The sequence below is a fragment of the Pseudomonas shirazensis genome (assembly GCF_050496565.1).
GTDB classification, from domain to species: domain Bacteria; phylum Pseudomonadota; class Gammaproteobacteria; order Pseudomonadales; family Pseudomonadaceae; genus Aquipseudomonas; species Aquipseudomonas shirazensis_A.
Genome location: NZ_JBNWAE010000018.1, coordinates 56,301 through 102,983 on the forward strand (window position 1 = coordinate 56,301; position 46,683 = coordinate 102,983).

Here is a 46,683-nt window from a genome sequence, read left to right on the forward strand (position 1 = left end):
AAGCATCGCCTTCGATCAGCCGACCGCCGCTGCGAGCGGCAATGGCAGCGCCGATGCAGCTCTTGCCACAGCCTGCTACACCCATCACCACGATCGCGGACAGGGGAGAGTTCATCAGTACCTCCTGCAGGTAAGATAGCGCTGTCTCGACATGGACGTCGGTGTGTGGGCGCCACCCTCCCGGATGTTATTGGTCTTGTCTAACGCAGTATGGTCGCTCGACGCAGGGCAACTGATAAAGATTACATTGCCTGTGTCCTGGGACAGCGCTACCTTAGTTGCCGTTCCCCACCCTTGGCAAGTAGTAAAATTACAACACCCATGTCTCGTACCGGCTCCCGCACTACTGGTCGTCCCACCCTGGCAGAAGTCGCCAGGCTCTCCGGCGTTTCACCGATAACGGCCTCGCGGGCGTTGCGCGGGGTCGCCACCGTGGCCCCCGATCTAGTGGAAAAAGTACTCGCTGCCGCGGCTGCCCTGGGTTACATCGCCAACCCGGCAGCCCGCGCCCTGGCCTCGGCGCGCAGCCATTCGGTGGTGGTATTGATCCCGTCACTGTCCAACCAGCTGTTCATCGATACCCTCGAAGCGATCCACGCAGTGATGCGTCCGCGCGGTCTCGAAGTGCTGATCGGCAACTATCATTACGACGTCGATGAAGAAGAGAACCTGATCCGCAACTACCTCGCCTATCAGCCCTGTGGCGTACTGCTGACCGGCTTTGATCGCACCGAAGGTTCGCGCCATTTGCTCGCGGCCAGCCGAGTGCCCTGTGTGCACATGATGGAGCTGGGGGAGCGGGCGGATGCGGTGTCGGTGGGGTTTTCCCAGCAGCAGGCCGGTTACGCAGCCGCGCGCCATTTGATCGAGCGCGGTCGGCGCCGCCTGGCGTTCATTGCCGCGCAGCTCGACCCGCGGGTGATGCAGCGCGCCGCAGGCTTTCGCCAGGCGTTGCTCGAGGCCGGATTGCAAGCGCCCGAACTTGAGCTACTGGCCGCACAGCCCTCGTCAATTGGTCTTGGCGGTGAACTGTTCAGCCGCTTGATGGCACAGGCACCGGAAGTCGACGGGGTGTTCTTCTGTAACGATGACCTCGCTCAGGGCGCAGTCCTGCAGGCTCTGCGCCAAGGCATCGCGGTGCCGCAACGAGTGGCCATGGTCGGCTTCAACGACCTGCCAGGTTCTGCGCACATGGTGCCGCCTCTGACCTCGATCCGGACCCCGCGTGCTGCCGTTGGTCGGGCCGCGGCGCAAGCACTGCTGGCGATGCTCGATGGCAAGCGGGTGGGCGCCACGCGTCAGGATCTGGGCTTTGAGCTGATGGTTCGGGAAAGCACCTGAAGCGGCTGATTCCAAGGTGATATCAGCGGCCTTGCGCCGCTTCGCCGGCGATCTATGCTGAGGGCACCCCGTCCATGCAAGGAGCCCGGCGTCATGTTCGATTACCATCGCAAATCCGATATCGTCGAAATCCAGCGCTGTCATCAGGCCTTGGTGGGGATGGAGGCCAGACTGGCCGCGATCAGTCGGTCGATGGCCATGATCGAGTTCACCGGCGACGGTACTATCATTGCCGCCAACGATAAATTCTGCCAGGCATTGGGCTATAGCGCCCAGGAAATCGCGGGCAAGCATCACCGCCTGTTCTGCGATCCGGAGTACGCAAAAAGCCCGGCCTACCAGCAATTGTGGCAAGCGCTGGGCAGAGGCGAGGCCATCAGCGGTACCTTCGAGCGCGTAGACAAGGCTGGCCGCGAGGTCTGGCTGCAAGCCAGTTACATGCCCGTGCTGGATGAACAACAGCGCGTCACCAGTGTGATCAAGGTCGCCTCTGACATTACTCAGCGAATCCACGACGAGCACGAAAGCGAAGCCCTGCTGCAGGCGATCGGCCGATCCATGGCAGTGATCGAATTCACACCACAGGGGAGGGTGCTGACTGCCAATGCCAACTTCCTGCAAACCATGGGCTACCGGCTCGAAGAAGTGGTGGGCCGTCATCATGGACTGTTCTGCCTCGCCCATGAGCGTGAGTCGGCTGAATACCGCGAGTTCTGGGCGTCGCTTAACCGCGGTGAGTACCATTCGCACCGTTTCGAGCGAATCAACAAGCAAGGCCAGGTTGTCTACCTGGAGGCTTCATACAACCCGATCTTCGATAACAAGGGCCGGTTGGTCAAAGTGGTCAAGTTCGCCAGCGACATCACCGCCCAGGTCAGCACTCAGCAAAGCGCCGCCGATGCTGCCCACGCCAGCTCGGTGCAGACTGACGCCTGCGCGCGCAAAGGCAGCGAGGTGGTGCAGCAGACCGTGCAGGTGATCGAACAAATCTCTCAGGAGCTGAGCGACGCTGCGCGGACCATCGATGCCGTGAGCAAGCAGTCTGAGATCATCGGCCAGATTGTATTGACCATTCGCGGCATTGCCGACCAGACCAACCTGCTTGCGCTCAACGCCGCAATCGAAGCGGCGCGCGCCGGTGAGCACGGCCGTGGTTTCGCTGTGGTAGCCGATGAAGTGCGTAATCTGGCTGCGCGCACCAGCAAGGCCACCCTGGAAATCGTCGATGTGGTCAGGCAGAACCACGACTTGTCATTGACTGCGGTCGCCAGCATGCAATCGAGCTTGTCGCACACCGGCCGAGGTGTGCAATTGGTCAACGAGGCGGGCACGGTCATTCTGGAGATCCAGCAAGGCTCGCGGCATGTGGTCGATGCAATCGGTCAGATCAGTTCGACTCTGCAATTGCATTGAGCCCTGCGCGCAGTTCACCTTGCAACGTGTGCAGGCTTGCCTGCAACTGCTGCCGGGCGGCTGCGCTGGGTTGGTCTGCGGCCAGGGCCTGCTCGAGGGTCTCGCAGTCGCGCACGACCCCGCGCACCTTGAGCATTTTCGCGCCGCCCTTGATCCGATGAGCAAGGTCGCGTAGCGCAGCGCTCGGCGGGTTTGCGCCCAATGCGTGCAGGGCGGCGAGGTCTTCAGCGGCACTGCGTGCCAGTTGCTCGAGCAGACGTCTGATCAGCTGCTCGTCACCTTGGGTCAAGTTGCGCAACTGCTCGATGTCGAACCCGCTTGGGCGCGGACTCGGCGGATTCAAAGCGCGGCGCGGCAGGTGCGCCTTGAGGGTATGCAGCCCGATCGGCTTGAACAGACAGTCGTTCATGCCGCTGTCCAGGCAGCGGGCGCGCTCCTCGGCCTGTGCGTTGGCGGTGACGCCGATGATGGTGCAGGCAGGCTGACCACTTGCGCGCTCCAGCGCGCGAATGCTGCGGCTGAGCTCATGGCCATCCATGACCGGCATGCTGCAGTCGGTGATAACCAGATCGAACTCGCCGGCTTGCCAGCTGGTCAGGGCCAGTTGGCCGTTTTCAGCCAACGTCACCTGATGACCCAGGCTGCTCAGTTGTTTGTCGAGCAACAGCAGGTTGGCCGGGTAGTCGTCGACCACCAGAATGCGCAGAGGTTGGCCGGGTTGCTGCTGGGTGGCCTCGCTGGTCTGCGGCTGCGATGCAGGCGTTGCGCTGGGCAGCGCCAGGCTGACCTCGACGCGTGTGCCCAGGCCCTCGACGCTTTGCAGGTCCAGCGTGCCGCCCATCAGTTGGGCCAGGCTGCGACTGATCACCAGGCCCAGCCCTGCACCTTGCTGGGCGCGTGGGCCGTCGACCTGGGCAAAGCTGTTGAACAGGCGCGCCTGGTTGACGGGGTTGATACCCACGCCACTGTCTTGCACGCATAGGCTCAGTTGCAGCAGCTCTGCCGAGGCCGGCGCGCAGGTGAGGCTGACGAGGATCTCGCCGCGGTCGGTGAACTTGATCGCATTGCTCAGAAGATTGGCCAGGACCTGCTTGAAACGCAGCGGATCGACCAGCACCCAGAGTGGCTGCTCAGGCAGCTCGCTGCGCAGTTGCAGGCGTTTGATCCGGGCATTGCCGTCAAATACGCGCAAGCTGGCACGGACCAGCTCGATCAGATCGGTCGGCACCGGTGTCAGGGTCATGTGGCCAGCTTCGATGCGCGAGATGTCGAGGATGTCGCCAATCAGCTCAAGTAGACCAATCGCTGAATCGTGGGCAGTCTGCAAGGTCAGTGGGTCGCTGCGAGCGCCATCTTCCAGGGCCAGCTCCAGCAAGCCGATAACCGCGTTCATTGGCGTGCGAATCTCGTGGCTCATGGTGGCCAGGAAGGTGCTTTTAGCCTGACTGGCCTGCTCGGCAGCGTCCTTGGCCTGGCGTAGCTGCTCAAGCAGGCCTCGACTGAGGAGCAGTTGCGCCTGCAACGCCCGTTGGGCCTCGGTGCGCTGCTGGATCAGCTTGCGCAGGTAGGTGTTCCAGAACACGACACCGGCCAGCAGCACGCCGCCGAGAACCAGCACCTGCAAGGCCAGGCTGCGATAATTGCGCCATGGGCTGTCACTGACCAGGGTGGTGTTGCGCCATCGGTTGACCAGTTGATCCAATTCGTCGGGCGGTATGCTCAGCAGCGCCTTGTCGATAATCGCATGCAGCTCCGGCTGATTGGCAGCCATGGCAAAGGCCGCCAGCGCCGGTTCCTCGCCAAACAAGGCGGCAATGCGCAGGCGATTCTTGAACACATGATCTATGTAGTAGCGCGCATTGATATGGCTGCTCAAGGCGACTTCTGCTTCACCGTTGGCCACCGCTTCCATCAGCCCCAGTGGTGAATCGACTTCCACCAGCTTGGCCTGTGGATGTTGGCGCTGCACCAGTGCACCCAGCGGAGAGCCACGCACCACTGCGATCCGGCGGTTGTCGATCAATGCCGCCGGAGTGCTGCCGGGGTTGCCGGCGCGGGTGACCAGCACCCGCGGACTGACCAGGTAGGGGCGAGTGAAGCGCAAACGTGCCGCGCGCTCGCTGCCGTAACCGATCGCGCCGATCATTTGCGCCTCGCCCCGCAGCAGTTGGTCAACCATCTCCTGGACGGCATCCACTTCGCTGATCTGAAAATCCAGCCCGGTGCGCAAGCTGATCTGCTTGAGCAGATCAAGGGCGACCCCGCTGGGGCGTTGCTCGGCGTCGTTGAAGGTCAGCGGCGCCAGGGACGGCGTGACCAGCACCTGGACGCTGCGGTTATGTTCGATCCAGTGTTGTTCGGCAGGGGTCAGCGGGGTGTTAAGGCGCTGGAGCAGGAGGCTGGTGTTGCCGCTGCTCCAGCGACGCAGAATGTTCAGCCGCTCGCTGTCGCTGATGCGGTTCAGGGCTTGGTTGAGCAACCTGAGCAGGCGCGAGTTGTCGCGGCGCGTCGCGAAGGCGAACGAGCCGCCGGGCAGCGCCGAGAAATGGTCGATGCGCACCTGGCCTTGGTAGCTCTTGCCGATCAGGTAGTCGGTGCTGATGGCGTCGCCCAGGTAGACGTCGGCGTCGCCCATGGCGACCGCAGACAAGCCGCTCAAGGTCGAGCGATAAAGTTGCAGCTGCGCCTGCGGATACTGGGCCTTGACCGAACTGGCCGGCAGGTAATGGTCGACCATCGCCAGCCGCAGCCCGGCCAGGTCATCGCCATGGCGCAGGGCCTGGTCCTGTCGAGCGACGATCACCGGCAGGTCGTCTGCATAGGCCTGGCTCAAGGTAAGCTCGGCATTGCTGGCTTCGGTTGCGTTGGAGCTGCCGAGCAGATCGATTTGCCCGTCCTGCAAGGCTTTGATGGCCTGTTCGCGGCTGTCAAAACGCTGCACTTGAACGGCTATGCCCAACTGCTCGCCGATCAAACCGGCATAATCAGCATTGAGCCCTTCATGATCGGCGGGGGTGATGTTGATCTCAAACGGCAGGTAATCCGGCCCTGAACTGCCGAGTAGCAGTACCTTGCGCTGGTTGAGCCACTCGCGGTCATCGACGGCCAGCTCCAGTGGGGCTGCAGCACTGGTCGAGCGCGCCAGCAACTGCCGTGGCTGACTGTCAGCGAGCACGGCCGCAGGCACGCCGCTCAGGCTGATCAGGAGTAGCAGTGCGCGCAGGCCGTTCATGGCGTAAGGCTTCAGTTGACGCTGTTGCGCTTGGCCAGATCGACCATTTCCACCAGCGACTCCGACTTGAGCTTCTCCATGATGCGTCCGCGGTAGGTGCTGATGGTCTTGGCGCTAAGGTTCATTGACTCGCCAATAGCCTTGTTGTTCTCGCCCCGAGCAAGCCTGCGCAGCACCTCCATCTCGCGGTTGGACAGGCTGTTCAGCCGGGCGTTTTCGGACTCCAGCGAGTTGCTGTTGACCGACATCTGCGGAAAGGTCGAGTAGCCCTTCATCAGTGCCTTGAGGGCGAATACCACCGACTCGATGTCCTCGTTCTTGTTGACGAAAGCACCAATCCCGGCGTCCAGGCAACGCCTGACGTAGAGGTCGGCAGGTTGCCCGGTCAGAGCCATAATCTTGGGTGGTGGGTCCAGCAGCTGCAGGCGCTTGATCACCTCCATGCCGTCCAGCTCGGGCAGGCCGATGTCGACGATGACCACCTGCGGAGAGAGTTTGCGGGCCAGTTCCACGGCTTGCTTACCGTCTTCGGCGGTGCCAATGACGCGAAAACGTTCGCGCTCAAGCAGCATGCGTACGGCCGTTAGAACGATTGGGTGGTCATCGACCAGCAGCACGGTTGTCATCGCTAGCTCCTGTGGTGAAGAGGGTCCGTTGCCTGAATCACACAGGAACGTGCCTGAGGGGTGATCCGCAAACCCCAGGCAGCGCGCAAGATACGTCGATTCTCAGTCCATGGTAATGCCGAGTATAGGCGTGATGAATAAACCAGGTGATTCTGAGGAAAATTCCTACAAAAACCCCGGTAACAATCCGGATGCGGCAGGCCTTACCGGCCTGCAGGCGGTAGGAATCAGGCGCAGGGCGCGTGGTCTTTGATGACGCGCTGAGTGGAGGCGGGGTTGTTACTCAGTGCGTCACCAACGCGGGTCGGCCGGCTTTGCAGCTGACCCGCGCAGTTCGGGCAGCGTCCATGCAGACGTTGTTCGGCACAGCTACGGCAATACGTGCATTCGAACGAGCAGATCATTGCATCCAGGCTGTCGCCGGGCAGCTCGACCGCGCAGCATTCACAGTTGGGGCGTAGTTCCAGCATGGGTGGTGCTCCGATAGCGACAAGGTTGGTCGAGTCTGCTCCGCGCTGGCGGCGCTGGCAATCAGCTGTTGCCGGGGCGATACAGGTGAGCGTGGCCGGCCCGGTACAGAGCCGATTCAGCGAATGGCGTATCCCCTAATACATGGCCGACAAGGATCAACGCGGTTCGGCGAAAATCCCGTGCGCTGGTCAGTTCGACGATATCCGCCAGCGTGCCTTTGACCCAGTCCTGATCAGGCCAGGTGGCGCGATGGATGACCGCAACCGGGCAGTCAGCGCCGTAATGCGGCAGCAGCTCTGCAACGATCCGTGGCAGGTGCGTGACGCCGAGGTGGATCGCCAGGGTGCTGCCATGTTGGGCCAGATCGCCGAGTTGTTCGCCGGCGGGCATCGGCGAGCTGTCGCCGTAACGGGTGAGGATCACCGTTTGGGCGATGCCCGGCAGCGTCAGCTCACAGCCTAGCAGCGCAGCGCTGGCGGCAGTCGCGGTGACCCCGGGGATGATCTGGTAGTCGATGCCCAGCTCGCGCAGGTGACGGATCTGCTCGCCGATGGCGCCGTACAGGCTAGGGTCACCACTGTGCACCCGCGCGACATCGTGGCCCATCGCGTGTGCGCTGCGCATGGCGTCGATGATCTGCTCAAGGTGCAGTTCGGCGCTGTTGATGACAGTTTCGGCGCTGTGACCCTCGAGCACGGCGGCAGGGACCAGCGAGCCCGCGTAGATGATCACCGGGCACTGCCGGATCAGGCGCTGGCCTTTGACCGTGATCAGTTCCGGATCGCCCGGGCCGGCGCCGATGAAGTAGACCGTCATGGCAAATCCTTGCAAATAAAATGGAGGCGATTATCCAGCACTGGCGAGGGCGAGGGTAGCGCCCGCCAACGTTAGCCGGGTGAGCACCAGCCGCGCGCTGCCGTGAGTATGCGCGGCCAGGGCCAGGGCGGTGCTTTCGGCTACGCCCCAGCAGCCGCTGTGGGCGAAGGCTGTAGCCGAACGCCGGCTCAGTTGCGGGGCAAACCGTTGCAACTGCTCGGCGCAAAAAAAACGCAGCGGCAGTTGCAGGCTAGCGGCCAGCTCATGCAGGCCAGTTTCATTGGCTTTCAAATCGATACTGGCGATGCCCTGCAATGCCTGCACGGGTAAGCCCAAGCTGGCGAGGCCCTGTTGCAACAGCGCTTCAAGATCGTCGGCCGGGCAGCCTTTGCGGCAGCCAAAGCCGACGTACACGGCGGGTAGCGGGTCAGCCATCAGGCCTGCTGCGAACGGCGGAACAGCCACGCACTGAGCAGGCCAAGCGCGACCCAGAAGGCGGCGTTGGTCAGCCACGAGGCGATCTTGAACTGGGTTGCCAGAGCCTCAGGCGCGAGGCTTTCATGCACGCTTGGCTGCGGCGCGCCGATCACGTGTGGCAGCGCCAACAGCAGTACGCCGACGACCTTCAGCAGCCAGTGCTGGGCAAATACGATCAGGCCCAGGCCGACCGCGGTGGCGGCCGCGGTGCCGATCCACCAGGTCTGACGTTGACCAAGGTCGGCCGCTGCAGTGCCCGGCAGCTCGGCCGGCAAACCCAAGGTTGGCGCCAGGCAGAACACGGCAAAGCCGGCCAGGCCCCACAACGCTCCGGTGGCGACCCGGTTGGGCTCGCGCAGGCTGTACAGCGCTGCCAGCATCAGGGCAAAGCCGACCGCGACCACCAGGTTGCCGCCGGTGGTGGCCAGCACGCGCTGCCAGCCGTCCTCAGGCGCCCAGGCTTCGGCGCTGTGTTCGTGGGCAGCAACGGCGCTTTCGCCATGCTCATGCTGGGCAGTCGGGGCGGGGCTCTCGAAGGTTTCAGCTTCGAGGATCAACGGGCTGATCCAGAAGCTTTGCAGCAGGGTCAGCAGCAGGGCGGCGAGCAGGCCGCTGAACCCGGCAGTGCGGGCAATACGCGTAATCATGCGAGGCTACTCAGTGGCAGGGGAAGGCAGCGCTGTGGCGCGTATCGTGGGCTGCGTTGTGCACCGCCTCGATGTGCGAGAAACCGGCGAAGTACACCAGGCACAGGCCAACCAGGCTGGCGCCGACGGCGACGAGCAGACGTTGACTGAGGCTGACGGGGGTGGCGATGCTGGATTTGGCGCTGGTGATGGGCATGACGCATTCCTCTGCTTGTTATAGGCAGGGGGCAAGCGCACCAGCCCCGGGCGTGGATGGCCCAGGGCAAATGCGACAGCGCCCGCCCACCGCGGGGTGTTTATATTCGACTACGCAGGCCGGTCTCCGGGCTCACGAGGAGGAGCAGGGCTCCTTGAAAAGCGTCACCTTCCCATGCCCTACAGCCTGGCACAGTGGTCAAGACACTTCGCTCGCTTACCGTTGCGGGGGCAGCACCGGAGTAGTCGGGCTCTCTATTGAGGCCAGCGACGCACCGGTTTCCCGTTTCACCCCATAGGGGCACCTGAACGCAAGGCGCTAGCAAACCATGCCGCAGCGGCGCGCTGCAAGTGACAAGTGCACGGCAGCGTGCATTCAGCCGCCTATATAAGGCAGATGACAGCCCCTCAAGCCGCTTGCAGCTTGCCGCCGGGGTGCGTAGCCTTGTCTGCTTCGAGGTTCTCCGGCATGTCCGGAGCTAAGACGGGAACGCGGTCAAGCCGCGGCTGCCCCCGCAACTGTAAGCACTGATCAGGATCGACACAGCCACTGCGCCTTGCGCGGGAAGGCGTCATCCAACCGGCCCGGCGCCGGTGCGGTGCAAGCCAGGAGACCTGCCTCGAGATGATTTCGACTTTAATCCGGGCGGGGTGATCCGGAGGCGAACAAGCCCGGCTGTGACAGCCTGCGGCGCTCGTCCTGCATGCCCGCGCCATTCTGCCAAGGGCACACGCATCCATGAAAACACTGGCCAAACTCCCCGTCACCATCGTCACCGGCTTCCTCGGTTCGGGCAAAACCACGTTGCTGCGGCACATGCTCGACAACGCCCAGGGCAGGCGCATCGCGGTGATCGTCAACGAGTTCGGCGAGCTCGGTATAGACGGCGAAATCCTCAAACAATGCACCATCGGCTGCACCGAAGAAGAGGCCTACGGGCGGGTCTTCGAGCTGGCCAACGGCTGCCTGTGCTGCACCGTGCAGGAAGAGTTCTTCCCGGTCATGCGCGAGCTTGTTGCGCGTCGCGGTGATCTCGACCACATCCTCATCGAAACCAGCGGCCTGGCCTTGCCCAAACCGCTGGTGCAAGCCTTCCAGTGGCCAGAAATCCGCAACGCCTGCACGGTCGATGCGGTGATCACCGTGGTCGACAGCCCGGCAGTGGCTGCAGGCACCTTCGCAGCGTTCCCTGACCAGGTCGATGCCCAGCGCAAGCTCGACCCGAACCTGGATCATGAGTCGCCGCTGCACGAACTGTTTGCCGACCAGTTGGCCAGCGCTGACCTGGTGGTATTGAACAAGGCCGACCTGATCGACGCCGAAGGCCTGGCCAAGGTCCGCGCTGAAGTGTCCGAGGAGCTGCCGCCGGCGGTCAAGGTCATCGAAGCCAGCAGCGGCCGCCTGCCGCTGGACGTGCTGCTCGGTCTGGGCGCCGAATCGGAAGCACATATCGATGGCCGCCGTACTCATCACGACAGCCATCATGACGACGATGATCATGACGATCACGACCATGATGCCTTCGACTCTATCTCGCTGGACTTGCCGGAGGCCGATGAGCGCTTGCTGCTGGCGGCCCTCAACCAGCTGGTGGTGGAGTTTGGCATCCTGCGCGTGAAAGGCTTCGCGGCCATCCCGGGCAAGCCGATGCGTCTGCTGATTCAGGGCGTGGGCACCCGTTTCGACAAGCATTTCGACCGCGCCTGGGGCGCTGACGAAGCGCGCATCACGCGGCTGGTGCTGATCGGCCAGGAGCTTGACGCCAGCCAGCTCGAAGCGCGCCTGCGTCAGGCTCTGGAAGGCTGATCCATGCACCTGTTGCGCACCCAGCCCGGTGGTTTTGTACCAGACGACAGTATTGCCGACCTGGGCCAGACTGCCGCCGAGCTGGTCATTCTGTGCAGCGGTGACTCGCACCTGGCGCTGCTCGCCGAAACCGCCGAGCAGCTGCCTGGCGACTACCCCAGCGTGCGCCTGGCCAACCCGATGCAGGTGCAGAACCATGCCTCGGTCGACCTTTATGTCGACCAGGTGCTGCGCCACGCCAAGTTGATCCTGATATCGCTGCATGGTGGCGTCGGCTACTGGCGCTATGGCATCGAGCAATTGGTCGAGCTGGCGGCGCGCGGGGTCCAGGTGATCATGGTCCCGGGCGATGATCGCCCCGACCCGGAGCTCACCGGCCTGAGCACAGTCAGCAGCGAGCAGGCCGAGCGCCTCTGGCACTACCTGCGCCAGGGCGGCAAGGCCAACGCGCTGAACCTGTTCAACTGCGTGGGCAACCTGTGGTTCCAGCGCGACTACGCCTGGCAGGAGCCGGAAGCGCTGGCCCGTACCGTGGTTTACCACCCAGCCATGGCCAGTGCGCAGTTGCCGGACTGGTACGCCGACTGGGACCCTGCGCTGCCGGTGGCGCCGCTGCTGTTCTACCGCTCGCACCTGCAGGCGGCCAACACCGCGTTTATCGACGTGTTCTGTCAGCGTCTGCAGTTGGCGGGGCTCAACCCTTTGCCGATCGCTGTAGCCAGCCTCAAGGAGCGGGCCTGTCTCGATCAGGTGGAAGCGTGGATGGATGAGGTCGAAGCCGAGGTAGTGATCAACACCACCGGCTTTGCCTTGTCCAGCCCCGAGCGCCCCAATGCGCGGCCGCTGCGCCGGGACGTGCCAGTGTTGCAGGCGATCTGCGCGCAGGACAACCAACTGGGCTGGGAAACCAGCGAGCAGGGCCTCGGCGCCCGTGACCTGGCCATGCACATCGTGTTGCCGGAGCTGGACGGGCGGATCATCACCCGGCCGGTCAGCTTCAAGGACCTGGCCTGGCGCAGTGAGCGCAGCCAGGCGGATGTGGTGTGCTATCGCGCCCACCCGGAACGCATGGACTTCGTCGCTGAACTGGCCCGGCGCTGGGTCGCGATGGCGCGCTTGCCGAACGGGCAAAAGCGCGTGGCGCTGATCCTCGCCAACTACCCGACCCGCGATGGCCGGATTGGTAACGGTGTTGGTCTGGACACGCCGGGTGCGGCCTTGAACATCCTTGAGGCGATGCGCGCTGCGGGTTATCCGCTGGACGAGCTGCCGGCCACCGGCACCGCGCTGATCCAGCACTTGCTCGGCGGCGTGACCAACGACCTCGACAATCTCGATCAGCGCCCGTGTGCGCAGAGCCTCAGCCTTGCCGACTACCATGCCGCGTTCGCTCGGTTGCCGGCAGACAACCAGGCCGCCGTGCTCGCCCGTTGGGGCGCCCCTGAGACGGATCCGATGTGCCGCAGCGGCCGCATGATGGTCGCGGGCCTGCACTTTGGGCAGATCTTCGTCGGTATCCAGCCGGCGCGCGGTTATCAGGTCGATCACAGTGCGGTCTACCACGACCCGGATCTGGTTCCGCCGCATGGCTACCTGGCATTTCATTTCTGGCTGCGCCACGCTTATGCAGCCGACGCGGTCATTCATGTCGGCAAGCATGGCAACCTCGAGTGGTTGCCGGGCAAGGGTGTCGGTTTGTCGGCGCAGTGCTGGCCCGACGCGCTGCTGGGGCCGATGCCGAACATCTATCCGTTTATCGTCAACGACCCGGGCGAGGGCGCCCAGGCCAAACGCCGCACCCAGGCGGTGATCATCGACCACCTGATGCCGCCGCTGACCCGCGCCGAGAGTTACGGCCCGCTGCGCGACCTCGAACAGCTGGCCGATGAATACTACGAAGCCCAGCTGCTTGATCCGCGCCGTGCGCAAGAGCTGCAGCGCGACATCCTGGCGCTGGTCAAGGCCAACCATATCGACCGAGAGCTGCAGCTTGAAGGTCAGCTGGATGATGCTGCCGTGTGGTTGCCGCGCCTCGATACTTATTTGTGCGACTTGAAAGAGTCGCAGATTCGCGATGGTTTGCACGTGTTCGGCCAATCGCCGCAAGGCCGCCTGCGCAGCGATACGCTGCTGGCGTTGCTGCGGGTCGAGCGCGCTGACGGCAAAGGCGGCAACGCCAGCCTTATTCGTGCTCTGGGCAAAGCCTTCGAACTCGGCTTCGACCCACTCGACTGCGACCTCGGCCAGCCTTGGCAAGGGCCCCGGCCGGCCATGTTGCAGGCGTTGGACAAGGCCGCCTGGCGCACCCACGGCGATACGCGTGAGCGCCTGGAGCAACTGGCGCTGACGTTGATCGAGCAAACGCTGGCCGGCAGCTTGGAGCTGCCCACCGAACAACAATGGCAGGGCGTGGCCCAGGTGCTTGAAGAACTGCTCTCGGTTGTCGCGCCAAACCTCGACAGCTGCGGCGGCGCCGAGCTGGAGGGCCTGCTCGCAGCACTGGCTGGGCGCTTCGTCGCGGCAGGCCCCAGTGGCGCGCCGAGCCGCGGCCGGCTTGATGTGCTGCCGACTGGGCGCAACTTCTATACCGTCGATGTGCGAAACCTGCCCACCACCACTGCGTGGCGACTGGGCTTTGCCTCGGCCAACCTGATCCTTGAGCGGCATTTGCAGGATCACGGCGACCACCTGCGCCAACTCGGCTTGTCGGTCTGGGGCACTGCGACAATGCGCACCGGTGGCGATGACATCGCCCAGGCAATGGCCTTGATGGGCGTGCGCCCGGTGTGGGCCACCGGCAGCCAGCGCGTCGACGACTTCGAGATCCTGCCGGTGAGCCTGCTCGATCGGCCAAGGGTTGACGTCACCCTGCGTGTGTCAGGGTTCTTCCGTGATGCATTCGGTAATCTGATCCGGCTGTTCGACGCCGCCGTGCAGGCGGTGGCAGCACTGGACGAGCCAGATCACCTCAACCCGCTGGCGGCTCGCGTGCGGGCTGAGCGTCAGGCCCTGATCGAGCAAGGCATCGAAGCCGAGCAGGCTGCGCGCCAGGCTGGTTGGCGGGTGTTCGGCGCCAAGCCCGGTGCCTATGGAGCCGGGGTGCAGAACGCCATTGACGGCCGTTTGTGGCAGGACCGCAAGGACCTGGCCGAGGTCTACCTCAATTACGGCGGCTACGCTTACGGTGCCAGTGACGAGGGTACCCCCGCGCGGGCCCAGTTCGCCACGCGGCTTGGCCAGGTGCAGGCAGTGCTGCAGAATCAGGACAACCACGAGCACGACCTGCTCGATTCCAACGATTATTACCAGTTCCAGGGCGGCATGCTGGCCGCGGCCGAGACCTTGCACGGCGAGGCGGTAGCGAGCTATCACGGCGATCACAGCCAAGTCGACCGACCACGCATCCGCACGCTCAAGGAAGAGCTCAACCGGGTTATCCGTGCGCGGGCGCTGAACCCCAAGTGGATCGACGGCGCCAAGCGCCACGGCTACAAAGGCGCGTTCGAGCTGGCAGCGACGGTCGACAATCTGTTCGCCTTCGACGCCACCACGCACCTGATCGACGACCATCATTATCAGGCGCTGGCCGAGGCCTATGTGCTTGACCCGGCGACCCGTGAATTCATGCGCGAGCACAACCCCGAGGCCCTGCGCGACCTGACCGAGCGCTTGCTGGAGGCCCAGCAGCGCGGCCTTTGGGAAGAACCCGGCAGTTACCGTGAAGCCCTTGAGGAGCAGTTGCTCGAAGGTGAGGAAGACCATTGAAATGACTGAACCGATGCAGTTTCCACTGGCCGCTGTGGTCGGCGCCGACGCGCTCAAGCTGGCGTTGTGCCTGACCGCAATCGACCCAAAGATCGGCGGCGTGCTGATCGAAGGCCCGCGCGGTATGGCCAAGAGTACCCTGGCCCGTGGCCTGGCAGACCTGCTCGGCAGCGCCGAGCAGCAGCCACCCTTCGTTACCTTGCCGCTGGGCGCTACCGAAGAGCGTCTGGTCGGCACGCTGGACCTCGACGCCGCGCTGGGCCAGGGCAAAGCGCAGTTTTCCCCTGGGGTGCTGGCCCACGCCGATGGCGGCGTGCTGTATGTCGACGAAGTCAACCTGCTGCCCGATCCGCTGGTTGACCTGCTGCTGGACGTCGCCGCCAGCGGCACCAACCGCATCGAGCGTGACGGCATCTCTCATCGTCATTCGGCGCGGTTCGTCTTGATCGGCACGATGAACCCGGAGGAGGGCGAACTGCGCCCGCAACTGCTTGATCGCTTCGGCCTGAACGTGTCGCTGGACGAGTTGCCCGAGCCGCAGGCACGCCAGCAGATCATCCGCCGGCGCCTGGCCTTCGACAGCGATCCGCAAGGCTTCTGCGCCGAGTGGGCCGGTGCCCAGCAGGACCTGCGCGAGCGCTGCCAGGCAGCGCGCGCGTGCCTGGAACAGATTGCGCTGGATGACCAGGCGCTGGCCTGGATCACCGAACGCTGTTTTGCTGCCGGTGTCGATGGCCTGCGCGCTGATCTGGTCTGGCTGCGAGCTGCCCGTGCTCACGCTGCCTGGCGCGGCAGCAAGCACATCGATGAAGAAGACATTACCGCCGTGGCCGAGTTTGCCTTGCGCCATCGCCGCCGCGAAGCCCCAGCCCAGCAACCGCCAAGCCCAGCGCCGGCGCAGTCGCCAGCCAGCAGCACTGCCAGCGCGGGGCAGGGCGGCGACAGTGGTGCACTGCCAGCCCAACCGATTGCAGCCGGGCCGCGGCGTGAGGTACCAAACTGGGCAAAAAAGCCCTGAGCATCCGTCAGCAAGGTGTGTCCGCGGCGGATGCCAAGCCCCGGCCAGGCAGCTTGCGCGGTGAGGCGCGTGGACAGGCGCGCAAGGCCGGTGCCGGGCGTGTCGCCTGGCCGGCGACGCTGCTCAAAGGCCGGCCAAGGCAGCGTGGTGATTTGTGCTGGCAGCAGCGTCTGGGCCAACCGACAGAGCTGTGGCTGGTGATTGTCGATGCCTCGGCGTCAACCCGCCGTCATCAGGCGCTTGCCCAGACCAAGGGCGTGCTTGCCGAGCTGTTCGATCAAGCCTATCGCCAACGCGCACGTCTGGCCCTGCTGACTGCCAGTGGCCGTTCGGCCCAGTGGCAGCGGCATGGGCTGAAAGCTTCGGCGGCGCTGCAGCCCTGGTTGCAGGCCCTCGGCGCGGGTGGCGGCACGCCGCTGATCAGCGCGCTGGAGCAAGCTCGGCAATGGCTGCAGGCACGACACCAGCGTCATCCGCAGGAGGTCCAGCGTTGCCTGGTGTTTACCGATGGTCGCCTGCAACGCTGGGGCGCGCTACAGCCGATGCCCTGCACGACCTGGTTGATCGACATGGAATTGGCGCCAGTGCGAGTCGGTAAAGGCAGAATGCTAGCGCAGCAATTGCAGGCCGAGTATCAGCATATCGAGCACTTCAAGCGGCTGCCCTGATATATAAAGGCTGCACAAATGGCGGCTGCGACAGGATGTCGCGCTAATCAGAGAGTTGCCATCAAGGCACACTGCGAGTTGCCAAAAGTGCGCGCCAGGCACGCACTTTTGGCATGAACAAATGCTTACTTGGGCATTGACCAAGGTTGCAAGTCATAACCCTTCTGACACAGGTCGGCGCGCACTTCCTCGATCAGGCTGGCCCATTGCGCCGGGTCTGAATAAATACGCGAGGAAACTTGCTTGCTGCCGATACGGGTGTTGGTCCGGTCGATCACTGCCAGGCTCAGTTCACCAGTACCGTTGGGTGCATCCCAGGCAACGCACTGGAAGGGTTCGAAGGCGTGGTCGGCGATCAGCAGTGCTTCGTTGACACGGAGCGGGGCATTCATGGTTCGGTCTCTCTATGGTCCCAAACAGCGAAAGTAAGTCCGCGCTGTATCAAAGGTGCCAAGGTCAGTAGCGCGGGGTTATGGATACTGATGCTCGCTGAGTAGGATGAAGTCACAGCCTTGACGAATTTTTTTTGCAAATAGTCCAATCCGCGCAGGTGCCCGGCTCAGACGGCAACAATTTGTAAAAGCCAGCGTGTAGCGGAGTTTCCGGCGGGCATTCGGCAGACCAACGGTACTGGGTAAGTTGGAGTTCGTTGCTACTGTTAATTCGGGCGCTGCAACGTACTGTTTCTACTTAAAAAACCAACAATTGGCGCCAAGGAACGGTCATGCTTGAAGCTGCAGCGCAACGTCGATTGTTGATCGTCGACCCGTGCGACGACTGCCACCGTCTGTTACCGGGCCTGCGCGGTGCCGGTTGGGACGTGCACAGCTGTACCCTGGCGGCGGCGCTTGAGCACCCTTGCGATGTAGGTGTATTGCGCCTGCAAGCGGCGCACCTGCAGGCGCCCGATGCGGTCAAGGACATGATCAAGCGCAGCAACACCGAATGGATCGCCGTGCTCAATGCCGAGCAACTGCGCGCGCAGAACGTTGGCGACTTTGTCTGCGAGTGGTTTTTTGACTTTCATACCTTGCCGTTTGACGTGTCCCGGGTGCAGGTGACCCTCGGCCGCGCCTTCGGCATGGCCCGCCTGCGTGGCAAGGGCGCAGTGCAGGTGGACAAGCCCGAGCATGAACTGCTGGGTGACAGCCGGCCGATACGCGAGCTGCGCAAGCTGCTGGGCAAGTTGGCGCCGACCGAGTCGCCAGTACTCATTCGCGGCGAGAGCGGTACCGGTAAGGAGCTTGTGGCGCGGACCCTGCACCGTCAGTCGCAGCGGCACGATAGGCCGTTTATCGCCATCAACTGCGGGGCGATCCCTGAGCATCTGATCCAGTCCGAGCTGTTTGGCCACGAGAAGGGTGCATTCACCGGCGCGCACCAGCGTAAGGTCGGGCGCATTGAGGCAGCCAACGGTGGGACCCTGTTCCTCGATGAAATTGGCGATCTACCGCTTGAGCTGCAGGCCAATCTGCTGCGTTTTTTGCAGGAAAAGCACATCGAGCGTGTTGGCGGCGATCAACTGATCCCGGTTGATGTGCGGGTATTGGCCGCTACCCATGTGGACCTTGAGCAAGCCATCGAGCGCGGCAAGTTTCGCGAAGACCTGTATTACCGGCTCAACGTGCTGCAGGTGGTCACGGCGCCGCTGCGCGATAGGCACGGTGATCTGTCGATGCTGGCCAGCCATTTTGCCCAGTTTTACAGCTTGGAAACCGGGCGCAGGCCGCGCTCGTTCAGCGACAGTGCGTTGGCCGCGATGGGTCGGCACGAGTGGCCGGGCAATGTGCGCGAGCTGGCCAATCGGGTCCGACGTGGGCTGGTGCTCGCCGAGGGCCGGCAGATCGAGGCGCAGGATCTGGGTTTGCAGGTGCTGGTCCCCGAGGAACAGCCTCTGGCGACGCTGGAGGATTACAAGCACCGTGCTGAGCGCCAGGCCTTGTGCGATGTGCTCAACCGGCATTCGGATAATCTGAGTATCGCCGCCAAGGTGCTGGGCATCTCTCGACCCACCTTCTATCGACTCCTGCACAAACACCAGATCCGTTGATTGGGACGTGCAATTGCTTTGCTGCTGCCCTTGAACATTGAGCTCGGCCAGTCAACCCGCCCGGCGCAGGGTGAGGTTGATCCGGCGTGCGCCCATCCGTGGGTGGGTGCCGGGCTTGATCGGCATTACCCCGTGGAAGCGCAGGCGATCTTCGCCGCCCCATACCAGTACGTCACCGTGATTGAGGGCGATGCGCTGGGTCGGATCCTTGCGTTGCATCCCACCGAACAGAAACACCGCCGGCAATCCTAGCGAGATGGACACGATGGGGTGGGCGAAGTCGTTTTCGTCGTGGTCCTGGTGCAGGCTCAGCTTGGTGTCGGCCAGGTAGTGGTTGATCAGGCAGGCGTCGGGTATGAAGTTATCAAACCCGGCGGTTTCAGCCGCGTTGCGGGCGAGCTGCAGGAAGCTCTCAGGCAGCGCTGGCCAGGGCTGTTGAGTGAGCGGATCGTGCGCGCTGTAGCGGTAACCTTGCTGGTCGCTGACCCAGCCAAGCGAGCCGCAATTGGTGAGGGCCACGGCCATGGCCTGGCCACCCGGGGTGCGCATGTGCCGAAACGGAGCTGAGCGCAGGATTGGCCGCAGGTCGTCCAGCAGAGTCTCGAGCTGAGGCAGGACGAAACCTGGAAGCAGGACCGTCTGCGCAGCTAAGCGCTGTGGGGATGGGCCGAACAGGTCGAGGTCGGACTGGATCATCTGGCTAAGGCTTGGCGTCGGTGGTTTGGGTTCAGGAGTACCTGGCGATGCAACCCATACTAACGGTAGGGTGCGCATCATGTCGCGCTGGTCCGCTCGGCGGAGTTCCTGCCAGACAACGGCAAGGCGTCTGCAAACGGGCTTCGGCAACTGGTCATCGCATTGGTATCGCTGGCGGGTGTCGTCAACGCGGAGATCCCGATGGTGAACGCTACCTGTCCGGGGAATGTGGAAGTTCGTGCCAACGAGGGCGGCCCGATCTTTATCAACGAGAAGGAGGCCACGCTCAAGAAATCCACTGACATCTTCGTCGAGGCCAAGGTCGACGGCATGACTGTGTCTTTGTCGATCGACCCTGATGGCAATCGGAGTATGTCCTTCACCGGCAAAGGCGGGGTGAATGGCATGTGTGAAATAGCCGAAGAAGATTAGATCGTGAGGGTTGCAACAAGGGTTCTCCAATCGCCCTTCGCACAACCTGATCTTCCTCAGCGCGAGCTATGCGCTCCAAACCAGCGGGTAGCAAAGGCCGTCAGCGCACTTCGCAGACCCACTTGTGATTGCACCGGTACGGGGTGCGTGTAAACCGAACCTGAACCAGACGGGTCAGCCCCTGCTGGGCCAGGACATCGGTGAGCTGGGTGAGTGTCTCTGCTTCGATAGTCATCGCTGTTACCTCTTCAGATTACTTTGCTCATGATTATCGACTGGCACACCCGCGCAACAATTCAATTTGATTAGCTCGGCATCGATTGCAGTAAGCTGTTGATTCTTTGCTCACGGTCAGCCTCATGCCCAGTTCATTCACGCTCATGCCGTCGCCCGTTGGCGTACTTACACTGGTCGCCCGCGATGACCGCCTGGCTGCGGTACTGTGGGAGCAGGAGCGAGCAAACCGGGTGCGTTTGGGTGAACTGCTGCGTGACGACGAGCATCCGCTGCTGCAGAAAACCGCGCAGCAGTTGGGTGAATATTTCGCCGGGCAGCGGCGCCGCTTCGAGCTTGAGCTGGACTTTGCCGGCACCGCGTTTCAGCGTGAGGTGTGGTCGGCGTTGCTGACCATCCCGTTTGGCGAAACCCGCAGCTACGGTGATATTGCCCGGCAGATCGGCAAGCCCAACGCTGTACGCGCAGTCGGCGCCGCCAATGGGCGCAACCCGCTGTCGATCATCGCGCCGTGTCACCGTGTGATTGGCGCCTCAGGCAGTCTGACCGGGTTTGCCGGCGGCTTGCAGGCCAAGCAGTTCTTGCTGGCCCTGGAAGGACGCCAGAGCCTGGCGCTGGATTTTTAACGGCCGCCAGGTAGCTTGGCCAACTCAATCACCGCAGCGCTGGCGCTGGTAGTGTCCAGCATGATCAAGCCTTCGCTGTGCTCATCCAGCGCTGCCAGCAGCCGGCCCTGGCTGTCCCAGGCTGCCGAGCAGCCGGCGCCAATAAAGTTGTCCGCCGGGCCTACACAATTGGCCAGCAAGACAGGCATGCTCAGCCGGCTGGCAACGGCGGGATAATGGGCAAAACCTTCACGGATGCCTTTGGCTGATTTGGCTACGCTGACCAGATACACCTCTGCGCCGTCTTCACGAGCCTGCATCGCGTGCTCAACAAACATCGACTCATAGCAGATCGCTGGAGCGACCCGCAGCTCACCTGCGGTGAACACCAACTGATTTTCGCCTGCGGTAAAGAAGTCCATTTCGTCGGCATGCAAGCGCTGTTTCGCGTACACCAGTGCAGGTTTCGCTGGGCGCAGAATCGGCATACCGATCTGCACGCCGCTTGCGGCCTGTAGCGGCAAGCCCAAGGCCACGCTCAATCCAAACTGGTCACACAGCGCTTGCACCGGCTCCAGCCAGACCGAGTCTCCGGTTTGCGCCAGCGCCTGGGCGAGGGCGGGCTCATAGCCGCTCAGGGATAACTCCGGAAACACCACCAACTGCGCGCCGGCACGGGCCGCCTGCTCGATGCAGCACAGGTGTCGACGCAGGTTGCCAGCCAGGTCACCCTTGAGCGCTGCCAGTTGTACTGCACACAGTTTCATGACCAACTCGTGGATGACGCCGCTGAAGCACCGAGGATACTATCGCAGCAACTATCCACGCCAGTGGGATCCACGGACGGAAATGAGATGAACCAGCGCGCAGCTATTCCCCCCGATTCACTGATCTGGCCCAGTGCCCAGCAAACCTGTTCGTACGAACCCACAACCTGTTGGGCTGTCTGAAATATTGCCTTGCGTCGTTTGCCAAAGGGGTAGTTGCAATGCAGCGTTTCCAACAGGTAGCCGCCAATCAGCGGGGCAGGGACCTGGCCGTTGGCGATATCCACGGTCATTTTCCACGTTTGCAGCAGTGCTTGGACGAGGTGGCATTCGATCCGCAGGTTGATCGCCTGTTCAGTGTCGGCGATCTGGTCGACCGCGGGCCGCACAGTGAACAGGCCCTGGAGTGGCTGGCGCAGCCTTGGTTTCATGCCGTGCAGGGCAACCACGAAGCGCTGGCGGTGAGTTACCTGTGCGGCGACCCACTGGATCTGGACATGTACCGCGCGGCAGGCGGCGGGTGGTTTCTGGATTTGCCCAGTGCTGAGCAGCAGCGCTATGCCAGTGTTTTCGTTACCCTGCCGCTGGCTCTGCAGGTCGCCACCGTAGACGGGCCGATCGGCCTGGTGCATGCCGACAGCCCGTTCAGCGACTGGGCACAATTGCGCACCAGCCTGCTGGGCGAAGATGATCGGCGTGTACGCGAGGTCTGCCAATGGTCACGGCGGCGTTTGCGCGAGGGTGATACGCACACGGTCGAGGGCTTGAGGGCGCTGCTGGTTGGTCATACAACGGTGCTGGAAGTGAAGCAGCTGGGCAATGTCTGGCACCTGGATACCGGCGGCTGGAGCAAGGGCCATTTCAGCCTGCTGGATATGCAGCGGCTGGTCCTGCTCAATCCCGCCACAAGTGAATGAGCACGGCGCTGGCGAGCAGAATCAGCAGTGCCCCTGAGGCACGTTCCAGCCATGGCAAGGCGTGGATGAAGCGGCTAAGCACGCGTCGGTTGCCAATGGCGCAGGCGACCAGCAGGTCCCACAGCAACACCACACCGAACATCCAGCTGGCATAGGCAAGTTTCCACCCGGTGCTGGTACTGGCGAGCATGCTTGCCAGGCTTGCGTAGAACAGCGCGTTCTTCGGGTTGAGAATGGCCGAAGCAAAGCCCATCAGCAGGCACCTCAACCAGCCTTGCGCGGCCTGCACGGGTTCGCTTTCGACCTCACCAAAGCTGCTTTCGCCGGCATGGCGCAGGAACAGTCCGCCGATGTACAGCAAGTAAGCGCAGCCTGCGATTTGCAGCGCGATAAACAGTGCACTGCCGTCCTTGAGCACCGATACCCCGGTAAACGCTGCACCGATAAACACGCCATTGGCCAGTGCGATACCCAGGCAGGCGCCGCTGGCTACCCGCCAGCCGGCTTTGATCGAGCTGCGCGCAACCAGAAAGAAGTCAGGGCCGGGTGACAGCAGCGCGAGGAAATGGGCGCTGGCGACTATCAGAAATTGCTCCATGGGTGGCACTACTCAGGCATTGAAGGCGCAATTCTGCGGCCCGCCCGGGATAGCGTATTGAACAATATTGCAGTCAGCGCATCAGGCGATAGCGCCCCGGCGTTGTGCCGGCATGCGCCTTGAATACCCGCTGAAAATGACTCTGATCGGCAAACCCCAGCTTATAGGCAACCTCTGCCAGCGGCTGGCCCTGGCGCAGGCATTGTCTCGCCTGGTTGATCCGCGCATTGAGCAAGTAGGCGTGCGGGGTCAGCCCGGTGGTCGCCTGGAAGGCGCGGATCAGCTGATAGCGACCAAGGCCGGCCTGCGCAGCGAGGGAGGCCAGGCTCAGTTCGGCCAACTCAGCCCGCTCGATGGCTGCAATGAGCTCAACAAGCGCGGCACCGCTCAGGGCCGGCTGCGGGGCTGCTGGGGAGGGTGCATACGCTGAGAAGTCGTGCTCGGCCATGAATTGCACCAGCGCAGCCTCTTTGTGCAGCGGCGCGGCGGCGGAAAACAGCAGCGTATTCAGCTGACAAAAGTGTCGATAGGCGTGCGGGCAGCGGCTGATTCTTGCCGGTCCGCCAAGGTCGCCTGCAACGACGCCGGCTTCTGCGCGCAACTGACTGAGCCACTGCGCATCGATGTGCACCATCTGATAACTCCACGCCTGCCCGGGCTCAGGGTTGCACGCATGCACGCGCTGCGCGGGCACCAGCACCAGAGCGCCCGGGCTCAAGCGATGCTGGCCTGCACCGGCACCGCTGAAACGGCTGAAACCGGCATCGACCGCGCCAATCGAGAAAGTCGGATGGCTGTGTGCCTTGTAACAGGCACGGCTATGGCAGGCGCGCCTGCTCTCGACGAAGGGCAACGCCGGGTCATGCCAGATTTCGCTGCTTGCGGTGTGCATCAGTGGGCTGCCTGGGTTGCCGTGCAGGCGGAGCAGTCTACCTGCTCGTTACTGTGTCGGCCATTTGCCGCGTGACTGTGCTTGACCCGGACCCAGAGCAGGGCGACCCTTCGCAGGTATTCAAGGAGAACAACAATGGACTTGTCGAGCCTGCTGCTATTCATTCCCGCCTGTTTTGCCCTGAACATGGCACCTGGGCCGAACAACCTGCTGTCACTGCACAATGCCAGCCGCTTTGGCGTGCACACCGCCTGCCTGGCCGGCGCCGGCCGAATTCTGGCGTTCAGCGGCATGATCGCCCTGGCGGCGATGGGCCTGGCGGTGGTGCTGCATACCAGCGCCTGGCTGTTTCTGACTATCAAACTGGTCGGGGCGGGCTATCTGTTCTATATCGCCTGGCAGCTGTGGCGGGCGCCGGTCGGTGAGGCGGCTACGGGCAGCGGTGAACCGAAAGGCATCTGGCGGTTGGCCCGGCAGGAGTTCTGGGTGGCGGCAGGCAATCCAAAAGCCATATTGCTGTTCACCGCGTTTTTGCCGCAGTTCGTCAGCACTGACAGCGCTACGCCGGTAGGTGAGCAGTTCCTCTGGTTGGGTGTGTGGTTTCTGTTGCTGGAATGGGCAGCCATCGCTATTTATGCTGCCCTCGGGGCTTATCTGCAGCGTTGGTTCAACCAGCCGCGCCCACGCCGGCTGTTCAACCGGATCAGTGCCTCACTGTTAGGCCTGGCCGGCGTGGGCTTGCTGGCTGCGCGGCGCTAGTACTGCCAGCGCAACCCTAGGTTGATGCCGCTGCTTTGCTGCTGATGGCTGTCGAGGTTGGTGCTGTACTGAACACCGACATGCACGCCCAGCGCTTTGTTGACCTGCGCTACCAGACCACTCTCAAGCTGCAGTGAGGTGTAGCGGTAATCGGTCTTGATGGTGTCGACACCGTCAAAGACCAGGCTGTCACGGCCGCCGTCGCCGTGCCACAGGTTCACTTGCAGGTAAGGTTGCAGCATGCGCTTGTCGGCATCGGTGAAGGTGCCTTCGAGGCGGGCGCCGAGCCTGCCGGTCAACTCCAGTTGAGCATCGTGGCTCACCTGCGCGACGCCATCGCCTGCGCTGTCCAGTTTCACTTTCTGGGCAATCAGCTGGGCTTGCGGCTCCAGCGTCCAGCGCTCGGACAGGGCAATCGGGTAGCCGCCCTCGACTGAGCCGGACCAGCTGCGACCGTCGAGATCGAGTTGTCTGCCACGGTCTGAGCGAGCACGGCCGTTCAGGTCGGTAAACTGGAGTACCGCATCGAGATAGCTGCCCTGTGCGCCTACCCGTGTCCAGTAGGCACCGACGCTGTCACCCTCCAGCCGCAGCTTGCCCACATCGACGTGCCGCTGGGCCAAGGCAAAGCCTGTTGCATCGGCGTCCAGGCGACTGTGGCTGAAATAAACGCCAAACTGCTGGCGTACACCGTCTGCGTCGACATGGGCATAGAGATCCTGGCCGACTTTATAGCCCTGATAGTCACCGTCCAGCCCTGGGCTGACGGTGCCGCTCCATTGCTGGCGAATGGCACCGCCGTAGGCCTGCCCCCAGCTGGCGCCGAATGCGCCGGATCCAGCCAGCAGGCGCTGATCGCCCTGGCGTTGATGGAATGTGCCCAGAGCCTGTCTGACAATGATGCCAGCGGCGCGTGGCGCGGCGGCGTACAGCGCGACCTCTGGGCGATACAGCGGGATATCCTGGCCAGGCTGGGCGGTCGGCAGCGCGGCCTGGCCGGGTGCAACGGCGGCGACCGGTGGTGCTATCGGCTCTTCGCCTGGCGGCGCCTCAGGTGCGGCGACAAGGCTCGAGCGCAGGTACCAGCTGTTCTCGCTGCCCGCTGTCACACCCCCTTTGAACAGTCGATAGTCATAGGCGCCCGCCGAGAGCACCTGGCTTTGCACGAACGCGGTGTTGCTGCTGGTAGCACCCTCGCGCGCCTCGACCACTTGAATGCCGTTATGCGAGGTCGAAGCGCCTGAACCGGCGAGGTTGGTCACCTGCAAGGCAGTGCTGCCGCTCAGCGTGCCCTGGCTGACCACCAGCCGATCAGAGGCAGCGCCGTCGCCCGCGAGCACACTGTTGATGCGCAAAATGCCATTGTCACCCTGATAATTGCCCTGTACCTGCAGGCGACCTTGAGCGTCGCCGCCGCTGCCGAGATCAAGTGTGCCGGCGTTGATCAGGGTGGCGTTCTGGTCAGGAGCAAAAGGGCTGACACTGCCTTGGCGGGAGATCACGCTGCTGCTGGGGTCGACGGTCAGCACGCCCGTGCCACTGTCGGTGTCGCCCAGTACCAGCGAGTCATCCAGTGTCAGCCGGCTCGCATCTTTCAGTATGATTTTTTCGAACTGGGTATAGAGTGCGCCGCCCGTAGGCTGACTGGCCTCGAAGGTCAGTGTGTCCTCGCCTATGCCGCCGTTGATGGCGGTCCGTAGGGCCTGAGCGTCGAGGTTCTTGAGCAGGGCGGTGTCGTTATCGGCGCCAAGGTCCACTCGGCCACCGATAGTGCCGCCGTCCCAGACGAAGCGATCGTTGCCAAAACTGAGCAGTATGTCACCACCCACGCGCCCACCATGGATCGATACCTGATCATCGCCGCCGCTGACACTGATGTTACCGCCCACGTCGCCTGCATAAATCTCCACCCGATCGGTGTCGAAACCGGTGCTGATATTACGATCGATGGTACCGCCGCGCATGATGAACACATTCTTGTCGAGCAACATGTTGACGTTGCCAATCCGCCCTGCAGTCATTTGTGCGTAGTCGCCGCTTAGAAACGTGCCAACGATGTGCCCGCCGCTCATGGTGAAGGTGTCCAGGCCGTCGCCTTGATTGAGGTTACCGCGGATGATACCGCCACTCATGTTGAAATCGTCGATGCCACCTCCCTGATCAACGTTGCCACCGATTTCACCTGACGCCATGGTGAGCGCGTCCTTGCCATCGCCGAAGGTAACATTGCCGGTGATCACCCCATTACCGCCAGCGGGGAAGGACAGGCTGTTGTCGCCTGCAGTGTCGGTCAGTGAAGGCGCGCTGCCGCTGTCGCAGATATGCGCGTCGTTACCCGGCCCGGGGGTGAAGCTACAGGCGGCCTGAACATGAACAGGGCCCAGCAGCGGCAGGGTGGCCAGAAAGCAGAGTGTGGTGGGGCGAATCATAAAGACCTCCGATGTCCTCGATTTTCGCGAGTTTCGAAGGTCGTGCCCTGTGCTGACAACTGGCAAAACTGTTAGGTGGCGAAGTGCCGCCAGGCTTAGTCGCGGTAGACCACCTGGACCAGGTGATAACCAAACTTGGATTTGATCGGGCCGTGGATTTCGCGCACGGCTTTCTTGAAGATCACCTGGTCAATCGCGCCAACCATCTGCCCGGGGCGCACTTCGCCCAGGTCGCCACCACGCTTGGCGGAAGGGCAGGTGGAGAACTTCTTGGCCAGCACGTCAAACGCCTCGCCCTTGGCGATACGCTGCTTGAGCTGCTCGGCTTCAGCAGCGGTCTTGACCAGAATATGGCGGGCTTGAGCTTTCATGGGACACCTGTGTACCGGGAAAAAAAGGCGGCCATTATGCCTGAACGCGGCGCACACAGCAGGCCGCTCGCCGGTTACTGGGCGAGCCAGCCGCCATCCACGTTCCAGGCAGCGCCACGGACCTGGCTGCCGGCCTCGCTGCACAGAAACACCACCAGCTCGCCAAGGTGCGCGGACGTGACAAACGCGCCTGAAGGCTGCTTTTCGGCCAGCAGATCATGCTGCGCCTGTGCCGGCTCGACGCCCGCCGCAATCCGATCGTCAATCTGCTTTTGCACCAGTGGGGTCAGCACGAAGCCTGGGCAGATGGCATTGCAGGTGACGTTGCTGGCGGCGGTTTCCAGGCCAACCACCTTGGTCAGGCCGATCACCCCGTGCTTGGCTGCCACGTAGGCCGATTTGCCGACCGAGCCCACCAGGCCATGCACCGAGGCGATATTGATGATCCGCCCCCAGTTGCGCTCACGCATGCCCGGCAACACCAGGCGGGTGCCGTGGAACACTGCGGAGAGGTTCAAGGCGATGATTTTGTCCCAGCTCTCGACGGGGAACTGCTCGACCGGGGCGACGTGCTGGATACCGGCATTGTTGACGAGAATATCGATACCGCCAAAGCGCTCGGCAAAGATGAACAGGTCTTCGAGCTGGGCGATGTCAGAGAGGTCGGCCGGATGATGGGCGACCTGCACGCCATATTGACTGATTTCGCCAAGGGCAGTGCTTGCATCGCCAAAACCGTTGAGCACGATATTGGCACCCGCGCCGGCCAGCACCTTGGCTATACCCAGGCCGATGCCGCTGGTTGAACCGGTGACCAGTGCAGTTTTACCTTGTAGAGACATGCAAAGCTCCTGGAGTGCTGGCGCTCGTGGGAGCGCCTCGGCGAGGAACTTGAGGGTAGCACTTCTGCCTCTGCAGATGCCTGACCCGCACTAGCCCGTTACGGTTTCCAGCCCGGCAAGATAATCGCCAAAGCCCTCGCGTGCACGGCTGTCACGGCGGCTGCTGGTGGCCACGCTGTGCCTGGCGGTCCAGACGATCTGCGCACCTTGGGCCTCCAGCGCACGTACCAGGTGCACGTCTTCATGGGCGGCCAGCGGAGCAAAGCCGCCAGCCAGGGTATAGGCTCTGGCGCAGATGCCAAGGTTGGCCCCATGAATATGCCGGTGGCCCTCACGGGCTTCATAGCGGCTCAGGTACAACTTGCGCAGCGCTGCGGTTTGCCACGGCTGCCAGCGCTCGATGTGCACCGTGCCGCAGACTGCCTGCGCTTCGCAGGCCAACTGCGACAGCAGCCAGTGGCCGGGCACGCGGCTGTCGGCGTCAGTGCACGCCAGCCAGGTCGCGCCGCGCTCCAGCATCAGTGCCGCGCCCGCCTGGCGCGCGGCACCGACACTGCCCGCGCTGACGCTCAGCGTTTCTACCTGATGACGGCGAGCAATGGCTGCGCTGCTGTCGGTGCAGCGATCCAGCACCACCAGCACCTCGACCTGATGCCCGGCCTCTCGCGCCATCGCGGCGGCGGCATTGACTGACTTCAGGCAGCGGCCAAGGCGGCGCGCCTCGTTATGGGCGGGGATGATCACAGCAATCATGCGCACCTCTCGTCGACATCGACCACGCTTGGCTGACACGACCAGTACTCGAGCAGGAAGTCAGCCTCTTCATGGCGAAACTGGGCGTACAACGGCAGATGCCTGGCGAGCATTGCGTGTACCTGGCGGCCGTTCTGCGGGCAGCCGGCGATCGGGTGAAGCCAGTGGCAAAGGACCAGGCCACCGTCATCGTCCAGGCTGGCTACCGCTTGTTCAAGCACCTGCAACCAGTCGGTAGGGTCCAGGTAATAGCCAACCTCGCTCAGGACAATCAGGTCGAAACGCTCAGCCGGCCAGTCACCCGGCAAGCGCCCGCGCTCGACACTGACATGCTCCATGCCGGCGGTGCGCTGGCTGGCCAACTCGACGGCGGTCGGATCAAGGTCCTGGCACACCAACTGCGCGCAACGCTCAGCCAGCAGCACACTCAGCTCGCCGTTGGCGCAGGCAGGTTCGAATGCGCGCTCATAGCGCTGGCGCGGCAGGCTGGCGACCAGCAGCTCGCGCTTGCGCCGTTCATACCAGCGACTGCGGAATGCCCATGGGTCATCATTACCGGCGTACAAGTCGGCGAAATACTGCGAATCAACGCTCATAGAAACACCAGTTCGAAAGGTTGCAGCAGGCAGTCGAGCAAATGTTGCGGCAGCACCGGCGGCTGGCCTTCATCGGCCTCCAGTTGGCTTGAATGGGCGCCGATGGCTTTACGCTTGCGGGTCTGGCGCAGGTCGTCGAGCGGATAGCGGTGCGCGCGTGACCATGGCAGGCGTGGATCGTCCGCTTCGGCCCAGTGCCAGGCCCACACCGGCACCTCAGCCAATTGCGCGCTGCGCACCTGAGCCGCCTGCGCGGCGGCGCGGCCTACGGCTTCGTGGTCGCAGTGGCCGTCGTTGCGCCAGGTGGCCATGAGCAGGTCATCCGGCTTGAGCAATTGATTGAGGTGGTTGACCAGAAATGCCTCGTCGCGGCGCACAGCGCCATCCTTCAAGTTCAGCCGACGCCAGTCGAGTTTGTTCAAGTCCAGGTCCAGTTGCTGCAAGGCGTGGCGGCTTTCAAGCGGCCGCTGCCGACGCAGTCGGTGCTCGCTCCACTGAAGCGAGTCCGGGTGGCTGCCCTCGCCATCGGTTACCGATACCAGTACCAGATCCTCCTCACGGCCTTGGAAGCCGGCCAGTAGCCCGCCGGCCATGAGGATCTCGTCGTCCGGGTGCGGTGCCAGCAGGACCAGCCGGCGACCGGGCGGGCACAGCGTGTCAGCGTCGATCCACTTGCTGCGGGCCAGGTGCGCAGAGTGCTGCCAGTCTGCCCAGGCGGTGCCGGTGCTGGCCTGGATCAAGTTCTCGGTCATAGCTGCCAGGCTCCTGCTGGCTGCTGTGCCAGCTGTTGTCCAAGGGTTGCCAGGTCCCGCTCGGCGTGGCTCTGGCGCAGGTAAACGGGCAAGTCGGCGCTGAGCCGGGCGAAGTGGCTATCACGGCAGAACGGCGTCGCACCAAGGGCACGGCCCACATGATGAATGACGCACTCAGCTGCCTGCTCGACCTGGGCACGTACGCGGCGCACCGGCAAACTGGCGTCTGCCTGCGGATGTTGATCAATCCAGGCGGCGCACTCGTGCAGCGCGGCCCGGGCGGCGCACAACGCGGCGTCAACGGCACCGAGATGGGCATCACCGTGGAGATCTGGGCGTGTCTTGCGCCGTTGCTGATGTAAATACCGCCCCAGCGCTTCGGCGGCGCCATACCAACAAGCGGCTATGCCACCACCGCCGTGCCAGAAGCCAGGGCGGGCGAGGTATTGCCCTGGCTCGCCGACGGCAACGCCAACCGCTCCGTCGAAGATAATGTCGGCGCTGGCTGTGGCAGCCATGCCGACAGCCTGCCACTTTTCCGGTTCAATCCTCAGGCCGGGCTGGCGCAGATCGATGGCTACCAGTTGCGGCTGGTCAGGGTCGGCCCAGGCAGTAATCAGGGCATGGTCGACCTGCAACGCGCCGGAGCACCAGGCTTTGCGGCCCGCGAGGCGCACCTGCTCGCCGCTGCGCGAATTGATCAGCGCGCGGGCATCCGGTGGCTCTGCCGCCCACACCGCCCATATGCCATTGCCGGCAAGCTGCGCAGCACCGCATTCGGCCAGAATCGCCAGGGCATCGGTATGGCCTTCGTAAAGTTTGGCCAGGGTCAGGTCGCAGCCGCCGATCTGCGCCAGCATCCGCCAACGTTGAAGCGTCTGGCCATGGCCAGGCAATGGCAGTTGGTCGAGCTGCGCCGCTTGCAGCGTATGCATCAGCTCGGACAGGTGAGTGTCCACACTCACCTGTAGCGGTCGCTCGGCGAATGCCAGCAGCAGTGGGGGTAACTGATGTTGCGGCTGGCCAGCAGTTTCCTTACGCAGGCACGCCTGCACGGGCTTCTCCATGATGGCTCCAGGACAATCGACAAGTCTCAAGAGTGGGAGAGGGCGGAGCAGTCCAGAGTTCAATCGGTTCGCGGCGCGGGCAGCTGTGCCGCGCTTAAGCACGCGGGTCGAATGCCTCGCGCAGCGCATCACCGATGAACACCAGCAACGACAGGATCAACGCCAAGGCAAAAAATGCAGTAAAGCCCAACCATGGCGCTTGCAGATGCTGCTTGCCCTGGGTCACCAGTTCACCCAGCGACGCGCTGCCGGCGGGCATGCCGAAACCGAGAAAGTCCAGTGCCGTCAGGGTTGTGATCGCGCCGGTGAGCATGAATGGGATATAGGTCATGGTTGCATTCATGGCATTGGGCAGAACATGCCGCAGCATCACCTGCATGTCCGTCAAGCCAAGCGCGCGTGCCGCCTTGACGTATTCAAGGTTGCGCCCGCGGAGAAACTCGGCGCGCACCACGTCGACCAGCGCCAGCCAGGAAAACAGCGCCATGATCCCCAGCAGCCACCAGAAATCCGGCTCGACGAAACCGCTGAGAATGATCAACAGGTACAGCACTGGCAGGCCGGACCAGACTTCCAGCAGGCGCTGGCCAAGCAAGTCGACCCAGCCGCCGTAATAGCCCTGCAACGCGCCGGCAGAAACGCCAATCAAGACGCTGATGGCGGTCAAGGCGAACGCGAACAGCAGTGACACGCGGGTGCCGTACAGCACCCGAGCCAGCACGTCCCGGCCTTGATCATCGGTACCCAGCCAGTTGCTCGCGGAGGGCGGGCTGGGGGTGGGTACCTGCAGATCGTAGTTGGGTGTGTCGGCACTGAACGGGATCGGCGCAAACAGCATCCAGCCGCCCTGGTCCTCGATCAGCTGGCGCACGTATTGACTGCGATAGTCGGGCTGGAACGGTAACTGGCCGCCAAACTGCTGCTCGGTGTAGCGCTTCAGGGCCGGTACATACAACTGGCCCTTGTAGCCGAGCAGCAGCGGCTTGTCGTTGGCGACCAGCTCGGCTCCCAGGGTCAGCACCAGCAGGCCGGCAAACAGCCACAGGGCAATCCAGCCGCGGCGATTGCGCCGAAAGCGTTGCAGGCGGCGCCGGGTCACAGGCGAGAGCATCAGTGCGCCCTCCCATCGAAGTCGATCCGCGGGTCCAGTATTGTGTAGCAGAGGTCACCGATCAGGCGTATCAGCAGCCCGGCCAGGGTGAAGATGAACAGCGTGCCGAACACCACCGGATAGTCGCGCGAGACCGCCGCCTCGTAGCTCATGCGGCCCAGGCCATCGAGTGAGAAAATCACTTCGATCAGCAGGGAACCGGCGAAAAACACGGTGATCAGCGCCTGGGGTATGCCGGCCACTACCAGCAGCATGGCATTGCGCAGCACATGCCCGTAGAGCACCCGCCGCTCGCTCAGGCCTTTGGCGCGAGCAGTTACAACGTATTGCCGAGAGATTTCTTCGAGGAACGCATTTTTGGTCAGCAAGGTAAGCGTAGCGAAACCGCCGATCACCAAGGCGCCTACAGGCAATACCAGATGCCAGAAGTAGTCGGCGATCTTGCCCAGCACACTCAACTGATCGAAGTCCTCGGAAACCAGCCCGCGCACCGGGAACCAGTTCAACGAGGTGCCACCGGCAAACAACACGATCAACAGCAGGGCGAACAGAAATGAAGGCAGGGCGTAGCCGATCACGATCAGCGCGCTGCTCCAGGCATCGAAGCGGCTACCGTGGCGCACGGCCTTGCGGATGCCCAGGGGGATCGACACCAGGTAAGTGATCAAGGTCGCCCAGAAGCCCAGCGACAAGGTCACCGGCAGCTTCTCCACGATCAGATCGGTAACTTTTGCCCCGCGAAAGAAACTGTTACCAAAGTCCAGCCGGGCGTACTGCCCCAGCATCAGCCAAAGCCGCTCGGGGGCAGTCTTGTCGAAGCCGTACTGGCGCTTGATCTCCTCGATCAGTTTCGGGTCCAGGCCACGGGTGGCCCGGGACTGTGCATGAACCACTTCGCTGCCGGCGCCTAGCGTGCTGCCACCGCCGATACCCTGCAAGCGCGCTACCGCCTGCTCGACCGGCCCGCCAGGCGCGGCCTGAACGATGGCGAAGTTGACCAGCAAAATGGCCAGCAGAGTCGGGATGATCAGCAGCAAGCGGCGCAGGATATAAGCGGTCATGGCGAAGCCTTCAGCCGTTCGGCCATCTGCTCATTGGTCAGTGCCGTCGGGCTGACCTCCCACCAGGTATCCAGGCCTTCATCATAGGCGGCCTGGACCTTGGGTCGGCCAAAGCGGTTCCACCATACCGTGGAGCTGCCGGGCGGGTAGTAGTTGGGGATCCAGTAGTAATTCCACTGCATGATGCGGTCCAGCGCATGGGCATGACGGCGCATGCTGGCCTGGCTGTCGGCCCGCACCAGCCCGGCCAGCAGGCTATCCACGGCGGGGTCCTTGAGCACCATCAGGTTGTTCGAACCCGGGTCGTTGGCGGCCGCCGAGCCGAAGTAGTTGAACAGTTCGCTGCCGGGCGAGAGGGTCACCGGATAGCCGGTGACGATCATGTCGTAGTCGCGCGCCATCAGCCGGTTGACGTATTGCGCCGAGTCGACGTTGCGAATGTTCAAGGTGACGCCGATCTGCGCCAGGTTGCGCTTCCACGGCAGCAGCATGCGCTCAAGCCCTGCCTGGCCGTTGAGAAAGGTGAACTCGAACGGCTGGCCCTCGGCGTTGACCAAGCGGTCACCAAGCGGCCGCCAGCCGGCAGCTTGTAGCAATGCCAGTGCCTGAAGTTGCTGCTGGCGGACGATCCCTGAAGCATCCGTCACCGGCGCGGTGAACACCTGCGTAAACACCTCATCCGGCACGCGACCGCGTAGCGGCTCAAGCAACTTCAACTCTTGCCCATCCGGCAACGCACGGGCAGCCAGCGGCGTGTTGGCGAAGATGCTCTGCTGGCGGATGTACATGCCGCGCATCATCTGCCGGTTGCTCCACTCGAAATCCCAAAGCATGGCCAGCGCCTGGCGTGTGCGGCGATCCTTGAACATCGGCTGGTCGAGGTTGAATACAAAGCCCTGAGCCACCTGCGGCTTGGCTGGGCCCAGGTGGGCGCGCTGCAACCGACCGTCGTCCAGCTGCGCGCCGTTGTAACCGATGGTGTAGGAGGTGGCCGAGAACTCGCGGTTATAGTCAAAACCGCCACCCCGCAGCACCTGCCGGGCTACCTCGGTATCGCCAAAGAACTCGATGCGCATGCGTTCGAAATTGTAGCGGCCACGGTTGACCGGCAGGTCCTTCGCCCACCAGTGCGGGTCGCGCTCGAAGATGATGCTGCGACCATTATCGATCTTGCCGATGCGGTACGGGCCGCTGCCCAGCGGTTTGCCGAAGCCGGCACCCGTGGCGAAGTCGCGCTGCTGCCAGTCGTGCTCAGGCAGTACCGGCAGGGTGGCCAGATCCAGCGCCAAGGTGCGCCCATGGGGTTGTTTGAAGTCGAAGCGGACAGTGCGCGGGCCTTCGACCACAACCGCCGCAACCTCGGCAAACTGCGTGCGAAATTTCAGGCTGCCTTTGCTCAACAGCAGCTCGTAGGTAAAGCGTACGTCTTCTGCGCGGACGGGTTTGCCGTCGGCGAACGTCGCGCGGGGATCGATCTCGAAGCGCAACCAGGCGTCGTCCGGCCCGCGCTCCATGCGCCGAGCAATCAGGCCGTAGACCGTGTAGGGCTCGTCAAACGAACGTACTGCAAGTGGCGCATACAACCAACCGTCGACTTCGCTGACGCCAGTGCCTTGGTCGATGTAGGGCAGAACATGGTCGAACTGGCCAATCTCCATTGCCGAGCGGCGCAGGCTGCCGCCTTTGGGGGCGTCAGGGTTGACGTAGTCGAAGTGCTGGAAGGTGTCGGGGTAGCGTGGTGCTTCGTTATAGACCGTAAGGGCGTGCCTGGGCTCCGCCTGGGCAAGAGTAACAAGACAACCGGCAAGCAGCATCGTCGCCAGACGACAAAAGCGCCCAATACGCGCGATAGCGCCGCCCCTGCATGCGCCAGGTCGGTCGCCATCGCGAGCCATGCCCGGCGCCGCAGCGAAACTGCAGAGACGGGCAGGCAAGACCGGATCAGTCCTGACGGCTGGTCACTTCCAGCAGGTGGTAGCCGAACTGGGTCTTGACCGGACCTTGAACTGTGTTAACCGGCGCGCTGAAGACCACGGTGTCGAACTCCTTGACCATCTGGCCTGGGCCAAACGAACCCAGATCACCGCCCTGGCGGCTGGATGGGCAGCTGGAGTTGGCCTTGGCGACTTCAGCGAAATCGGCGCCGCCCTCGATCTGCGCTTTGAGCTCGTTGCACTTGTCTTCGCTGCTGACCAGGATGTGGCGTGCGGTAGCTTTGGCCATCGGAAATACTCCATTGAGGTTAAAAAATACAAGCCTACCGCACTTGCCAGCAGCTGTCTTGCCGCAGTTGGAGTCGTTGGCTGGCACATATACCCAGTGCACGCCGTCCCTGTAGGAGCGGCCTTGTGTCGCGAAAGGCCAGCGAAGCTGGCCCGCAGTATCAGCGGCAAAGCTGAAAATCTGGGGCCGCTGCGCGACCCTTTCCGACCGGTCCGGCGCCCCGGCAAGGCCGCTCCTACGGGGACCGCGTCGGTTTGGCTAACGAATTTTCAGGCAGATAGAGCCACAACCTAAAGTTAAACATTAAGTAAAAATAATCTCAGTTATATCAATGCTATACGATGAATAGCTAAACAAGAGTATCAATACCTGGGCTCAACTCCTTAACAAATCTGGCGTATTGAAGTTCGACAACCGCGGATCCCCCACAGCGCAGTCCAACCCACAACACCCCCCAGCCCCCACCAAAGCCCGCTGCAAGCTCCGCTCCCCCTCCAGCCAGGCCCGCCGCAACAGCGGCAACACCCGCCGAGGCAAAACTGCAAACATCGGCTGCCAATACCCCCCCTGACGCACCATCGCCGGCAAATCTCGTCCAGCCGCAAGCTCAAGCAAAGCCTCGATCAAGCGACGGTCAATCAACGGCGCATCACACCCCAACACCACCACCCACTCATGCCGAGCGACCGCCAACCCCGCGATCACCCCAGCCAGCGGCCCCGGATAATCCGCCTCGGCATCAGCTACCAACTGATCAGCATATCCACGGTACAGCTCCTGATTTCGGTTACAGGAGATCACCACATCATCGGTCAATGGCCGCACCACCTGTTGCACATGCGCCACCAGCGGCTCCCCACGCCACTCCAGCAAACCTTTATCGCGCCCACCCATACGCGCCCCTCGGCCACCGGCAAGGATCAATACAGAACAGGCAGGCAAACGTGCAGACATAAAAAAAGGGCTCCTGGCAGTCAAGCCAGAAACCCTCCCATGTCACACCCGGCTTGTCCAGTCAGCCGCGCTCGCTTGCCTCAACGCCAGCCTTGCGCCGCCCAGCCAAGCGCATCACCACCACGAAGAACACCGGCACAAACACCACCGCCAGCGTCGCACTGAGCATGCCGCCAATCACCCCGGTACCGATCGCCTGCTGGCTCGCTGAACTGGCCCCGCTGGCAATCGCCAACGGCACCACGCCGAGAATGAACGCCAGCGACGTCATCACGATCGGCCTCAGCCGCAGCCTTGCCGCCTGTACCGCGGCGTCAACCGGATCATGGCCCTGATCGACCAGGCTCTTGGCGAACTCGATGATCAGGATCGCGTTCTTCGCCGACAAGCCAATCAAGGTAATCAGGCCAACCTTGAAGAACACGTCATTGGGCATGCCGCGCAGCGTCACCGCCAGCACTGCACCGAGCACGCCCAGCGGGACTACCAGCAGCACTGCGGTCGGGATCGACCAGCTCTCGTACAGCGCCGCCAGGCACAGGAACACGATCAACAGCGACAAGGCCAGCAACAGCGGCGCCTGGCTGCCGGACAAGCGCTCCTGCAGCGACAGCCCCGTCCACTCCAGCGCAGTACCGGCGGGCAATTGATCGACCAGGCGCTGCATTTCGTCCATGGCGTCGCCAGAGCTGTAGCCAGGTGCCGGCTCGCCGCTGATGGAAACCGCCGGATAACCGTTATAGCGCGTCAACTGCACCGGCCCGGTGACCCACTTGGCCTGCACGAACGCCGCCAGTGGCACCATCTTGCCGCTGTCGTTGCGTACGTGGATCTTCAGCAAATCCTCGACCTGACTGCGCTGATCGCCTTCGGCCTGGACCACCACCCGTTGCATGCGGCCCTGGTTGGGGAAGTCGTTGACGTAGCTTGAGCCCACTGCGGTGTCCAGCACTGAACCGATATCGGCGAAGGAGATACCCAGCGCGTTGGCCTGACGCCGATCGATTTCAAGCTGAATCTGCGGGCTTTCCGCCAGCGACGACTCACGCACGTTGACCAGCAGCTTGCTCTTGCCGGCCTCCGCCAGCAGTTGGTCACGGGCGGCCATCAGTTGCGCATGGCCAAGGCCGCCGCGGTCCTGCAGGCGCAGCTCGAAGCCGGTCGACTCGCCGAGGCCGTCGATGGGCGGTGGCAGCACCGAGAACGCCACGGCGTCCTTGATCTGGCTGAACGCCTGATTGGCTCGGTCGGCGATGGCTTGCGCGCTGTCGGCGGCGCCGCGTTCAGACCAGTCCTTGAGCGTGGTGAACGCCAACGCGGCATTCTGCCCGCTACCTGAGAAGCTGAAGCCAAGGATCAACGTGGTATTGCCAACCCCGGCCTCGCCGCTGTTATGCGCTTCGATCTGCGCCGCCACCTGCTCGGTGCGGGCGCGGCTGGCGCCCGGTGGCAGTTGGATGTCGGTGATGGTGTAGCCTTGGTCTTCGGTCGGCAGAAACGCCGTCGGCAACTGGCTGAAGCCGTAACCCAGCACCGCCAGCAACACGCCATACAGCAGCAGATAGCGGCCGCTGCGCTTGAGGGCGTGCACCACCCAGCGCTGATAACCATCGCTCATGTGCTCGAAACGGCGGTTGAACCAGCCAAAGAAGCCCTTGCTGGCATGCTCGCCACCCTTGGCTACCGGCTTGAGCAGGGTGGCGCACAGGGCAGGGGTCAGGCTCAGGGCGAGGAAGGCCGAGAACAGGATCGACACCGCCATCGACACCGAGAACTGCTGGTAGATCACTCCCACCGAGCCTTGCATGAACGCCATCGGCAGAAACACCGCGACCAGCACCAGGGTGATGCCGACGATGGCGCCGCTGATCTGGCCCATCGCCTTGCGCGTTGCCTGCTTGGGCGGCAGGCCTTCCTCGGCCATGATCCGCTCGACGTTTTCCACCACGACGATGGCGTCGTCGACCAGAATGCCAATGGCCAGCACCATGCCGAACAGGGTCAGCACGTTGATCGAGAACCCCATCGCCATCATCACGGCAAAGGTGCCCATCAGCGCCACCGGCACCACCAGGGTCGGGATCAGCGTGTAGCGGATGTTCTGCAGGAACAGGAACATCACCGCAAACACCAGCAGCATCGCCTCGAACAGGGTGGTGATGACCTGCTGGATCGACACCTTGACGAACGGCGAGGTGTCATACGGGATGTCGTACTTGACCCCGGCCGGGAACAGCGGCGCCAGTTGTTCCATCTTTTCGCGAACCAGGGTCGCGGTCTGCATGGCATTGGCGCCGGGTGACAGCTGTACGGCAAAGGCCGTCGACGGCTTGCCGTTCAGGCGCGTGCCGAACTGATAGTCCTGGGCGCCGATTTCGACCCGGGCAACATCGCCGACGGTCACGCTGGAACCGTCCGGGTTGGCCCGCAGGACGATGTCGGCAAACTCCTGCGGCGTACTCAGCTGGCCCTTGACCACCACGTTGGCAGTGATTTCCTGGGTGGGCCGGCTCGGCAGATCCCCAATGCTGCCGGGTGCCACCTGAGCATTCTGCGCGGCGATGGCCACCGAGACATCGTTGGGCGTCAGGTTGAAGCCGATCAGCTTGGCCGGGTCGATCCAGATCCGCATGGCCCGTTCGGAGCCATACAGCTGAGCCTTTCCAACGCCCTTGAGGCGGCGGATCTCGTTCATCACGTTGCGCGCCAGGATGTCGCTCAGGGCAGTTTCATCGAGGCTGCCATCCTCGGAGGTGAGGGTGGCCAGCAAGAGGAACCCGGTCGAGACTTTTTCGACTTGCAAACCTTGCTGGGTAACCGGCCGCGGCAAGCGCGACTCGACCACCTTGAGGCGGTTCTGCACATCCACCTGGGCCAAGTCCGGCTGTGTGCCCGGCTCGAAGGTGGCGGTGATGGTCGCGCTGCCCAGGCTGCTCTGTGAGTTGAAGTAGAGCAGATTGTCGGCGCCGTTGAGCTCCTGCTCGATCAGGCTGACCACGCTCTCGTCCATGGTTGCTGCGGAGGCACCCGGGTAGACGGCATAGATCTCGATCTGTGGCGGCGCCACGTTGGGGTATTGCGCCACCGGCAGTTGGGGAATGCTCAGCGCCCCGGCAAGCAGAATGAACAGCGCTACGACCCAGGCGAAGATCGGCCGGTCAATGAAAAACTGCGGCATGAATCAGGCCCTCACTGGCCGTTGTGCTGGACGAGGTGGTTGGCGGCTGTTGTCGGGTCAACCTGCACCTGATCGCCAGCCTTGATGTGTTGCAGGCCTTCGGTTACCACACGGTCACCAGGCTGCAGGCCTTCATTGACGATCCAGCGATCGCCCAAGGCATTGCCCAGGACGACTTCACGAGCAACAACCTGGGCCTGCTGATCGACCAACATGACCTTGGCCACGCCTGCGCTATCACGCAGGATGGCCCGTTGCGGCACGCTGATGCCTTTGGGCTGTACCGCCTGCTCCAGGCGCACGCGTACGTAGCTGCCCGGCAGCAGGTCGAGGTCCGGGTTGGGGAATTCGCTGCGCAGGGTGATCTGGTTGGTGCTCGGGTCGACACTGATGTCCGAGAACAGCAGCTTGCCTGGCAGCGGATAGGCGCTGCCGTCGTCCTGGATCAGGGTGGCCTTGGCTTGATCCTCGCCGACCTGGCTCAGCTCACCGGCCCGCAGCGCTCGGCGCAGTGCGGTCAGCTCGCGGGTCGACTGGGTGACATCGGCGTGAATCGGGTTCAACTGTTGAATCGTCGCCAACGGCGTGCTTTCGTTCTGCCCGACCAGCGCACCTTCGGTGACCAACGCGCGGCCAATACGCCCGGCAATCGGCGCTGTGACGGTGGCATAACCCAGGCTCAGCCGGGCCCGATCGAGCGCGGCCTTGGCCTGGGCAACTTCGGCGTCAGCTTGCAGCAGGGCGGCGTGGGCGTTGTCGTATTCCTGGCGGCTGACGGCCTTGTCGGCCACCAGCTCGCCGTAGCGTTGATCCTGCAGGCGCGCTTGGTAGCGGGTCGCCTCGGCGCGGGCCAGGGTGGCGCGGGCGCTGTCGAGGTCGGCCTTGAACGGCGCCGGGTCGATCAGAAACAACACATCACCCTGTTTGACGTCGCTGCCCTCGCGGTAAACCCGCTTGAGCACCACGCCAGCCACCCGTGCACGCACTTCGGCGGTGCGCGGGGCAAGGATGCGACCGCTCAGTTCGCTGGTGATCGCCAGCGGCTGGACCTGCACGGTCTCGACCCGCACCTGCGCCGCAGGCGCTTTGTCGTCTGGCTTGGCAGCGCTGTCGCAGCCGGCGAGCAGTACACCGAGCAGCGCCAAGGGCGCCAGATGGCGCAGGGGGAGTGTTGGATAGTTAGACATACGCAGCTTTCCGATAATGACCGGCGCTATGCTAAAGCACCTGGCCACTAATAAGCTGTGAAGCACTGTAGGGCGTATGTGAAAAAGTGTAAGGAAAACGGCTGTGGCTGCGTAGGATCTATATCCTCAGTACTTACTTCACTCAGCCAAGCTACTTATGCCGAACATTCTTCTGGTTGAAGACGACAGCGCGTTGTCCGAACTGATTGCCAGCTACCTGCAGCGCAACGACTTTCACGTCACCGTCATCGCCCGCGGCGACCAGGTGCTGGACGAATGCCGGCGGCAGCGGCCTGATCTGGTCATCCTCGACCTGATGCTGCCCGGCCTGGATGGGTTGCAGGTGTGCCGCTTGCTGCGCCAGGAATCACAGTGCCTGCCGATCCTCATGCTGACTGCCCGCGACGACAGCCACGACCAGGTGCTGGGCCTGGAAATGGGCGCTGACGACTATGTCAGCAAGCCCTGCGAGCCGCGGGTGCTGCTGGCCCGAGTGCGCACCCTGCTGCGCCGCAGCAGCATCAATGAACCGCACCTTGAAAGCGACGTGATCCAGGTCGGCGGGTTGCTCATCAACCTGGCCGAGCGCACCGTCAGCTGGCGTGGCGAGTCGGTCGAGCTGTCCAGCGGTGAGTACAACCTGCTGGTGGTGCTGGCGCGCAACGCCGGTGAAGTGCTCAGCCGCGACCGCATCCTGCAGCAGCTGCGCGGTATCGAGTTCAACGGCACTGACCGTTCGGTAGACGTGGCGATCTCCAAGCTGCGGCGCAGGTTCGACGACAACGCCGGCGAAGCGCGCAAGATCAAGACCGTGTGGGGCAAAGGTTACCTGTTCAGTCGCGTCGAATGGGAGTACTGAGCGCACCATGCTGAAGATTCTGGTACGTCTTTATCTGCTGATCATCGTTGCCTACGCGGGTGCCTTGTTGTTGATCCCCGATGCCATTGTCGGTGCTTTTCATGAGCGTTTCATGGCCTACAACCAGGATCAGGCCAAGGGCGTGCAAACCCTGATCGTACGTCAGTTTCAGCAGGCACCCGCTGCGCAATGGCCAGCCGTCGAGCGTGAAGTGGCAGCCATTTTCAGCCCTTTGCAGGTGCAACTGCTGCACTGGGATCAGGCCGCACTGACCGCACCCGAACGCGAGCGCCTGCAGGCAGGCTTGCATGTGGTGCGCCTCGGCGACTGGGGTTATTACCGGACGGCCTTGGCGGCATTGGACAACGAGTGGATTGTAAGCCTGCACAACCCGCCGGACCCGGTCGACATCAATCTGCTGTCCTGGGGCGTCACCGTGCTGATCGGTGCAGCCTTGCTTGGCTGTCTGCTGGGCTGGGTGTGGCCGCACTGGCGTGATCTGCAGCGGCTGAAAGAAACCGCGCGGCGCCTAGGTGAGGGGCAGTTGGGCGCCCGTACGCAAATCTCCGCGCGCTCGAACATCGGCGAGCTGGCGGGCGTGTTCGATACCATGGCAGGCGACCTCGAACGGCACGTCAACGAACAGCGCGAGCTACTCAACGCGGTCTCGCACGAGCTGCGCACGCCGCTGACCCGGCTGGATTTTGGCCTGGTGCTGCTGTTTGACGAAGTGCCGCCAGCCAACCGCAAACGCTTGCTGGAGTTGGTCGGCCACGTTCGCGAGCTGGATGAGCTGGTCCTTGAGTTGTTGTCCTACAGCCGGCTGCAAACCGCTGGGCAGGCCAACGAGCGGGTCGAGGTGTCGCCGCTGGAGCTGGTCGACAGCGTACTTGGCGCTTTCGCCGAGGAGCTCGACAGCCGTGGTATTGAGTGGGAAGTGAAAGCCGACACCAATCTGTCGCGCTTTGTCCTCGATCCGCGTCTGACCGCCCGCGCCATACAAAACCTGGTGCGCAATGCCATGCGCTATTGCGACGAGAAGCTGCTGCTGCGCCTGCGCATGGAGGACGGCGCCTGCCTGCTTACCGTGGAAGATGACGGCATCGGTATCCCGCAAGAGGAACGCGAGCGGATCTTCCAGCCGTTCTATCGGCTGGACCGCAGCCGCGATCGCAATACCGGCGGCTTTGGCCTGGGCCTGGCGATCAGCCGGCGGGCCATCGAAGGGCAGGGCGGCACACTTACGGTTGCCCAGTCGGCGCTCGGTGGGGCGCAGTTCCGCATACGCTTGCCGGCGGCTTGAACATAGCCTACAAGCGGCGTACCGTTTGCGGGCCGTTTCTTCCAGGAGCTGTACATGCAAGGCAAGGCCCGCAAGATCGTTCAGGCCATCTGTTACGAAGTCATCGCCGTGGCCTGCGTAGCCCCTGCACTGGCGCTGATGTTCGATGCCGGCATGGCCCACTCGACAGCGCTGTCGGTGCTCATGTCTGGGGTTGCGATGAGCTGGAACATGGCCTTCAACTGGGCCTTCGAGCGTTGGGAAGCGCGTCAGGCCAAACGCAAACGGACCGTGCTGCGGCGCATCCTCCACGCACTGGGCTTTGAAGGCGGGCTGGTTGTGTTGTTGCTGCCACTGGTGGCGTACTGGCTGGATATAAGCCTGTGGGCGGCACTGCTCACCAACCTGGCGCTGTTTGCGTTTTTCTTTGTTTATGCGTTCGTGTTCCAGTGGGGCTTCGACAAGGTCTTCGATGTGCCGCTCTCGGCGCAGCAAGCCAAGTGTTGACGGCTTGTAGCGCAACAGGATAAGTTCCTTGCCCATGAACACCTTCCCGCAGCGTCGCGCCCTGAGCATTATTATTACCGCCATTATCGGATTGGCGGGCTAGCGCGTACGTGCACCTAACCCGCCCTGGAGGCGGGTTTGTTTTCTCTGACTCCTGGGCAACACCGCAACCACCAGGAGTCATCGATGACCAATCTCAACGTCAACCCGCGTCTCACGCCCGCGCAACTGCTAACTGAGCAAGTGCGGCGTATTCTTGCTGCGCCGGTGTATGACCTGGCCATTGAAACTCCCCTGCAAGGCGCTGCGGCGCTGTCGGCCAGCCTCGGCAATCAGGTCCTGCTCAAGCGCGAAGACCTGCAACCGACCTTCTCCTTCAAGATCCGCGGCGCTTATACCCGCCTGTCGCGCCTGACCGCAGAACAGCGCGAGCGCGGCGTGATCACCGCTTCTGCCGGCAATCATGCTCAGGGCGTGGCCCTGGCCGCTGCCCATCTGGGGTTACAGGCAACAATCGTCATGCCCACCACCACGCCAACCCTGAAGATCGAGGGCGTGCGCTCGCGTGGCGGCAATGTGGTGTTGCATGGCGAGAGCTTCCCCCATGCGCTGGCCCACGCGCTGCAGTTGGCCGACGAGCATGGCGCGACCTTCGTGCCGCCGTTCGACGACCCTGATGTAATCGCCGGGCAAGGCACCGTCGCCATGGAAATCCTCCGCCAGCAGCCGGGCGCGCTGGATGCGATCTTTGTGCCGGTGGGCGGTGGCGGCCTGATCGCCGGCATTGCGGCCTACGTCAAATACCTGCGCCCGGAGATCAAGGTGATCGGCGTCGAGCCGCACGACTCCAATTGCCTGCAAGCGGCACTGGCGGCGGGCGAAAGGGTGATCCTGCCTCAGGTCGGCACTTTTGCCGATGGTGTGGCGGTGGCGCAGATCGGCGCGCACTGTTTTGAGCTATGCCGGCACTTTGTCGATGAGGTGATCACCGTCAGCAGCGACGAGCTGTGTGCGGCAATCAAGGACATCTATGACGACACCCGCTCGATCACCGAGCCTTCCGGGGCGCTGGCCGTGGCCGGGATCAAGAAATACGTCGCTCGCGAGGGCGCAAAAGGGCAGACGCTGGTGGCGATCGACTCCGGCGCCAACGTCAACTTCGACCGCCTGCGCCATGTCGCCGAACGGGCCGAGCTGGGTGAGCAGCGCGAGGCGATCATTGCCGTGACCATCCCCGAGCAGCCCGGCAGCTTCCGCGCCTTCTGCCAGGCGCTGGGCAAGCGCCAGATCACCGAGTTCAACTACCGCTTTTACCCAGGCAAGGAAGCCCGCCTGTTCGTTGGCGTGCAGACCCATCCGCTCACCGACCCACGTGAGCAACTGTTGGCCAGCCTGAGCGGACAGGGCTATCAGGTGCTCGACCTGACCGACAACGAACTGGCCAAGCTGCATGTGCGCCATACCGTCGGCGGCCATGCTGCCCCGGGCAGCAATGAGCGGGTGCTGCGCTTCGAGTTCCCGGAGCGGCCAGGGGCCTTGATGGGCTTCCTCGAGCGCTTGGGCAAACGCTGGAACATCAGTCTGTTTCACTACCGCAACCATGGCGCCGCCGAAGCGCGGGTGTTCGCCGCGCTGGAAGTCCCCGACGAGGAGCTGGCGGGCCTGCCGGCTGCGCTGGATGAGATGGGTTACCGCTACTGGGACGAGACCGACAACCCTGCCTATCGGTTATTCCTCGGCTAAGCCGATAGTCGGTCTGCCTGGCGGATTGATCGTTGCTGTGGATCAACACCGTCGGCCGCGATTGGGCAGATTCTCAAGGTAGACAGACCTTGAGGATCCGCCCCCATGAGCAGCACCTTTTTCATCCCCGCCGTGAACATCATGGGCATTGATTGCCTGGACGAAGCGATGACCGCCATCGCAGGCTATGGCCTGCGCAAGGCATTGATCGTCACCGACCAGGGCCTGGCCCGGGCTGGCGTTGCCGAGCGCATTGCCGGCCTGCTCGCCATGCGCGATATCGATGCCGTGGTGTTTGACGGCGCGCGGCCCAACCCAACCATTGCCAACGTCGAAGCAGGCCTGGCTGTGTTGCAACGCGAACACTGCGACTGCATCGTCTCGCTGGGTGGCGGGTCGCCCCACGACTGCGCCAAGGGCATCGCCCTGTGCGCTACCAATGGTGGGCGGATCAGTGACTACGAAGGGGTTGACCGCTCGACCAAGCCGCAACTGCCGCTGATTGCGATCAACACCACCGCCGGCACCGCCAGCGAGATGACCCGGTTCTGCATCATCACCGACGAAGCTCGCCACGTGAAAATGGCCATCGTCGACCGCAACGTGACACCGATCCTCTCGGTCAACGACCCGGCGCTGATGGTTGCCATGCCCAAGGGCCTGACTGCAGCCACCGGCATGGATGCCCTGACTCACGCCATCGAAGCCTACGTTTCCACTGCTGCCACGCCGATTACCGACGCCTGCGCGCTCAAGGCCATCAGCCTGATCAGCGACAACCTGCGCCAAGCCGTGGCCGATGGCAGCGACCTGCAGGCGCGGGAGAATATGGCCTACGCGCAGTTCCTGGCCGGCATGGCCTTCAACAATGCGTCGCTGGGCTTCGTGCATGCCATGGCGCACCAACTCGGCGGCTTGTATGACTTGCCCCACGGCGTGTGCAATGCGGTGCTGCTGCCGCACGTGCAGCGCTTCAACGCCAAGGTCAGCTCGCCGCGCTTGCGCGACGTTGCCAAGGCGATGGGCATCAAGGTGTGTGGGCTGGATGCAGAGCAAGGCGCTGGCGCGGCGATTTCGGCGATTGAGCACCTGGCCGTGGCGGTTGGCATTCCTGCAGGTCTGGCAGAGCTCGGCGCGCGCATGCAGGACGTGCCGCTGCTGGCGGAAAATGCGTTGAAGGACGCCTGTGGCGTAACCAACCCACGCAGCGCTAGCCAGGCGGAAATCGAAGCAATCTTCCGCGCGGCGTTCTGAGTCGCATCCCTTAGAGATGCATTTGTCGTTAGATCGCCGGGGCCGCTTTGCGGCCCTTTCGCGACACAAGGCCGCTCCTACACTCGAC

Annotated in this window: 43 protein-coding genes, 2 pseudogenes and 2 riboswitches (1 of these 47 cut by a window edge); of the genes and pseudogenes, 17 read left to right on the forward strand and 28 right to left on the reverse strand. The window is 63.2% G+C overall.

What is annotated here, in order from left to right; all coding sequences use genetic code 11:
- Positions 1–115 carry the start of a gluconokinase gene (locus ACQZ2L_RS21645; RefSeq protein WP_430327788.1) on the reverse strand. It extends 425 nt beyond the left edge of the window, so only the first 115 of its 540 coding nucleotides appear in the window; its start codon is at positions 113–115; its stop codon lies beyond the left edge, outside the window.
- 206 nt (positions 116–321) lie between these two features.
- On the opposite strand from ACQZ2L_RS21645, the gene ACQZ2L_RS21650 reads away from it, so the two are divergent.
- The 3 genes and pseudogenes from ACQZ2L_RS21650 to ACQZ2L_RS21660 form a co-directional block, all read left to right on the forward strand.
- A complete protein-coding gene (locus ACQZ2L_RS21650; RefSeq protein WP_430327789.1) occupies positions 322–1,341 on the forward strand; it encodes a LacI family DNA-binding transcriptional regulator in 1,020 nt (339 codons plus the stop codon).
- Between the two features lie 159 nt (positions 1,342–1,500).
- Positions 1,501–2,217: pseudogene (locus tag ACQZ2L_RS21655) on the forward strand (PAS domain-containing protein); the annotation flags it as partial.
- Positions 2,218–2,325: 108 nt separating this feature from the next.
- A pseudogene (locus tag ACQZ2L_RS21660) lies at positions 2,326–2,754 on the forward strand (methyl-accepting chemotaxis protein); the annotation flags it as partial.
- Here the strand turns inward: ACQZ2L_RS21660 and ACQZ2L_RS21665 are convergent.
- The 7 genes from ACQZ2L_RS21665 to ACQZ2L_RS21695 all read right to left on the reverse strand — a co-directional run bounded on the left by ACQZ2L_RS21665 (position 2,729) and on the right by ACQZ2L_RS21695 (position 9,219).
- Positions 2,729–5,986 carry a transporter substrate-binding domain-containing protein gene (locus ACQZ2L_RS21665; protein WP_430327790.1) on the reverse strand — a complete coding sequence of 1,086 codons (3,258 nt, stop codon included), beginning with the start codon at positions 5,984–5,986 and terminating at the stop codon, positions 2,729–2,731. The pseudogene ACQZ2L_RS21660 and the gene ACQZ2L_RS21665 sit on opposite strands and share 26 nt — an antisense overlap.
- Positions 5,987–5,997: 11 nt before the next feature.
- Positions 5,998–6,612, reverse strand: coding sequence for a response regulator (locus tag ACQZ2L_RS21670; protein ID WP_430327791.1), 615 nt, complete (start codon positions 6,610–6,612; stop codon positions 5,998–6,000).
- Between the two features lie 227 nt (positions 6,613–6,839).
- Complete coding sequence (locus tag ACQZ2L_RS21675) at positions 6,840–7,082, reverse strand: DUF1272 domain-containing protein (RefSeq protein WP_430327792.1); 243 nt, start codon at positions 7,080–7,082, stop codon at positions 6,840–6,842.
- Between the two features lie 61 nt (positions 7,083–7,143).
- Complete coding sequence (cobM, locus tag ACQZ2L_RS21680; RefSeq protein WP_430327793.1) at positions 7,144–7,899, reverse strand: precorrin-4 C(11)-methyltransferase; 756 nt, start codon at positions 7,897–7,899, stop codon at positions 7,144–7,146.
- A 30-nt stretch (positions 7,900–7,929) separates the two neighbouring features.
- Positions 7,930–8,334, reverse strand: a complete 405-nt coding sequence (locus tag ACQZ2L_RS21685; protein ID WP_430327794.1) for a cobalamin biosynthesis protein — start codon at positions 8,332–8,334, stop codon at positions 7,930–7,932.
- Positions 8,334–9,023, reverse strand: a complete 690-nt coding sequence (locus tag ACQZ2L_RS21690) for a CbtA family protein (protein ID WP_430327795.1) — start codon at positions 9,021–9,023, stop codon at positions 8,334–8,336. The genes ACQZ2L_RS21685 and ACQZ2L_RS21690 overlap by 1 nt, the downstream gene beginning before the upstream one ends.
- Positions 9,024–9,033: 10 nt before the next feature.
- Positions 9,034–9,219, reverse strand: a complete 186-nt coding sequence (locus ACQZ2L_RS21695; RefSeq protein WP_430327796.1) for a CbtB domain-containing protein — start codon at positions 9,217–9,219, stop codon at positions 9,034–9,036.
- 100 nt (positions 9,220–9,319) lie between these two features.
- Positions 9,320–9,542: riboswitch (cobalamin riboswitch) on the reverse strand.
- Positions 9,543–9,658: 116 nt separating this feature from the next.
- Positions 9,659–9,855: riboswitch (cobalamin riboswitch) on the forward strand.
- Between the two features lie 102 nt (positions 9,856–9,957).
- Here ACQZ2L_RS21695 and cobW point away from each other — a divergent pair.
- From cobW to ACQZ2L_RS21715, 4 genes are read left to right on the forward strand one after another with little or no spacing between them, the layout of a single operon-like run.
- Entirely contained in the window at positions 9,958–11,025 is a 1,068-nt protein-coding gene (cobW, locus tag ACQZ2L_RS21700; RefSeq protein ID WP_430327797.1) for a cobalamin biosynthesis protein CobW, read from the forward strand.
- Between the two features lie 3 nt (positions 11,026–11,028).
- Positions 11,029–14,790: a cobaltochelatase subunit CobN gene (gene cobN, locus ACQZ2L_RS21705; protein WP_430327798.1), complete on the forward strand. Its 3,762-nt coding sequence runs from the start codon at positions 11,029–11,031 to the stop codon at positions 14,788–14,790.
- Between the two features lies 1 nt (position 14,791).
- The gene (locus tag ACQZ2L_RS21710) at positions 14,792–15,808 is read left to right on the forward strand and encodes an ATP-binding protein (RefSeq protein ID WP_430327799.1); all 1,017 of its coding nucleotides are present in this window, start codon (positions 14,792–14,794) and stop codon (positions 15,806–15,808) included.
- 53 nt (positions 15,809–15,861) lie between these two features.
- Positions 15,862–16,476: a vWA domain-containing protein gene (locus ACQZ2L_RS21715; RefSeq protein WP_430327830.1), complete on the forward strand. Its 615-nt coding sequence runs from the start codon at positions 15,862–15,864 to the stop codon at positions 16,474–16,476.
- 125 nt (positions 16,477–16,601) lie between these two features.
- On the opposite strand, the gene ACQZ2L_RS21720 is transcribed toward ACQZ2L_RS21715, so the two are convergent.
- Positions 16,602–16,868 carry a hypothetical protein gene (locus ACQZ2L_RS21720; protein ID WP_430327800.1) on the reverse strand — a complete coding sequence of 89 codons (267 nt, stop codon included), beginning with the start codon at positions 16,866–16,868 and terminating at the stop codon, positions 16,602–16,604.
- 332 nt (positions 16,869–17,200) lie between these two features.
- On the opposite strand from ACQZ2L_RS21720, the gene ACQZ2L_RS21725 reads away from it, so the two are divergent.
- Positions 17,201–18,526 (forward strand): sigma 54-interacting transcriptional regulator, encoded by a 1,326-nt coding sequence (locus ACQZ2L_RS21725; RefSeq protein ID WP_430327801.1) that lies wholly within the window; start codon positions 17,201–17,203, stop codon positions 18,524–18,526.
- A 51-nt stretch (positions 18,527–18,577) separates the two neighbouring features.
- On the opposite strand, the gene alkB is transcribed toward ACQZ2L_RS21725, so the two are convergent.
- Positions 18,578–19,222: a DNA oxidative demethylase AlkB gene (gene alkB, locus ACQZ2L_RS21730; RefSeq protein ID WP_430327831.1), complete on the reverse strand. Its 645-nt coding sequence runs from the start codon at positions 19,220–19,222 to the stop codon at positions 18,578–18,580.
- 201 nt (positions 19,223–19,423) lie between these two features.
- On the opposite strand from alkB, the gene ACQZ2L_RS21735 reads away from it, so the two are divergent.
- Complete coding sequence (locus ACQZ2L_RS21735; RefSeq protein ID WP_430327802.1) at positions 19,424–19,654, forward strand: hypothetical protein; 231 nt, start codon at positions 19,424–19,426, stop codon at positions 19,652–19,654.
- A 100-nt stretch (positions 19,655–19,754) separates the two neighbouring features.
- Here ACQZ2L_RS21735 and ACQZ2L_RS21740 read toward each other — a convergent pair whose 3' ends face one another.
- The gene (locus ACQZ2L_RS21740; RefSeq protein WP_256585737.1) at positions 19,755–19,889 is read right to left on the reverse strand and encodes a hypothetical protein; all 135 of its coding nucleotides are present in this window, start codon (positions 19,887–19,889) and stop codon (positions 19,755–19,757) included.
- 124 nt (positions 19,890–20,013) lie between these two features.
- Here ACQZ2L_RS21740 and ACQZ2L_RS21745 point away from each other — a divergent pair, with 124 nt between their 5' ends.
- A complete protein-coding gene (locus tag ACQZ2L_RS21745) occupies positions 20,014–20,514 on the forward strand; it encodes a methylated-DNA--[protein]-cysteine S-methyltransferase (protein ID WP_430327803.1) in 501 nt (166 codons plus the stop codon).
- Here the strand turns inward: ACQZ2L_RS21745 and ACQZ2L_RS21750 are convergent.
- Positions 20,511–21,260: a carbon-nitrogen hydrolase family protein gene (locus ACQZ2L_RS21750; RefSeq protein WP_430327804.1), complete on the reverse strand. Its 750-nt coding sequence runs from the start codon at positions 21,258–21,260 to the stop codon at positions 20,511–20,513. The two genes, ACQZ2L_RS21745 and ACQZ2L_RS21750, sit on opposite strands and share 4 nt — an antisense overlap.
- A gap of 221 nt (positions 21,261–21,481) precedes the next feature.
- Between ACQZ2L_RS21750 and ACQZ2L_RS21755 the strand changes: the two genes are divergently transcribed.
- Positions 21,482–22,177 carry a metallophosphoesterase gene (locus tag ACQZ2L_RS21755; RefSeq protein WP_430327805.1) on the forward strand — a complete coding sequence of 232 codons (696 nt, stop codon included), beginning with the start codon at positions 21,482–21,484 and terminating at the stop codon, positions 22,175–22,177.
- Here the strand turns inward: ACQZ2L_RS21755 and ACQZ2L_RS21760 are convergent.
- Complete coding sequence (locus ACQZ2L_RS21760; protein WP_430327806.1) at positions 22,155–22,775, reverse strand: LysE family translocator; 621 nt, start codon at positions 22,773–22,775, stop codon at positions 22,155–22,157. The genes ACQZ2L_RS21755 and ACQZ2L_RS21760 overlap by 23 nt on opposite strands.
- A 73-nt stretch (positions 22,776–22,848) precedes the next feature.
- Entirely contained in the window at positions 22,849–23,667 is an 819-nt protein-coding gene (locus tag ACQZ2L_RS21765) for an AraC family transcriptional regulator (RefSeq protein WP_430327807.1), read from the reverse strand.
- A 135-nt stretch (positions 23,668–23,802) separates the two neighbouring features.
- Between ACQZ2L_RS21765 and ACQZ2L_RS21770 the strand changes: the two genes are divergently transcribed.
- The gene (locus ACQZ2L_RS21770) at positions 23,803–24,426 is read left to right on the forward strand and encodes a LysE family translocator (RefSeq protein WP_430327808.1); all 624 of its coding nucleotides are present in this window, start codon (positions 23,803–23,805) and stop codon (positions 24,424–24,426) included.
- Here the strand turns inward: ACQZ2L_RS21770 and ACQZ2L_RS21775 are convergent.
- The 14 genes from ACQZ2L_RS21775 to ACQZ2L_RS21840 all read right to left on the reverse strand — a co-directional run bounded on the left by ACQZ2L_RS21775 (position 24,423) and on the right by ACQZ2L_RS21840 (position 40,950).
- Positions 24,423–26,855 carry an autotransporter outer membrane beta-barrel domain-containing protein gene (locus ACQZ2L_RS21775; protein ID WP_430327809.1) on the reverse strand — a complete coding sequence of 811 codons (2,433 nt, stop codon included), beginning with the start codon at positions 26,853–26,855 and terminating at the stop codon, positions 24,423–24,425. The genes ACQZ2L_RS21770 and ACQZ2L_RS21775 overlap by 4 nt on opposite strands.
- Before the next feature lie 95 nt (positions 26,856–26,950).
- Positions 26,951–27,226, reverse strand: a complete 276-nt coding sequence (locus tag ACQZ2L_RS21780; RefSeq protein ID WP_101319093.1) for a peptidylprolyl isomerase — start codon at positions 27,224–27,226, stop codon at positions 26,951–26,953.
- A gap of 74 nt (positions 27,227–27,300) precedes the next feature.
- Positions 27,301–28,068 carry a 3-hydroxybutyrate dehydrogenase gene (gene hbdH, locus ACQZ2L_RS21785; protein WP_430327810.1) on the reverse strand — a complete coding sequence of 256 codons (768 nt, stop codon included), beginning with the start codon at positions 28,066–28,068 and terminating at the stop codon, positions 27,301–27,303.
- 90 nt (positions 28,069–28,158) lie between these two features.
- Positions 28,159–28,821, reverse strand: coding sequence for a glycosyltransferase (locus tag ACQZ2L_RS21790; protein WP_430327811.1), 663 nt, complete (start codon positions 28,819–28,821; stop codon positions 28,159–28,161).
- Positions 28,818–29,417, reverse strand: coding sequence for a class I SAM-dependent methyltransferase (locus ACQZ2L_RS21795; RefSeq protein ID WP_430327812.1), 600 nt, complete (start codon positions 29,415–29,417; stop codon positions 28,818–28,820). The genes ACQZ2L_RS21790 and ACQZ2L_RS21795 overlap by 4 nt, the downstream gene beginning before the upstream one ends.
- Complete coding sequence (locus ACQZ2L_RS21800) at positions 29,414–30,169, reverse strand: PIG-L deacetylase family protein (RefSeq protein WP_430327813.1); 756 nt, start codon at positions 30,167–30,169, stop codon at positions 29,414–29,416. The genes ACQZ2L_RS21795 and ACQZ2L_RS21800 overlap by 4 nt, the downstream gene beginning before the upstream one ends.
- Positions 30,166–31,236: an acyl-CoA dehydrogenase gene (locus ACQZ2L_RS21805; RefSeq protein WP_430327814.1), complete on the reverse strand. Its 1,071-nt coding sequence runs from the start codon at positions 31,234–31,236 to the stop codon at positions 30,166–30,168. Before ACQZ2L_RS21805 ends, ACQZ2L_RS21800 begins: the two co-directional genes overlap by 4 nt.
- A 94-nt stretch (positions 31,237–31,330) precedes the next feature.
- Positions 31,331–32,347, reverse strand: coding sequence for an ABC transporter permease (locus tag ACQZ2L_RS21810; RefSeq protein ID WP_430327815.1), 1,017 nt, complete (start codon positions 32,345–32,347; stop codon positions 31,331–31,333).
- Positions 32,347–33,408 (reverse strand): microcin C ABC transporter permease YejB, encoded by a 1,062-nt coding sequence (locus ACQZ2L_RS21815; protein ID WP_430327816.1) that lies wholly within the window; start codon positions 33,406–33,408, stop codon positions 32,347–32,349. Before ACQZ2L_RS21815 ends, ACQZ2L_RS21810 begins: the two co-directional genes overlap by 1 nt.
- Entirely contained in the window at positions 33,405–35,222 is a 1,818-nt protein-coding gene (locus ACQZ2L_RS21820) for an extracellular solute-binding protein (RefSeq protein ID WP_430327817.1), read from the reverse strand. Before ACQZ2L_RS21820 ends, ACQZ2L_RS21815 begins: the two co-directional genes overlap by 4 nt.
- A gap of 127 nt (positions 35,223–35,349) precedes the next feature.
- A complete protein-coding gene (locus ACQZ2L_RS21825; RefSeq protein WP_430327818.1) occupies positions 35,350–35,631 on the reverse strand; it encodes a peptidylprolyl isomerase in 282 nt (93 codons plus the stop codon).
- 375 nt (positions 35,632–36,006) lie between these two features.
- Positions 36,007–36,585 carry a molybdenum cofactor guanylyltransferase MobA gene (gene mobA / locus ACQZ2L_RS21830; protein WP_430327819.1) on the reverse strand — a complete coding sequence of 193 codons (579 nt, stop codon included), beginning with the start codon at positions 36,583–36,585 and terminating at the stop codon, positions 36,007–36,009.
- 61 nt (positions 36,586–36,646) lie between these two features.
- Complete coding sequence (locus ACQZ2L_RS21835) at positions 36,647–39,763, reverse strand: multidrug efflux RND transporter permease subunit (RefSeq protein ID WP_430327820.1); 3,117 nt, start codon at positions 39,761–39,763, stop codon at positions 36,647–36,649.
- 11 nt (positions 39,764–39,774) lie between these two features.
- Complete coding sequence (locus ACQZ2L_RS21840; protein WP_430327821.1) at positions 39,775–40,950, reverse strand: efflux RND transporter periplasmic adaptor subunit; 1,176 nt, start codon at positions 40,948–40,950, stop codon at positions 39,775–39,777.
- Between the two features lie 157 nt (positions 40,951–41,107).
- On the opposite strand from ACQZ2L_RS21840, the gene ACQZ2L_RS21845 reads away from it, so the two are divergent.
- From ACQZ2L_RS21845 to yiaY, 5 genes are all read left to right on the forward strand, one after another.
- Positions 41,108–41,809, forward strand: a complete 702-nt coding sequence (locus ACQZ2L_RS21845; RefSeq protein ID WP_430327822.1) for a response regulator — start codon at positions 41,108–41,110, stop codon at positions 41,807–41,809.
- 7 nt (positions 41,810–41,816) lie between these two features.
- Positions 41,817–43,112, forward strand: coding sequence for an ATP-binding protein (locus ACQZ2L_RS21850; protein ID WP_430327823.1), 1,296 nt, complete (start codon positions 41,817–41,819; stop codon positions 43,110–43,112).
- A gap of 54 nt (positions 43,113–43,166) precedes the next feature.
- Entirely contained in the window at positions 43,167–43,598 is a 432-nt protein-coding gene (locus ACQZ2L_RS21855; protein WP_103437398.1) for a PACE efflux transporter, read from the forward strand.
- Between the two features lie 186 nt (positions 43,599–43,784).
- The gene (gene ilvA, locus ACQZ2L_RS21860) at positions 43,785–45,341 is read left to right on the forward strand and encodes a threonine ammonia-lyase, biosynthetic (RefSeq protein WP_430327824.1); all 1,557 of its coding nucleotides are present in this window, start codon (positions 43,785–43,787) and stop codon (positions 45,339–45,341) included.
- Between the two features lie 105 nt (positions 45,342–45,446).
- Complete coding sequence (gene yiaY / locus ACQZ2L_RS21865; RefSeq protein ID WP_430327825.1) at positions 45,447–46,595, forward strand: L-threonine dehydrogenase; 1,149 nt, start codon at positions 45,447–45,449, stop codon at positions 46,593–46,595.
- The last annotated feature ends 88 nt before the right edge of the window (positions 46,596–46,683 follow it).

What these genes read in the sequence shown, in the direction of transcription:
- ACQZ2L_RS21800 (WP_430327813.1), bottom strand. Translation starts at nt 30,169, where the DNA reads ATGACCGAGAACTTGATCCAGGCCAGCACCGGCACCGCCTGGGCAGAC.
- ACQZ2L_RS21675 (WP_430327792.1), bottom strand. Translation starts at nt 7,082, where the DNA reads ATGCTGGAACTACGCCCCAACTGTGAATGCTGCGCGGTCGAGCTGCCC.
- ACQZ2L_RS21815 (WP_430327816.1), bottom strand. Translation starts at nt 33,408, where the DNA reads ATGACCGCTTATATCCTGCGCCGCTTGCTGCTGATCATCCCGACTCTG.
- ACQZ2L_RS21835 (WP_430327820.1), bottom strand. Translation starts at nt 39,763, where the DNA reads ATGCCGCAGTTTTTCATTGACCGGCCGATCTTCGCCTGGGTCGTAGCG.
- ACQZ2L_RS21840 (WP_430327821.1), bottom strand. Translation starts at nt 40,950, where the DNA reads ATGTCTAACTATCCAACACTCCCCCTGCGCCATCTGGCGCCCTTGGCG.
- ACQZ2L_RS21695 (WP_430327796.1), bottom strand. Translation starts at nt 9,219, where the DNA reads ATGCCCATCACCAGCGCCAAATCCAGCATCGCCACCCCCGTCAGCCTC.
- ACQZ2L_RS21735 (WP_430327802.1), top strand. Translation starts at nt 19,424, where the DNA reads ATGGTGAACGCTACCTGTCCGGGGAATGTGGAAGTTCGTGCCAACGAG.
- ilvA (WP_430327824.1), top strand. Translation starts at nt 43,785, where the DNA reads ATGACCAATCTCAACGTCAACCCGCGTCTCACGCCCGCGCAACTGCTA.
- ACQZ2L_RS21720 (WP_430327800.1), bottom strand. Translation starts at nt 16,868, where the DNA reads ATGAATGCCCCGCTCCGTGTCAACGAAGCACTGCTGATCGCCGACCAC.
- ACQZ2L_RS21820 (WP_430327817.1), bottom strand. Translation starts at nt 35,222, where the DNA reads ATGCTGCTTGCCGGTTGTCTTGTTACTCTTGCCCAGGCGGAGCCCAGG.
- ACQZ2L_RS21770 (WP_430327808.1), top strand. Translation starts at nt 23,803, where the DNA reads ATGGACTTGTCGAGCCTGCTGCTATTCATTCCCGCCTGTTTTGCCCTG.
- yiaY (WP_430327825.1), top strand. Translation starts at nt 45,447, where the DNA reads ATGAGCAGCACCTTTTTCATCCCCGCCGTGAACATCATGGGCATTGAT.
- ACQZ2L_RS21745 (WP_430327803.1), top strand. Translation starts at nt 20,014, where the DNA reads ATGCCCAGTTCATTCACGCTCATGCCGTCGCCCGTTGGCGTACTTACA.
- ACQZ2L_RS21850 (WP_430327823.1), top strand. Translation starts at nt 41,817, where the DNA reads ATGCTGAAGATTCTGGTACGTCTTTATCTGCTGATCATCGTTGCCTAC.
- ACQZ2L_RS21765 (WP_430327807.1), bottom strand. Translation starts at nt 23,667, where the DNA reads ATGCACACCGCAAGCAGCGAAATCTGGCATGACCCGGCGTTGCCCTTC.
- ACQZ2L_RS21810 (WP_430327815.1), bottom strand. Translation starts at nt 32,347, where the DNA reads ATGCTCTCGCCTGTGACCCGGCGCCGCCTGCAACGCTTTCGGCGCAAT.
- ACQZ2L_RS21790 (WP_430327811.1), bottom strand. Translation starts at nt 28,821, where the DNA reads ATGATTGCTGTGATCATCCCCGCCCATAACGAGGCGCGCCGCCTTGGC.
- ACQZ2L_RS21665 (WP_430327790.1), bottom strand. Translation starts at nt 5,986, where the DNA reads ATGAACGGCCTGCGCGCACTGCTACTCCTGATCAGCCTGAGCGGCGTG.
- ACQZ2L_RS21795 (WP_430327812.1), bottom strand. Translation starts at nt 29,417, where the DNA reads ATGAGCGTTGATTCGCAGTATTTCGCCGACTTGTACGCCGGTAATGAT.
- ACQZ2L_RS21685 (WP_430327794.1), bottom strand. Translation starts at nt 8,334, where the DNA reads ATGGCTGACCCGCTACCCGCCGTGTACGTCGGCTTTGGCTGCCGCAAA.
- ACQZ2L_RS21750 (WP_430327804.1), bottom strand. Translation starts at nt 21,260, where the DNA reads ATGAAACTGTGTGCAGTACAACTGGCAGCGCTCAAGGGTGACCTGGCT.
- ACQZ2L_RS21740 (WP_256585737.1), bottom strand. Translation starts at nt 19,889, where the DNA reads ATGACTATCGAAGCAGAGACACTCACCCAGCTCACCGATGTCCTGGCC.
- ACQZ2L_RS21775 (WP_430327809.1), bottom strand. Translation starts at nt 26,855, where the DNA reads ATGATTCGCCCCACCACACTCTGCTTTCTGGCCACCCTGCCGCTGCTG.
- alkB (WP_430327831.1), bottom strand. Translation starts at nt 19,222, where the DNA reads ATGATCCAGTCCGACCTCGACCTGTTCGGCCCATCCCCACAGCGCTTA.
- ACQZ2L_RS21805 (WP_430327814.1), bottom strand. Translation starts at nt 31,236, where the DNA reads ATGGAGAAGCCCGTGCAGGCGTGCCTGCGTAAGGAAACTGCTGGCCAG.
- cobW (WP_430327797.1), top strand. Translation starts at nt 9,958, where the DNA reads ATGAAAACACTGGCCAAACTCCCCGTCACCATCGTCACCGGCTTCCTC.
- ACQZ2L_RS21690 (WP_430327795.1), bottom strand. Translation starts at nt 9,023, where the DNA reads ATGATTACGCGTATTGCCCGCACTGCCGGGTTCAGCGGCCTGCTCGCC.
- ACQZ2L_RS21845 (WP_430327822.1), top strand. Translation starts at nt 41,108, where the DNA reads ATGCCGAACATTCTTCTGGTTGAAGACGACAGCGCGTTGTCCGAACTG.
- cobM (WP_430327793.1), bottom strand. Translation starts at nt 7,899, where the DNA reads ATGACGGTCTACTTCATCGGCGCCGGCCCGGGCGATCCGGAACTGATC.
- ACQZ2L_RS21825 (WP_430327818.1), bottom strand. Translation starts at nt 35,631, where the DNA reads ATGGCCAAAGCTACCGCACGCCACATCCTGGTCAGCAGCGAAGACAAG.
- ACQZ2L_RS21780 (WP_101319093.1), bottom strand. Translation starts at nt 27,226, where the DNA reads ATGAAAGCTCAAGCCCGCCATATTCTGGTCAAGACCGCTGCTGAAGCC.
- ACQZ2L_RS21710 (WP_430327799.1), top strand. Translation starts at nt 14,792, where the DNA reads ATGACTGAACCGATGCAGTTTCCACTGGCCGCTGTGGTCGGCGCCGAC.
- mobA (WP_430327819.1), bottom strand. Translation starts at nt 36,585, where the DNA reads ATGTCTGCACGTTTGCCTGCCTGTTCTGTATTGATCCTTGCCGGTGGC.
- ACQZ2L_RS21670 (WP_430327791.1), bottom strand. Translation starts at nt 6,612, where the DNA reads ATGACAACCGTGCTGCTGGTCGATGACCACCCAATCGTTCTAACGGCC.
- hbdH (WP_430327810.1), bottom strand. Translation starts at nt 28,068, where the DNA reads ATGTCTCTACAAGGTAAAACTGCACTGGTCACCGGTTCAACCAGCGGC.
- ACQZ2L_RS21725 (WP_430327801.1), top strand. Translation starts at nt 17,201, where the DNA reads ATGCTTGAAGCTGCAGCGCAACGTCGATTGTTGATCGTCGACCCGTGC.
- cobN (WP_430327798.1), top strand. Translation starts at nt 11,029, where the DNA reads ATGCACCTGTTGCGCACCCAGCCCGGTGGTTTTGTACCAGACGACAGT.
- ACQZ2L_RS21650 (WP_430327789.1), top strand. Translation starts at nt 322, where the DNA reads ATGTCTCGTACCGGCTCCCGCACTACTGGTCGTCCCACCCTGGCAGAA.
- ACQZ2L_RS21855 (WP_103437398.1), top strand. Translation starts at nt 43,167, where the DNA reads ATGCAAGGCAAGGCCCGCAAGATCGTTCAGGCCATCTGTTACGAAGTC.
- ACQZ2L_RS21755 (WP_430327805.1), top strand. Translation starts at nt 21,482, where the DNA reads ATGCAGCGTTTCCAACAGGTAGCCGCCAATCAGCGGGGCAGGGACCTG.
- ACQZ2L_RS21760 (WP_430327806.1), bottom strand. Translation starts at nt 22,775, where the DNA reads ATGGAGCAATTTCTGATAGTCGCCAGCGCCCATTTCCTCGCGCTGCTG.